The organism is Pedobacter sp. MR2016-24, assembly GCF_026239655.1.
Lineage (GTDB): Bacteria > Bacteroidota > Bacteroidia > Sphingobacteriales > Sphingobacteriaceae > Pedobacter.
Genome location: NZ_JAPIVO010000002.1, coordinates 576,714 through 634,384, shown reverse-complemented (window position 1 = coordinate 634,384; position 57,671 = coordinate 576,714). Strand labels below are relative to the sequence as shown.

Genomic DNA, 57,671 nt, shown 5'->3' with positions numbered 1-57,671 from the left:
CGCATTTCTTTGAGCATGGCTTCCTGATTCTGGTATTTACGATCCTGCGCTAAAAGATTGTTCAGCTCCTGGTTTGCTGTAAGCTCCCGTTGAATAAGCAGCTCAGATAAACTTGGCGTAGCTGAAGATTCCCAAAAACCAAGGCGCTGCATTTCTTCAAGGATATAACTGTCTTTGGATGTAGCCCGAATACGATCATAGATTTGTTGCCTGCTCAGTTTTTCTGCCATATGGACCTTTTTTAAGATTAAAAAGCCCTGTCTTTTTTTATAAGACAGGGCCTGAATTTAAATCCTTCGTATTTTCATAGGACTATATCAATCAACTCCAGAGAACACGTACCATACGTACGGTTAAACTCGCGGAGTATGGAACCGAAACCGTACGTATGGTACGTGTTCTCCCCATAAAGATTGCAGGTAGTGCCGAGTGTCAAATAATAGTTCAGCGGTGACGAAACATCACCATTTTCTTATTCAGAAAAAGCAAGGTATTTTTTAAATCCATTTGCAATATAGAAATAAATATTTCCAACATACAAGTAGTTATACAGATAAATCGATATAATTTTTCATATGTATCTAAAATGATAGAAAACCACTTGATGATGATACACAGCTCCGCTCAACTATTCATTGCTTTCATCTAGGACAACAGCGATAAACTGGTGGAACCAGGTTTCTTAAATCACCGCATGTTAAAAGCCTGTATACTCACCGCGGCGACGGTATTTTTAATGAATTTCTAGATACAATCAGGAAGTATGTTTTAATGCTTTTATATTTTAATCGTATTTTAACAGCTTATTTTAAATCGGACAATCTACATCATGACTGGAAATGCAATATGTGAACATTGTGAAAGCAGCAATACCACCTCACTAAGAATGTCCTTCTTTATAAAGGAAATAATTGTACTCTCAATCATCATGATCATCTCATTAACTTGTTGTATCAACAGGTTCTCAACAGTCTGGGTTTTCTTTACCTTTTGGCCATTCTTTTTGATAATTTTTAGACTTTTTAAAATTTATAGTAAAAAACCTAACCGTGGATTTTGTCGTGATTGTAAAAAGAAATGGGAATACTAACTTTATATATAAAAATCTATATTTCATAATAAAATAGCAATGCCTACAATAGAAATAGCTTCAATTAATTCCACAGGACTTGGATTGAACCAAACTAACTTTGAGATTACAATAATTGAAGAAAGTACGCTTGAAAGTCATAGGGAACTTTTTTACGAATTGCTTCGACAACAAAATGGAACTATAGTTCATGTTGGTAACCCTGACTTTAAAAATCAAAAAGATAGCGGATTTTATGCCGGCGAGATAATCGATTGGACTGTTGAACCAAATATAGAAATTACAATACCAATCAACAATGTAGATAGCCCAATTTATGATAACGGAGGAGCAAATCAACAGTTCAGATTTAGGTTCTTAGATCAATATAAAATTGACATCGATAAACTTTTAAAAACAGCGCTTGAAAAATCGCCTATTAAAAAAATCTGCATTCTCACTGACTATCAATTTGGACCTGAAAAAGAAAGCATCGAAACTATATGTACCATAGAAGACTTTTGGCAAAAACATGATAATGATGGATTGATCTTTAATACATTGTATGAAATGTATGGATGATAAAAATGCAAATATATCACCTGCAGTTGCGATGAAGTAATATGATTCGAAAGAAAAAATGATATGACGCAACTGGATTAAAATAGTCCTAAGCCAATCTTCTTTTCCCCCCTTACCAGACTGACTATGTGCAGGAATACTTTGAACAATGCCTACGTTGCAAAAAAACAATGATCTTTCATAAAAAAACCGGACTTTGAAGAGTTCAAAGTCCGGCTGTACCGATCAGCAGGAATACTTTGAACATTTAAATCGCTTTTTATTGCTTATAGAGCCTGTAATAGAGGATTTGGAGAGAAAAGGATTCATATAAAAAGTGCGTAAAAATTATTAAGATTTTCATGAAGCAGACCTTGAGAAGATTATATTAGGACAAAAAAGTTGGCAAATATCAGAAATTATCTATTGCTAAACTTACAGTAGATAAAATGAAAATTTGAACTATTTTATCGGTGATTTTAGGCATTTGATTATTCACGAAGCACCACTTGAACGAAAGCAAGCCAAATCCGCGAGTTTAACAACTTTTTAACGTTTTCTCACGCTTAATTTCATCAATCAACATAAATAGTATGTTTAATAATTGCAATACACTCAAAAAATATTACTTTAGCTAATGATCAAATATCTTTAAAGAAATGTATGCTGATCCCGTCACGGGAGGCATTCAACATAAAGGATATGCGAGCCGAATTTACGCCCCAACCAACGAATTTTGGACATATCGACTGAATTATCACTACAACGGGAATCTTTCTTAGAGCTGTATAGTATTGGAACAGTTATAGAAACCCAGATCACTAACATCATCACACCTTCACAGATTGTCACCAGTTTTGACGAAACTTTCAGCGGTCGGCTGTCTGTACTGGATATTTCATGGTGCCTCCCGGAAGGAGAAGCAATATTCGAGCAGTGCGCAATCGGGCAGAAAATACAGACCGTCATTATTGATGTCGATATCCAGACCAGGCAAATCAAATTAAGCCAAAAGCATTTAACGCCTCATCAGTCAGATAGTACTACCTGGTCGAGAATCTTCAGGGGAGATGAATTTACAGTCAGGCCTATTGCTCAGCTCAATGCGTCAGTCTTGGTTAAAACCCAGGATGGATTATATGGACTGCTAACTGGTACACCAGAACAGGACGATCAACAGATGATCAGGGTTCGCGTCAACTCCAAACTGGACCACGCCAATTTGCTGTCTTTCATAGGCACCAATTCAACAGAGCTTATCGTCGACCTACCTGTCGAATACAAATCGGATTTTAACTTTATTGAAGATGATCTGCTCTCTTATCATTCTTTCAACAGATCCGTTCTGGGAAGCAACGGGTCCAATGCTGATCACGACTTGATAAAACGGGGATTTGATCTTGATCCCAAGATCTTCTCTAAAGAGATTTTTACCGAGGATCCTCTTTACATTCAATTTGAACTTAACAGCCCAGCCTACGAAAATGTGTTCAAGCAACAGGCCATACCGCACTTTTTCCCGGAAGAGACATTCAACGCCGATAGTGAGAAGAAAGTGCTTGACATGCTTTCCGCTTTGCACTACTGGTTCAAGTTAAACCAATTTAAAAAGGATCAGACCAAGCCAGATCTATCGTATGATTTTTCCCTTTACAATGAGCAAATCAACTTCCATGGGAATATTCTGATTTCAAAGGATGCCTCCGAGGTGCGATTTGTCATACGAAACTTTAGTATTGGACAACATTTCGCTGGAACCGCTGAAAAAAAGAAGTCGGTTTCCAAATCTGGCTCCTTCCTTTACGCATCGGCAGTAGTTGTATTTGGGCCATTCAGCAACTTACCTCTGGAAACTTCCCAGAAGAAAATCTTTAATTACTTGGCCTTGAAAAGCGAGTGTTTTTTCACGATAAACAGACTAAAGAAAGATTCTGGAGAAATATTACGTCAAGAGGGACGAACTTTAGGGATCATTGACAAGTTCCTGGAATACCAAATCAGGATGCTGGATGACCAAAAGGAAGTCAACGTTTTTGTAGATAGTTACACTCAGGTACCGAGTGCATCTGGTGGTATTGCTATACGGATCTCCGGTAATATTGGAGACGCGCTTGAATTCGACGGTGACACCGTGGTTACCATAAAAATGAAACAGCCATCTTTAAAAAGGGGCACTGAGGAGGAACTGGTGAAACTGAGTGACGGAAACCTCGTGGCCGATACAGATGGTTATCGTATCACATTTTTTAAAGACATTTTGGTAAATGTACTCAAAAACGGTTTCTACATCGAAAAAAGGATATCGAAAAAACAGCTGACTCTGCAGAGGGAAATTATTCAGGACTTCCTGGAAAAGAAAATCAAAATCGACCATATCGAGTCCCTGCTTGTTAGGCCCGAAAAAGTTCGAACCCCTCAAATAGCAAAGATCCAATTCAATAACCAGGATTTGGTCAGAACGGAGAAAGAACAACCGGACAACAATCAGGTCAAGGCTGTGATAAAAGCAGTGGGCAATGAAAATATCTTCTTGGTTCAGGGTCCTCCCGGTACTGGAAAGACTACAGTCATTGCGGAAATTATCGAGCAGCTGACCCAAAAAAACGAAAAAATTCTGGTTGCTGGGCAAAACCATGTCGCAGTAGACAATGTGCTGGAAAAAATATCCAAGGTACCCAATCTTACACTCCTGCGTGTTGGAAATCCGGAAAGGATCGATAAAGATCTGATTAAATACAATATTGACCACTTGGTCGAAGAATATAAATCCGACTTCAAAATGTTTCTTGACAATCAAGTCGTATTAGCCGAGCTAATGCTGGAAGCAAAATTAAAGGGCAATGCAGCAGAGAGCCTATTGAATGATTTCAGTCAAAAGGTCAAGGAGTTATCGGGCGATTACGGGAAACTCAAGGACATTTACAGCCAGAAACATTTTGTGCTGCGCGACGGAATCAAAGATCTGGCTCCGGTAGATATAAAACTGTCCATTACGATAATGCGCGATTGGATTGATTCTATTGAAAATGAATATGAGGTATTACTCAAGCCAATGTTGTACAATTCCGTAGATGTGGTTTTTGCAACCTGCATCGGCATCAAGACAGACCGCGTTTTCAAAGATTCCGCTTTCAAGTTCGACACAGTGATCATTGATGAAGCCGGCAAGGCTAACATAGCGGAAAGCCTGGTTGCCATGGAGCTTGGGAAAAAGGTCATTTTGGTCGGAGACCAAATGCAACTCCCACCCTATATGGACAGCACTCTAATTGATGAGACCGATCCGGAGAGCTTTCCAAAATCCCCGTACGGCCAGGAGTATACACAAGAGGAAATCTTGCATGCATTGAAAACTTCCTTTTTTGAATTCATCATCAATCGCATCCATAGCGATTCGTTTCCCAAAGAGAATCTGGAACTCTTAAATTACCAACATAGGATGCATCCCAATATTGGCAGGTTTATCTCTGAATCCTTCTATGAGGGAAAGGTCAATATGGGAAGTCGCACCCACCTTAACCGATTGGATCTTCCCTCTCCATTTGATAAAGAAATTGTATTTTTTGATACGTCCAATTCGAAGGATCCCTATGAGCAAAAAGACGGAAGCTCAATCAAAAATAAAATCGAAGCTGAGACAATTTCTGAATATATATTGCCAGCATTGTTCAACCATAATGTTGCCCAGAGTGAAATCGCGATTATAGCTCCCTATAAATCGCAGGTAGCAACTATTATCAGCCATATCAACAACTCAACTAATTGCAAGCTAAAAAACATAGATGTTTCTACCTTGGATTCCTTTCAGGGAAAAGAGTATGACATCATCATTTTTAGCTTTACAAGAGCTGCGAACCATGCCGCTGCACCAACTGTCAAAGGGCAAAAAAAGTTCACAAAAGTTGGCTTTTTGGATGATGCGCGAAGACTCAATGTAGCTTTCAGCAGAGCTAAGAAAAAGTTAATACTGATTGGCAATGCTGTATCTCTTGCGGACCGAAAATCACATTACGATGGACTTTTCAACTATACACAGTTATTTACAAATCTGATTAAACTCAGTAAGCAGAAAGATATTGGAAATTTCTACAGTGTAGCTGATTTTATCGGCAAAAGCTCATTCACGAATTTCACGAGTTCGATTTTTATAGGCAAAAAAATGCGAGGTACGGTAGGAAAATTGGCCGTTAGCAAGGATAAGAAAGAATATGGCAGGTTTATAGTTGTCGATGAATTCTTCTGCCTTGCACCATATAGCCATCAACAAAAATTATTAAATCCCCACTACAAAAACTTGAATGCAGGTCAGCAAATAAATATCAGCATTGTTGAAATCGATGAGAAGTTTAAAAAGGTTACAGTAAAAGTAGAGCCGGAAACCTGGCGTGAAAAGGTTGCAGCATATAAGATTGGAGATCAAATGGAAGCCAAAATTCAGTCAGTTACACCCCATGGATTCATTCTGCGTACGAATGCAGGACTATCCGGTTCCATCAATCAAAAACAATTCAGCGGCCACGCGCGTCCTGTAGTTGGCGATCATATCCAGGTGAAGCTTGCTACTATAGATTATGAAAAAAGACAATTGGGATTTAAAATATAGCAATGGGTTTATTTAGTTTAGATTTCGAGCGTCTATATCAGCACTTCCAGGCACAAGGTGGCCAACTGAAAGGCATTTTTTGCATACAGTATCCAATTTATTGTATCCATGCAAACATTAGTGACGTCACTCCTGATGCACTAGAAAACGTCGACCGTGTGATTTGCGATTTTTACAAGAAAAATCATTCATTTACCCCCTTCCAAATAGGAAGCCTAATCGGAACTTCGAAAACGTTTGTTGAAATTAGAATTCAGGTCTTGTTAAGGGACGGTCTCATCAAAAAAATCGAGGATGGATATCAGCTCACCGATGCTGGAAGGGCGGTATTTGACGACAAGATCAGACAACGCCAGTATTCCAGAACATTTGATTTTTATCTTGACGGAGTTTCGCTGGCACCATTACCGAAGGTCTTTTATACCTTCTATCGGTCCAAGCTGATCAGTGAAAACGATGTACGCTATTTTACCGGATCCGACGGGGAAACAAGAACAAGTCGGCCATTCGGACCTGATATTGTCCACACACCACCCGACAAAGATTTAATTACTGAAAAGATTTTTGGTATTCCATTGGATGAGCGTGATGAATATAATATACCAACGGGACTGGTTTCCATTGAAGATTCTTCATTTACCAAACAAACTTTCCAGGTGCTGGTGGCAGTCAGTTTCATTAATGGGGAGTTAACAAAAGAGATTATTGACGGTTTTGCCTATTTTTCTCTTGCTGAAGGGCTTACCTACTACGAGACCATCAAAAAGAACATCAGGATTTTTGAAAATGGCCTGAACGACAAGATCCAAAATCTGGAATTTAAAATAACCATTCCCGCAATGCGGGAAGATACCGACAAACAGCCAAAGCCTATCATCACATCCAACTGGGGAGAGATTGACCGATATAAAAATTCAAAAAATAAGTGCTTTTCTTTTAGTAGTGAGGATTTAATGCGGGTCATTACCGATATTTTTAAAATTAAGGATGTATCACCAGAGAGCGTGGTCAATGAAGAGAGCAACATTGAAATCAGCCTGACCAAAGAAATGCTGATGAGTTCTTCAGATAGAGGCCGTCTAATTGAAAACCTAATCAGACAAAGAGATTACTACATCGGAAATATCGACCGGAACGTATTTTTAGTATATCTCTATTTTAAAACGACAGATGATTTTGTGCAACAGGTTCTTAAATTCAAAAAGCTGATCAAGGAAAACAAAAAATCATTGTTGACCCATACATGGTTTACGGAGACCTATCCAGCGTATAAGGACAATTTCAGGGAAATGCTCACTGCGGTCGGGGAAATTGACCTTCTCGAAAAAATAGATATTGAATGTTTTATGGCAAAGACGACATAATGGACAAAATCATAAACGAACATGATACCTTCATCGGCGGATCCTTCATCACCAATGAAAATCAAATGGCCTTCGCCCCATTTAAAGAAAGCTCTGAGCTGTTTCTAACCCAGGTAAACAATGAAGGTATCAAAAGACAAATATTGAAATTAATAGATCAGAGCAAGTACGTACTTAAAATCTGCAGTTTCATCATTACGGATAAAGATATCTTCAATGCGTTGATGGAGAAGGCCAAATCGCATAAAGTTGCCATATTCATACTGACTCAGCTAGATGACAGCAAACTACAAAATACTTCCGACCTGTCCAGCTTTATCACTGAAGAAGAGCTGAAAGAAAATCCGGCATCTACTCACATGTATTTTATTAAAACGCTTTATGATAACGGCGTCCATGTTAGAGCAGCAACAACTGCACATGCTAAATTTATCATAGCGGATCGGAACAACGCTTTTATCACCAGTGCAAACCTGACCACACCTTCAATGGTCCAAAACACAGAAAGTGGGGTTTACCTTGCCAGGCCTTATGCCGAAAATTTAGATTTACTTTTTGATGTAATTTTCCAGCACGGTACCAAATACATCCGCTTTACATCCGCTGGAAAAAGAAAAAACTTTGTCGGACAGGCCAACATCAGCATTTTGCCAGAGCAACTTCCGAAAACAGAAAAATGCCTGTTAAGGTTTACCTATGAACAGCTTACGCACAATCTCTATAGGGAAATCTTAGATATAATTGACTCGGCGGAAAAATACATCTACCTGTCGACATATAGTATTGTGGGACTCGAAAAGATTCCCGAATTTAGATCTGCCATCGTTAGAGCGATTGATCGGCAGGTGGAAATCTATGTATTTTGCCGTGGTATGAATTATCGGACAGATCATCTGGAAGGAACAGAAGTGTTGAGGAGCGCCGGCTGCAAGATTTACGCGGACATCTTCAATCATTCCAAAGGGATTATTAACGAAAAAACCGGAATGATCTTTACTGCAAATATCGATGGCAACCACGGACTGATAAACGGTTTTGAGGTTGGATGCTTACTATCAGATAAACAACGAGCGACATTTTTGGAATTTAACAAATACCTGATGGAAATATCCGATTACGTTTATTTGCCCACTCCAACACGCAGGATGCTGTTTGATACATTTAGTCGTTATGAAAAAAAGAAAGAGATTATGCCACCTAAATTTCCCGAACAGCTCAGCATAAGCATTGCTCCGGGGCTTTCGATAAAAGGTTCGGCACTAGCCGATTCGCCCATACTCTATGGCCACCATAAAGACCATAAGTTTTTGATTATAGGCAATAAGTTATTCAAATGCCATTACGATCAGGGGCACTTTCATCTATTGGGCAAAGAAAAAATGAGGTACGATATTGAAAAATATATATTGAAATATGTTAACCTTAAAATTCAACAAAACTAATGAACCAAACGATCCCCTATCTAAACGAATGGCTTGAATTATCTCGATCAGGCAGGTTTGACAAAGCTCAGGAAATCTACTTTGAAAAGCTTTTCGCCTCGGTTATAGATGTTTTTAAAGCTTCAAATGAACATTTACTCTCAAAAGGAGGAGTATTGTTTTCAATTCTGGGGTATTCGCCCGAGCCTATTATATTGACAGCTAAGACTGTCGAGCCGGATGCTCACATCATTTTTACCACCAATAAAAAAAACGAAGGTGCCGACTATCTCGAAAAATATCTAGGTTCAGACTACGAGACCGTCTATCTCCAAGAAGATAATTTTGACCAAATTTATAAAGCGCTTAAGGAACAATTGATATTGAACCCTACATCTCAGATTGTACTGGATATTACTGGGGGCAAAAAGTCTATGGTTGCATCAGCAGCGATCTTTGGGAAGGATTATGGATGCAAAATACTGTATGTAGATTTTAAGGAGTATATAAAAGATCTTCGCAAACCGTTACCAGGTTCAGAAATATTAAATATTGTCTACGACCCGTTCAAAAACCAGCCAGAGCTCTTTCAAAAATGAAATACCAAATTACGCTAGTCGGGGGTCAATTGCTCCCTATTTTTCTCGGATTTAAAGAATTTAATCCGGACAAGGTACATTACATCGTATCCAAGGATTCAAAAAAAGGGTTACAGCACCTGATGTCAGTTATTAAAGGGATTCCTACAGTTGAACACCATTGCGATGCCTATGACTTTGATTCGGTAAAGACAACCTGTGAAAAAATATTAGATAAGATTGATGATCAGGATGAGGTTTCGATCAACTTCACTGGAGGGACTAAGATAATGGTACTGGCAATCCATTCGGTACTTTTGGAACGCGGATTAACTGGCTTTTACATCAACCAGGACAACACGCTTCTTTCTCTGCCAAGCTATTCGAAGAGACCGATCGAGTGCAGAATTACGACTGACGAATTCCTGAGAATCAGTGGACATCAACAGTATACTACAAAGACGCTAAATGATTTTGTTGAACAGGATTTTAAAACCGCCAAAGAAATAGAGACATTTGCAAATTCAGGTAATAGGTACACAACAATAGCTAACTTCTTTAGGAAAAAGTATAGTTCAGACAATATACCCTTCAGCGGTGAGGAACAAATTCCCAATGATGTGATTTGCAAATGGGATCACTCGAAACTTGAAATTTTTGTTAAAGGAAAACTGATACAAACCTTCAGATCATCTAAAATTCATGATTTATTTTTCAACGCAGGTTGGTGGGAGCTGATTATTGCACAAGCAATTTCTAAATGGGACAAATTAGGTGAAATGCTGCTAAAATTCGAATTGAAGGCAACATCAGACCGGGTCTCTGCAAAAAATGAAATTGATATCTTGATTAATTCCAACAATAAATTAATTTTTGTCGAATGTAAATCGGGAACAATCAAACAGGAAGACATCAATAAAATGAAGATTATAAAACAAAGTTATGGAGGTCTAGTTTCGAAATCAATACTGGTCAGTCGTTTTATGCCCACCCCGATCATTGTTGAAAAGTGCAAAGAGCTTGACATTGAGATCTTCTTCATGTTCACCTTCAAAGGGCAGCAAGGGAATTCTTTTCAAAAACTGGTTGCAAAATTGAACGAGCTCGACAAAAAGAACTCGCTCAACTAAACTTTCACTGAAATACACATTTTATCATAAGTTATACTTCAGCAAAATAAACCATATCATCTAAACATGATATCCCCTCACTTTCAAGAGTAGAAAATGAGATTATTGGCATATTGAATTTAGCATCGAATTGATCTGAGTTTAAAAGATGAGATATAATTATAGATTGGGATGTTATAAAAAAGGGTATAATATCATATCCCTCCAGTTTCATATTTACTCTAACTTCGAGGACTGAAATATCTTTACTCAGGGACTGAAACCGAAGCACATGTTTTTCCATCCAGGCTTTCTCTTTTTCATTTCCAACTAAAAAGCGATCTCTTTCCTCTGCCATCTCTTTTGCAGATTTAGATGCTGATGTATTTTTGGCCTCAATTAAATACAGTCTCATTCTTGCCTGGTCGAGTGCCAATACGTCTATATCACCTAAAGTACCTGGAAGTGAAACTTCAGGGAAAACCAGAAATGTAGAATTTTTCCTAAACCACTCTGCGACGAAGCTATTGTACCAAGCTCCTTTCTGATCTAACAAAGTCGCATTTAAAGACCTGAGTTTAGGATCCTTCAATCTGCCTTCCATCACTAGCCTCTCCATATTTTCTGCAACCTCCATTAGATGCCTGCTGCCAAAATAAATAAATGTTTCATCTAAAGGACTGGCGGTTTTGATAACTATAAGAGGTCTGCTTAGATAAGAAAGCATCCGATTATAACGCCAAGGTGATGCCTCATAATTATCCATTCCTTTAGGTACCTTCAGTGCATTTCCCCTATCTACCGAACTAAGTAAATCTATGATGGAATTAGCCTGAACTTGGCTAAGACCTTCCTGATGCCTCATCGATAAGTCAATTAGTTCGTTTCTTGAAATACGGCCAATTGGAGCCTTTAGTTCTATGCCTGTCTTAGAAAGATCGACCAGAAAATAGATGATCTGCTCGAAACTAAATCCATACGCCTGTTCGAAGCCTTTATTGATCATGGCTATTCTGTTAATGCCATCTGTACTTTGCTCAACGTTTACCAGACTAAAAAAATCGTCGAAGTCTTCATGGAACTGCTCGACTTGTCGGTCCAGATATTCGTTCCTGTATGGTTGAACAATTGTATCGCGAAATTGGTGTTGAAACCCAATCCTACCTGAAGAAAGCACCGCCAGGTTATCCCTAGACAGATCAAAATAAAGCTCGTCGCTGACAATACCAAGTCCTATGATAGTGTTCATGATCGCTAGCAGTTCATCAACCAATGATTCAGATATCAATTGCTGTCCGTTCTGCTGTTCAGCACTAATGAACTCTATCAGGCAACGATAGGCTAGTGAAGACTCTTCGATTTCCATGTTCCGATCCCGAACTTTTTCGATGAAAGTCTCATAGTGTTCTGGATAACAATATTTAACTGTTGGCACTCGCATTTCCTGGACTTTTTTACGGTTCACAATCGCTTCATATCTACCCATTAATTTGTAAAGCAACACCTCGCTATCGATTCCCGATAAGCATGCGCGGAGCTTGGGAATTAGCGTTTTGAACACAAGACTCGATAAAAATTTGACTTTCTCCTCTTTGTCTGTCAATTGGGGAAGCGCTGCCAAAAAACCGGGTTCCAGACTATCGGTGAGCCTATCAAGTATTAGATTACTCTGACATGAACTTAGGTATTTTGCCTTTCCTAAAAAGTTCCCCAACAAACGGACATCGGTCACTGCATTGAGAATGGTAAGCTTTTTCTTCCTGCCCAACGGGGCTACACGATCAACCACTTGCTCGGCATCCAGCTCTATCTTTGAATTGCACTGACGGGCGATGAGGTTAAAAACCGCTAAGAGTTCATTCACAAAATATCTCTCACCGCGGTTATCCGAAAAGTCTAAAAGCTCAGCGAAAGCACTACTAAAGCTCATTGACAAGCCTGTATCGTTTAACGTGATAAGTACCGGCTGGTGGTTTTCGCCAAAATCGAAAGCTTCGGTAATAGGATTAAAAAACCTTTCAGGATCACTGATGCTGACCTGTACATCTATAACCTCTGTTGTCAGTCCCTGGAGAATAGGCTCCAAATCTGATTTGACCTGATTAAACCAGTAAGCTATCATTTTCATCAGTTCCTGAAAAAATACCTTGTCGCTATCACCATAAGCATGATAAGTTTTTTCATTACTAGGCTTGAACCAAATCGTCTGGAGAAACTCTCTAATGGCCAAATGATGGGACACGCCAGTTGCAGGATCTCCGACATATACCTTATCGTAATCATCAAGTAACATCACTGGTAGAAAATTCGTTCCCGAATATGATTGATCTCGATAAGGGAGTACAGTAGAAGCCATCTTTCGCTCTGCCCTTTTCAAAAAGCTATCGTTAAGGACAGGGTCGATCACGTAATGTTCAACCCCCTCATTGGATAGATAAAACGATTCTTGATGCTCCAGATACAGAACAAAAAGTTCAAGCACGGATACACCCTCCATATTGTACCGCAAAAGAAACTTATCCCTGGCCTGGTAAAAATACCACAAAGTCAACTCGTGGTAATCCTCCCCTCCATGGCAAAGACCCATCCAGTCATTAAGACTGAACATTAAGAAGGGCTGTTCAGGCACATCAACCACAGCTTTTCCCTCTCTACCTGAGTTGCCTATAACGGCTATAAACATTCGCGTGTGAAGGGCAAGTGGAGAAGAATCAAGCAAGCCGTTCACCCTTTCCATTCGTTCCTTGACCTGTGCTCCGATACCCAAATCCCCAAGTCTTTCCATCGGATTATCTTTAGAAAAATTTTGGGCGGTTATCTCATCGGGAAAATATAGCACGACAGCAAGTTTATCGCTATCCATAGAAAAGAGTAGTACATGCTCCATTTGAAAATCGATAATAGACTGGTCTGCTCTTTTCCAACCCAAGTGAAAAATACCCCGCTTAACCATCAAAAGGCATTCCCGTTGATAAAGTTGGTTCAACTGATCCGCACAGCCTTGTTCTACCGCAAGCTTCCACAGATAATAATAGAGTGCGCTGACCAGATTTACCGGAGAGTGCACCAGCAAAGCTCCACCTAGATCTAACAATGGTCGATAAAGCATCAAATCCTGGTCGCAAACCCCTCCGCTCACATTGTCTGGTGAAATAAGGAATTCATCGATCACTTTTGCTGGAACTCCCCTGGAGCTGAGTGAAGATTCGATAGCCTCTCGATTTAAAAAGCAGCTTTCAGCACCCAGATTGAGCTTTGTTTCTTCAGGAACAAATACTACATCCAGCTCGACAAAGGTCGGATCAAAGGGTATAATGTGGTTTTCCTTGGCTAGATGACCTGCTATTTTTAGCACCATAAATGTTGCTGCATAAGCCATTTTATGAAAACCCTCCACAAATTGGTTACGCTGGTCCAGAAACAATATATTGATCATTGCCTGTAACAGTAGCCCACCCCCCTTGAATATCCCGGGTAATGCCGTAACGTTGCCGATCATGCCAGTGATGTTGGTAGAATGGATATCCGGTCGATTTAGTTTTCTGCCATATTCATACCTGTCCCAGAACAAATAGGTCAAAAAACGGCCATAACTTTGCTCGTTGCTGCTATTCCTATCCTTCAAGAGTTTGAAAGCCATTTCCTGAAGACACACCAGATGCACACCATTCTCGGGAAACAATTGCAAAGCTGCTAACCTGCTCAGCGTTTGTATTTGTCCAAGATTGTAGAACGGCCTATCTACCTTCTTCTTAGGCTGTGATGGATGACGTTTATCTACCAATGAGCAACAGCGCTTGTATTTCTTACCACTTCCACATGGACATAAACTATTTCTGGATATATTCATTCCTTTGGTATTAATCATCATCCTGTGCAGCTCGCTTAGCCTCATAGGCATCCCAAGACGCCTTGGAATCGGCAAGTTCATTAACCACTTTTGCGGTTAATGGAAAATCTAGGCATATGCGCTCAGCAGTCTGTCGTAGATATGAGATTTTCTTTGCCGCCAATTCCCTATTGTAACCTCCGCTGGTCACTTTAATGCCTCCTCGATTGGAATACCCGAAATAAAAACCTCTGGATAATTCCTCATTATCATAAGAATCGATGATCTCACAAACTTGGGGATGTGGCCATTCTAAGCTCGCAAACTTTCCCCTGCCCAACCGTTCTCCAAGTTCATACATCCCTCGCTTGCGTCTATTCTTTTCCTCACAGCAAATTAATGCCCGTGTAAAGTAATTCTTTAGGACTTCAAAGTCACAACTTCCATCCTCTTCCATACCTGGAAGTCTTTGCCACTTCTCAAGGACCTCATTGGCATTTTGTCCTATGCCCATAACACTGTCACTTCCCGCCTTACCAAAATCCTCCTCAAAATCACCCTCGTCAGGTTTCCACTTAAAATAGACCAGTTGGGCAAATTGGCCAGGGCTGTTGTTGAGTTCTTCATAGAGCACTGCTATCAGTTTGGGATTGTTTTCCTGAACCAGTGCCTGAAAATATTGCCATTGCAATCCGGCAAGCACCTGTCTATCAGTTTCGCTTTCGATCAGCCTTTCCATGATCTTACCAAAAATGTAGGAACCAGAATGAATCTTTACCCCGTCATCGGTGTTCCTCTTGGACATATAACCCTGCATAACCTCGGTCAGCAGTGGAGGACTTACCCTGCCCACATCATGGATACTGTTGATCGCGGTTGCGAACCGGCCATATTTAGACAAATAAGCCACGAAAGATTCGTGATGATCTTTATGGAACCATGGATGGTACTTTCGATTGACCTTCGTCCAATACAGGTCTTTCATTTGCTTAGTACCTTGATCCAAATGCGACCAGAGTTCGACACTGGCTTCTATCGAAAGATAAAAATGTACCAATAGTTCAGCCGGATAAAACCGTTGATACTTTGCGATCCGGTCGGTCACCCAAGCAAGCCCGAAGTGTTGGTGAGATTCCATAACATAACCTTTGAACACACTTTCCAAGTTTGCACCCTCTTTCAGATTGGCAAAGACCAGATTTTCATCTAATCCCTCTATTCCCGCGAGGGCGATCCCTACATAATAAGGGTACTTCGCACCTCTGGCCATTTTCAGTATTTCATCGAGACCGGCAGAGGCCAACATCAGTTTGATTGCTTCTTTTCGCTTTTTGCGAGAAAGTTCAGCAATCTTATCGTAGCTCATTTTAGTAGTCCGCCTGCTTTCCAGCGCTTCTACATCAAAATACCATCCATACCGCTCCACATCATTGATGATCAGCCCTTCATAGATGAGCGTTAATTTTTGAAGATCAGATTTGTTCAGGTTCCATGCGGTTCTTCCTGTAGATTTGGAGTGCATACCAATCATTTCCTTGAGTGATCTACGCAATTCCTCCTTACCTTCAGCATCAAAGTCTACCAAAAGCCCCGCATCCAATATCCTGGTGCGCATACCCCCGGTGTAGTCATCAGCCAGTTTCAGCACTGTCTTCCAACGTATGGGATCTGTGCCCGCAAGTTCAATCAAAGCAATACAGGTAAAATCGAGGCCTTCTAAGTAAGCAGCATTTTTTACCCGCTGTTCGAACTCATCCCGCAGCCTCCAGATCGGTTTGCGGCTAAAATGTCCGATATTGCTGACATGGGGGCTCAAATGCTTCAATAAACGCATAGCAAGTTCAGGCTTCTTGGCCATCAGCGTCTTAAGCACCTGTTTGCGCTGTTCAATGCTCGCATAGGTCTGGGGCATCCACCATAAAAATACCGCTTTTAAGCTGGCAAATGCCCGATTAGAAGTTGCCTTCCCCTTGTCCAACCTACACAGGTCCGCTATTAACAAACTCACCCTGCCCAAGAAACGCGGATCCCAGGCAATGGACTCCAGAGCATATAAAATATGGGTAAAATAGATCGGGGAGAAAAAGTCAAAATCACTGTCGTTAAAGAGTTCGGTGACCCGCTCTGGGTGATTTTTGACCATAGCTTCCACCGCCTTCAAAAAGGCAGTCGGCGAAGCCTCTGCCAGCAGATCAATCCTGCTTTCTATGGTCTGCCAGTATTCAAGCTCAGGACTTTCCAACAGCTCACCTACCACCCGATCGGCCCAGCCAGCAAGCTCAAAGGAAGTGTGTATGCCCGCTTCTTTGCCATTGACGGCAATCAGCGCAAGGGTTTCCATCATCCCTTTTTGAAGCCGAGAAGAATATCTGCTTTTCTTATCATATAAAGCCGCAGCGAAACGCTGTTTACGTTCCAGTTCCAGCGCCGGATTGATTTCCTGGGTAACTTCCTTTACAACCGAAGCAAAAAGTTCAAGGTCCTCCTCGGTAATATATTTGCCCAGTACAAAAAGCAAATCGTAGGCGGAGACAATCTGCCAATGGTTCATTGTCTGTGAAACCGGCCTATCTTCCAGCAGACTCCATCGCTTCATTACTACTTTATACTGCTCATACCCCCCAAGAAACAGCTTTCCGATAACCTCTCTATCCCCGGTAAATTCATCATCAAGTCGCTGCACAAAAAACAAGGGCAAAAGCTCGACAACTGAATTAGCCAGTGACCAGCTCGTCCGACCAGCTCTATCCGTTAGCATGCGACGGAGTACGGTAATGCTCCTTCCGCACTTTGCGGCAAGCACATAAGTTTCCTGGTGGGAATATCCGAGCTTTTCAATTCCTTGTGAAAAAGCACTCAATCTTGGAACCGGAAGCGAAATACCCGAATTGCCCAAACGGAACATGAAATTAACGATCGAGAGCACATGATTACCGTTTATGGATCCCGAAAAGTCCACTTCTGACTCAGCATCCAAAAAAATAATGTAAAGCCCCTTGTGCAAGGATAGTACCTGTTTCAGCGACCGTTTATCCTCCACGATCACTGCTTTTGATAGAAAGGACTCTTCTTCAGGCGTTTTAGCTTTTAGCATGCTGGCAATCGTAAAAATAGCGCCTTCTGCCTTTGAAGAAGCCTGTAGCTCAATATAATCGGGTTGCCCATCAAAAAATGCCTTCACCTGAACCTGTTGCTGATCGCGCCCTGATAAGACCAGTTCTTTATCAAAAACATGATCTCTTAACCTGACAAAGTCTTTCCAGTATGCATGGACACTAATCACCTCGGCGGTAAACAGTTCCAATTCGCGAGCAAGCCAGATGGCCACGGCAGGACACCGCTCCAGCCAAAGTTCAATACTGTCTGCATCATAGATAAGCACATCCTTCCACACAGATTTATTTTTAACTTCCGCTAGAAAGTCTTCCTTGTCTGGCCGGCTCCACTTCCATGGAGTTACAAAAACAAAGGTAGAACGCCTTTTTACCTCCGATTTGGTCGTGTTGTCCCGCTTATCAAAATCTTCCTGAAATTTCTTAGCATAATTTTTATTCCTTCCCATTTCCCAAAGGGACTTCCCTTTCGGAACCATTGGGCCTGCTTTGGAAACCATACAGGCTCCATCCCAACCCGGCTTGGAAACACTGTCTCCTACTGGTAGATCCAATTTGGGGAAATCTTCGCAGGAAGATACAATCAGCTTTCTGATAATTTCCGGCAGAAGCTCCTCGCAACGCCTTTGCGCAGCAAGTTGAGTAAGGTGTAAAGCGGTAATCCAGCGCATGATTCAGTCTAAAAGATTTATACACCTGAATCAAAATCTAACGTTTCAGGTATTTTTGGTTAAATCCAAACTTAGTCATTTCGAAAAAAATAAATCTAAAATGATTTCCACATTGAATCACAACATTAGGATTTTTTTTAAGAAAGAATTTGAAGTGCACAAGCTATATTTGAAATTCATGGCAAATGTCTAATATACAACAAATTGAGATAATCAACTTTCAATCTTATTCTTGTTACGGCAAAATCGGATATTTAAAAAAATATTTTGAGTAACCACTTTTAGAATAACCCCATACTGCATAAGCCCCCCGTGAAGATTATCGAAAAGATTTTTTTTCATGCTAAGCATATTCAGAAAGAAAATTCAATTTGGTAATGAAAATAGGAAAAATTTTACTTTGCAAAAAAAATCACATGAGTCCAATGAATACCAAGCCCAAAATGCACGAAGACGACCATTTTTTTTTGAGAAATTATGCGGAACTAAAACTTGATTACCTGAAAAACGTTGCTCATCACGCTAATCTTGACGACGTCAAAAATGGCTTAGTCAATCTAGCGGATGCAGACTGTATAACTAATTATTCAGGAAACATGAGCAGGGTTGTTCACCCCAATCTCAAAAATAAAACTATTGACCAGACCGTATTAGTTAAAGACTTTGAGCAGCGCCTACATCTCGCCCTTCAGCGCCTTCCCAGCTTTGGTCAGCGAACGGTTTACCGTATGGAAACCCACCACCCAGTTATCGGCGATTACCAAACTTATTTTAACGGAAAATTCGGTCAGGTGATGAGTATATCTTTTAATTTATCTACTTCAAAAGATGATTGGGAAGACGAAAAGGTAATTTATGTTATAAACACCTTGCCTGAAAATAGTAAGGCAAAAGACATTTCACGGATTACCAACTTTGCAAAAGAGCGAGAGGTGCTGTTTTTAAAAGATACTCATTTTCAAATCAATAGGCAAGAAGAAAAAAATGGCAAATTGTATATCTATATGCAAGAAACCCTATCTCCAGCGACTTTTGCATACAACTATGTGGAGATCAGCTATGATTGCAATGCCCCTTGTTCCGACGAGGAGCCTGGGATGTTCGACTGATAAAATTTCACACTAATGGTCATACTTATCTAGTGAGGAGTTTAAATTTTTTATATAATCCACCCTCCACAAAATATAAATTCCCCCTTGCCCTGGAACAGGCTACATATAACTTATTTTTGTTCTGAGGAGATAGCGATTTCAAATCCGATTTCTTAAAGTTCTTCCAGGTTTTATCATTGATCACTACACAGACATCTTGGTAACGGTCTTCACCTTTCCATTCTACCCAATTTCTGGAAAAACAATCGTATTTCCACTGTTCCTGAAAAAGCAATTTCACGACCTTAGGATTAGCAAAAGCTCATCCACTTTCCCTGGATCATCTATCACCCCCAACAAAAAAAGACTGGTCTCCATGGGATTCGATCAAAATCCCCATCTTCTCGAAGATAAAGTTGCAAACACTAGAATTGCAGCGGTAACTTTTAACTAAAGTCGTACAATCGACTTCAAGGCCCATCTTAATAAGTTGGCCTTATACTTCTCATAATCATCATTAGAATGAAAAATGAGAGACATGCCCAAAAGCTTAAGGAACTAAACCAAATCAACGAAAAAATCTATAAGCTGGAAGAGCGCTTATTAAATGACGAAATCGAAAATTCGACTTATCAGACATGGTTCAAAAGCTACAGCATGAGAAACGTCTGATCGATGCGGTATTGACTGGAGATGAGAAACCAAGAATAAAATCTGATAAGGATATATTTGAACGTTTGTTGCCACGTCTGGAGAATCTTTTTCTATTGTATGAGAAGGGAAGCGTTACTCAGAAGCACACTTTAATTAGAGGTTTGTTCAAAGATAGTCTGGTATGGCGTCAGGGTTCATTTAGAACAAAATATTTGGACAGAAATTCCATCATACCTTACTGAAAGTCAATAAGAAAGGGTTGCTTTTTAATAAGCAACCCTTTAAAAAATTAACATGAATATGGTTAGTACCCGAGAGCAGATTCGAACTGCCACGCCGTTGCCAGCACCAGCCCCTCAAGCTGGCGCGTCTACCAATTTCGCCACCCGGGTATCTGGGTGCAAATATATATTTATTCAGTTTATAATAAAGAGATATTTTAAAATACTAGACATTAATTATCATCCCGTCATAAGCCAGCCTGATGTTTGCAGGCAGTACTGCCTCTACATCAGCATGTTTACCTAAATTATGACTGATATGGGTAAAATAAGTAGTCTCCGCGCCTATTAATTCTGCAAAAGCAATCGCTTCCTCAAGGGTAAAATGCGAAATATGCTCTTCTATCTGCAAAGCATTGATGACCAATACTTTTGTCCCCCTGATCTTATCAATCGTATGCTGAGGTACAGTTTTGGCATCAGTAATATAAGTAAAATCATTTATCCGGAAACCCAGGATAGGCAGTTTATAGTGCATAATATCCAAAGGGATAATCTCTGTCTCACCTATAAAAAAGTTCTGATCGGTAATCGTATGGATATTGATCTGGGGTATCCCAGGGTATTTCTTAGCGGCAAAGATATAAGAGAACTCCTTTTCAAGTGCTTCCTGAACCCTTACCGTGGCGTATACTTCAATATCTTTATGCTGCAGGTAATTGTATGGCCTGATGTCATCCAGCCCCGCTATATGATCCTTATGCTCGTGGGTATAGATAATCGCATCCAGATCATGAACGCGCGCACGCAGCATCTGGTACCTGAAATCCGGACCGCTATCAATAACGATCGTGCAATCCCCTGTTTCCATTAAAATTGAAGTCCTTAACCGGTTATCACGAAAATCGTCAGAATGACAGACTGCACAACCGCAGCTGATGACTGGTATTCCCTGCGAAGTCCCTGTACCCAGAAATGTTATCTTCATCGTAAATCTACTACCTCTACTCCCGGATATTTCTTAGCATCAAAAGTAAAGGTCGTTTCAGGAACTTTAACGTTCGGTACAAATGTTTTGATGGTATAGGTATACCTGTTGCCATTTTTATCAAAGATGAGCACACTGGCAATGCGTTTCGCTACTTTGTCAATACTCAGCCTGATCTTGAAAAATGATTTATTGGTATCTGTCGGAGACAGATCTATCATTTGATAGGTCTTTGCTCCTGCTTTGGTTTCGCCGGTATACAGATATTTAAAGCCTTTTTCATAAATGGTAAATATCTGGGCCGGGTTCAATGATTCACTGCTGTTGTCTACATTTGAAACCTGTACCTCTTTGTCTTTTTTCAAATAGGTCCACTGACTTTTGCCATCGCTGATCACATCCTGATCGGTCATGGTTACTTTATATTTATTTGCACTTGCTTTCACATACAAAGTTCCCTGCTGCGTTTCTTTTACTTTCGATTGTTTATTATCAAGCGTAAAGGTAAAGTCTGTTTTCACCGTGGTATAGGAACGGTATTTTTTACTGACTTCAGCTAAAATAACTTTTGCTTTCTCGTCTGTCTGCGCATATATGGTATAACTCACGCCGGTTAAAACCAGTAGTGATAATAGGATCTTCTTCATCATGTGTGTAATATTAGCTTTATTTCTTGAGGTTGTCCAAGAATTGTTCCAAAGCATAATCATCGGGCAGTAATACTTCTCTTGCCTTGCTGCCTTCGAATGGTCCTACCACCCCTGCAGCTTCCAGCTGATCGATAATTCTTCCTGCCCTGTTATATCCCAGTTTCAGCTTACGCTGGATGAGTGAGGTTGAGCCTTGCTGATGCATAACGATCAATCGTGCAGCATCTTCAAACATACTGTCCCTGTCGGACGGATCAAAATCTGCCTTGGCCGACTCTGCCGCTTCATCCAGGTATTCAGGAAGTTGATAAGCCTCCGCATACCCGCGCTGGTTACCGATAAATTCAGAAATACGGTCAACTTCCGGCGTGTCTACGAATGCACACTGTAGCCTGATCAGGTCATTACCGGTGGATAAAAGCATATCCCCGCGACCAATCAGCTGATCTGCACCGCCGCTATCGAGGATAGTTCGTGAATCAATTTTAGACAATACCCTGAAGGCTAAACGTGCCGGGAAATTGGCCTTGATTGTACCGGTAATGATGTTTACAGAAGGACGCTGCGTAGCAAGCACCAAATGTATCCCTACCGCACGAGCCAGCTGAGCTAAACGGGCAATTGGTGTTTCCACTTCCTTACCAGCTGTCATCATCAAATCGGCAAACTCATCTACTACCAGTACGATATAAGGCAGGAAACGGTGTGAGTTGTTCGGATTTAATTTACGCTTGATAAACTTCTCGTTGTATTCTTTCAGGTTCCTCACCTGTGCATCTTTCAGTAAATCATAACGCTGATCCATCTCAATACAAAGTGAGTTCAGGGTATTGATTACTTTTTTGGTATCAGTGATAATCGCATCTGCTTCTCCTGGAAGTTTGGCCAGGAAATGGCGTTCTATCTTATTGAAAAGGGTAAGCTCCACCTTTTTAGGATCGACCAGTACAAATTTAAGCTGGGAAGGATGTTTTTTATAAAGTAAGGATACCAGGATGGCATTGATACCTACAGATTTACCCTGACCAGTTGCACCGGCAACGAGTAAATGGGGCATTTTAGCTAAATCTGCTATATAGACCTCGTTGGAAATAGTTTTACCCAGGGCTATAGGCAGATCGTAGTCGGTTTTCTGGAACTTCTCGGTAGCCAGAATACTGCGCATAGAAACCATTTCCGGATGCATATTCGGCACCTCGATACCGATCGTACCTTTACCAGGCATCGGGGCTATAATACGAATACCCAATGCCGCTAAACTCAATGCAATATCATCCTCGAGGTTTTTAATCTTGGAAATCCTTACACCGGGTGCAGGGATGATTTCGTATAAGGTTACTGTGGGACCAATGGTCGCTTTGATCTTATCAATCTCTATATTATAATGGTTCAGGGTCTGAACAATCTTATTTTTATTGGCTTCTAATTCTTCTGCATTGACAGAGATTTTGTTAGAGCCGTAGTTTTCGAGTAATTCCAGGTGCGGATACTGATAGCTGGATAAATCGAGCGTAGGATCGTAATTACCGAATTGCTCTACGAGGTCTTCAGATTTCTTTTCCTCTTCTGTTTTTTCAATGACCAGCTGATGTGCAGGTGCAACAGGAGTAACATCTTCAAAAACCAGCTCAGCAATAGGTTCTACTACTGGTGAGAGAATAATCGGTGCATTCATCAGGTTCTCCACCGGAGGCCTTACTGGTATGATCTCCTCCTCTTCTTCTTTCTCTTCAAAACGGCTTGGCGTCAGCACTATGTTTTGCTCCTTTTTACGGCTCGCCAATCGGTCGTTCACCGTAAACTCCACACGCGTAGGATTTACTTCTTCCTGCTCTTCTTCCCTTTCAGGTACTACGGTTTGCGGTCTGTGTTGTACATTTCCGGAAACGGTGGCAATTTCATCTTCAAGGTCAAGCTGTACGCCGGGCGCGGGTTTACTGCGCTCGGGGAATTTGAAATCTATATTGTAGGCAATAATTAAAATCGACAAGGCTAAAAAGGTAAGCAAACCACCCACACCGGCATTACCGATCTGTGCTACGAGCAGTCTGTTGGTCCAGTAACCAATTTCTCCCTCGAGGTAATGTGGAGAATCGATAAAAAAGGAATGCATAAAGCCGAAACCTAGTGAGCCGAACAGCAGGAAAAATAAACTGTAGCCCAATGTTTTTTCCAATGCGAGGATTTTGACCTTAAACAACAGGCGGTAACCGATCACAAAGAAGACAAAAACGAATAAAAAAGACGCAACGCCAAACCATTCATAGATAAACTGATGCGACAACAAGGCTCCGAATTTACCGAGCCAGTTCTGCACAATGACAGGAATATTATGTTGCTGTAATTCTTCTACAGTTTTGAAAAGATTGCTCCAGCCCCCATTGGCATCAATTACATAACTGTAATCTTCCTGCCAGGTGAATAAATAAGAAGTGAAGGCAACAAGGAAATAGATGGCCAGCACCAGGAAAAACAAGCCTGTAATTTTAAGCACCCGCGCATCCTGAAAGTGGAATGTAGGCATCCTTTCAAATCTTTCCTTTGGCTCTTTGAATGATGCCTTTGAAGCCGGTTTCCCACCGTATTCGTTTTTGAATGAATTAGATTTAAATTGGTTTCCCCTTAACGACATTTTAATTACGCTCTTAATAAACAACAAATATAAAATATATAGTTGTATGTGTTATGTTATTCTGATTTAACAAAGGAATATATGTTAAATATCACCTTAGCACCTTACATATCCCAGATCCGCAACCTGATGCGCTTGATATAATGACGCACATCGAGTACCAGCGCAGCCATCACATAAAACACAATAGGAAAGCCTACTGCAAGAAAGGAAGAGTAAATAAAAAAAAGCCTGATCTTGGAAATCGACATATTAAACCGCTCTGCGATGTAAGTGCAAACCCCAAAACTCTGCTTTTCGAAAAAGGTTACAATACGCTGGAACATGTCTATTTATTTAAAATTTTAATTCCGATAAGACAATTTAAGCATTTTTTCTGATTACAATAGCTTTTATTTAATTGTAGTACCGCCTGCGAAAAATAAGCACTTTTTACGCTCAGACCATTCTTAACGTATTTATCTACGATAGAATTGTGCTCTGCAGGGATTTCTTTCAAAAGAATGACCGCATACTGCATCAGGTCCGGCTTTTTAAAAGTTTTGCCGTAGCTGTATAAGGATAAACAAACCGCATTAATGATCAGGTTTTCTATGGATTTCTCCCCGAATTGCACGGTGGTTTCTTTAACCTCTTTATCAAAATGATAATGGGTTTTCCAGTAAGGGTCGACCTCAACTGAACTGAAAATAGCCTTTACCTCCTTCAATGTTTTTGTTTCCAGCAGCTGGGATAAAAAATGATGTCGCCCGACCAGCAGCGCAACGAGCTGTGCCAGCCTGCGGGTAGGAAAATTCTGCGGCCGCATTCTTAAGAATTGCCATACGGATGATGACAATGGCTGTAACTCATGTTTCTTTTGCAGGAAGCGGAACTCTGCTTTTAATTGTAAAGGGTATGGGTCTGCAAAATCATTTTCGAGGAAACCGGCCTGACCGAACAATAAGGCAGCAACCTGCAATGGATTATCCCTGTACCTGATCAGCAGCGAACTGGGCAGTACATCTGCCAGTAATTCGAAAGGAACGGCATTGACTTTAAATCCAAAATTCCGCAGCAGCAGGTAATAAAAGGTTTCATTCCAGTGGTGTTTGTTAAAAGCGGTCTTTTCAGCTACGGAAAAGGCTTTTTCCTCAAGCCTTTCCATAAGCATAGGGTCGAGCATGGTTTGAATCGTATGGGGGTCGACCGCTCCGATCTGCTGCGAGCAGGGAAAAAAGTAGCCCTGCTCCTGGAACGCCTGAAAGCTGGTCAGTTTATCTTCCGGCAGCAAATCTTTCATCACCAATACAGGAATTAGCGTCCCGTCCGTCCGGTAGATCGCCATATCATCTTCATAAACGGCATGAAGGATCACCGTATCATAAGCCGGATCCAGGTGATGCTGATGCAGGAGCCAGTCGGACGACCTGAAGTGGATCTCCACATTGCCAACCCAGGTACAGTCGCCCATTCTCAACCGCGCAAAACTAAAATCCGGTCCCGCATTGGTATTGGCTTTACCCGGGTGAAGCACAAAAAGCGCCTCACCGTTTGTACAGTGAAGCGCCAGCTTGTTCAGCAGCCTGAACTGCCATATATAGTGTAAAAAATCCTCGTTAAATAGCATCGGCTAATTTAACGCGATCAAATCTCAATTCAATAAAAAGTTTAAAATGGAAATGACTAGATCAGCTCTGCTTTTTCCAGTATTTCCTGCATCTCCTGCTGTAACTTCAACGCTTCTGCTCTTGCTTGCTCGGCAAAATCTTCGCCTTTACTGGCATAAATGATTCCCCTTGCAGAATTAACCAGTAATCCGCAGGTATCATTCAATCCGAATTTACACACTTCAGCTAAACTTCCGCCCTGCGCACCAACTCCCGGTACCAGTAAAAAATGTTCAGGAGCCAGTTTCCTGATATTGGCAAACTCATCTGCCCGGGTAGCGCCTACCACGTACATCATATTTTCGCTGTTTCCCCAGGTGGAAGAAACCCGGATCACTTCTTCATATAACCTGCCGCCTTTGGTTTCCTGTAACTGAAAATCCTGGTGACCAGCATTTGAAGTGAGTGCAAGTAAAATCACCCATTTGCCCTCATGTGTTAAAAATGGACTGACCGAATCCTTTCCCATATAAGGCGCAACGGTAACGGAATCAAAGCTCATCCCGGATTGCGCTTCATTAAAAAAGGCATCGGCATACATGGCTGAGGTATTCCCGATATCTCCTCTTTTTGCATCGGCAATGGTAAATATATCTTCAGGAATGTGTTTCCATGTTTTCAGCAAACTCTCCCAGCCTTTCAATCCGCGGGATTCGTAAAATGCAGTATTGGGTTTATAGGCTACACACAGATCTGCAGTAGCATCAATCAGCTGTCTGTTAAACTCAAACACAGGATCTTCATGCGAAAGCAGGTGTTCAGGAATATTTTCCAGTACCGGATCCAGTCCCACACACAGAAATGATTTTTTTCTTTTGATCTGTTCAAATAGTTGCTTTTTATTCATTGTAGCTAAGATTGTGCGCAAATATGCCAAATTTTGCTATAATTATGAGGACTGAGTTTTGCACATTGTGCGTAATTTTTTTATTATATTTTCAAATTCCCTTGGAGATTAAATAACAAATACATACAATTGCAACATAATTCTCTAAAGTTTATCTGATCATTCCAGAAAATCTCACAAAATTTGTTCTATTTTTCTAAATTAATGATTGCATTTTTTGCTTTGATCCATTGGTAAACACTTTTTATAAAAATTCTCTACAACTACATAATGTTTAACAAAACAGAATTAAATGAAAAACTCACTGCAGAACTGCGTGAGTTAGCTAAATCTCAAGGTATCCTAAATGCTGATGATTTGCGCAAAGCAGAATTGGTAGAAGTTATTCACCAGATCAGCGAACAACAAGCTCTGTCGGAAGCTGCCCCTGCAGCTCAGGATGATGCTCCGGTAAAAGAAGCCAAACAAAGTCCGGTAAAAGTAACGAAACCAAAAGCAGCTAAAAGCAGTGCGGGCGACAAACCAAAGAGAGCGCGTATCTCTAAGGATGAAGCTGAAGCAGCGGCAAACAATACGGGCAATACTGCGCCGACCAATTTCAACAGGGCATCTCTTTTTGATGCACCAGAGCAAACAGTTCAAAATGAACAACAGCCTGACCAAGCGGAAGCTGAAGCTCCGGCAGCTGAACAGGTGAAAGAAAATGCAGCACCGGTTGCAGATAAAGCGGGTTTTGTTGCGCAACCCAATACAGGAAACGGCGAAGTCAGAAAGCCAAAACCGGTAAGGGAAGACAACAGACCAAAAAACAATAACAACAACGGAAATAATAACAACAACAATAAACAGAACGAGAACAGCTACTCCAACCTGGATTTTGACAATACCATCACCAACGAAGGTGTCCTGGAAATCATGCCCGATGGTTATGGCTTCCTGAGATCTGCTGATTATAACTACCTTTCTTCTCCGGATGATATTTACGTTTCACAGTCACAAATCAAATTATTTGGCTTAAAAACTGGTGATACGGTAAAAGGAAGTATCCGTCCGCCGAAAGAGGGCGAAAAATATTTCCCTCTGGTAAGAGTAGAAACCATCAATGGCAGATTGCCTGCTGATGTGAGAGACAGGGTGCCGTTTGATTACCTGACGCCACTTTTCCCTACAGAAAGATTAAACCTGTTTACAGAAACCAATAACTACTCTACACGGATCATCGACCTGTTTACGCCAATTGGTAAAGGACAGCGTGGTCTGATCGTTGCACAGCCTAAAACGGGTAAAACGAATTTACTGAAAGAAGTAGCTAACGCAATCGCTAAAAACCACCCTGAAGTTTACCTGATCATCTTATTGATTGATGAGCGTCCGGAAGAGGTAACAGATATGGCGAGAAGTGTACGTGCGGAAGTAATTGCATCTACATTTGATGAGCCTGCAGAACGTCACGTAAAAATCGCGAATATCGTACTGGAAAAAGCAAAACGCCTGGTAGAATGTGGTCATGATGTAGTGATTCTGTTAGACTCTATCACCCGTCTGGCACGCGCTTACAATACCACTGCTCCTGCTTCTGGTAAAATCTTATCGGGTGGTGTGGATGCAAATGCATTACATAAACCTAAACGTTTCTTCGGAGCGGCACGTAACATCGAAAAGGGTGGTTCACTGACGATCCTGGCTACGGCACTGACAGATACCGGTTCGAAAATGGACGAGGTAATCTTCGAAGAATTTAAAGGTACGGGTAACATGGAGCTGCAGTTAGACCGTAAATTGTCTAACAAACGTATCTTCCCTGCTATCGATATCACGGCATCAAGTACACGTAGAGATGACCTGTTACATGACAGAGATACTTTACAGCGTGTATGGATCTTACGTAACCACCTTGCGGATATGAATGCACAGGAGGCTATGGAGTTTGTTCAGGCACAAATAAGAAATACGAAAACAAACGAAGAGTTCTTAATTTCAATGAACAGCTAGTCTGCGATGAAAAAACACATTCCTAATGCATTAACTTGCGCCAACCTGCTTTCGGGCTGTATTGGTGTAGTTTTTGCATTTAAAGGCGACTTAAACCTTGCTGCTTATGCAGTACTGGTTTCGGGAATATTCGACTTCTTTGATGGTTTTGTCGCCCGCCTCCTGCATGTAAAATCTGATATCGGAAAGGAACTGGATTCACTGGCAGACATGGTCAGCTTTGGCTTTTTACCGGGAGCAGTGATGTATCAGCTGCTGACTGCGAGCAGTGATTTCTCATCGCCTTACATTCCCTACTTGGGATTTTTAATTACGGTATTTTCGGCACTGCGACTAGCCAAATTCAATATAGACACAAGACAAACGGAAGATTTCATCGGTTTAAATACACCGATGAATACTTTGTTTATCGTATCGCTGCCTTTTATTCAAAAGGATTATCCGGGACTGATTAACTCTTCTATGCTGCTGATCGCTGTTACAGTGATTATGAGCCTGTTGCTGGTCAGCGAAATCAGGATCTTCTCGTTAAAATTCGGGTCGCGCGACTGGGCTCAGAATAAAATTAAATTCATCTTCCTGATCGTATCAGCTTTACTGATTGCTTTCCTGAAATTTACCGCTATCCCATTTGTACTGATCTTATACATCAGTGCGTCACTCTTACACTTCCGGGGCAAAAGTTTTGAAGATTAACCGGCCGAACAGCTACAGTTTTTTTTCCAATTCTACTTTTGCCTCGTCAAGTTGTCTGTACAATACCAGCACAAAATCATTGAGCTCTTTTAATGCTGCAGGCATTGCTTCCAGATCTTTCAACTCTTTCGCATTGTTTTCGATCTGCTGCAAAAGTGCCCTTGCATCTTCCCTGCCCACATAGGAGAAGGTCGGTTTGATTTTATGTGCAAAGCCGGAAGTTTTAGCCCAGTCTTCCGCAAGAATGGCCTGTTCCAGATCAGTAACATATAAAGGGGTCTGCACCTTAAACATATCAATCATCTCAATCATAAATTCAGCACTGTCACCAGACATATCGCTCAGATAAGAAAGATCAAGCGGACTGTTATTTTTTTCTGTGTTAATCATCTCAACAAAACTAATAAAATTATAATATTTTAGATACAGTTAAATTATCGGTCAGACTGTGCAGCAATTCGCCAACGGTCTGTCCCAGCACCGGGTGAAAAACACCGGCAGCAATCTCTGCAAGTGGTTCCAGCACAAACTTCCTGTGCTGCATTTCAGGATGAGGCACCTGTAGTTTGGCTCCTTCGTCAATGATTTCATCGCCGAATAAGATCAGGTCTATATCAATTAAGCGCGCTCCCCACTTCTCGAGCCTGATTCTGCCCAGCTCCATTTCTATGGCGAGTGCCTCTTCGAGTACAGCCAGGGCAGATAACCTGGTGGATACCGCAAGTGCGACGTTCAGGAAGGAGGGCTGATCTTCTTTCCCCCAGGCAGCAGTTTCATAATTTGCAGAACGCGCCACTACGGTCCCGATCTGCTCTCCTATCTTAATTACTGCTTCGTCTATAAGGCCCCTTCTGTCCCCTAAGTTACTTCCAAGTAACAAATACACCACTTTGCTGTCCAACTGCATATAAAGCCTGATTCTTATTAATATATTTACAAATCTAAATAGTAAACATCCACATGAAAGAATTTTTCAAATATGTTTTTGCCACAGTTGTAGGAATTATCATTTCTACCGTCCTTATTGTTATCTTATTCTTCGTCATCATCGTCGCTGCCGTCTCGGCCATTGATGATGATAAAAAGGTAGATGTAGCGAGCAATACCGTCCTGTATCTCAATCTTGATCAGAGTATCAAAGAGCGTACACCGAACAAAAGGTTTGACAACCTGCCGATTATCGGTTCTGGTGGCGGTAAGAGTATCGGCTTTTACGACCTGATCCTGGCGCTGAAAAGGGCTAAAACAGACGACAATATTGATTGTATCTACCTGAATGTAAGCTCTCCTGATGCAGGTAAGGCTACGTTAAAGGAAATCAGGGATGCACTGATTGACTTCAAAAAGAGTAGAAAGAAAATACTTGCCTATAGCGAGGTGTATACGCAGGAAGCGTATTATCTGGCTTCAGTAGCGGATAAAGTTTACCTGAACCCGCAGGGTGCGCTGGAATTTAAGGGCTTCAGTTCTCAGCTGACCTTCTTTAAGGGTGCGATGGAGAAAATTGGTGTGGAAGCACAGATCATCAGGGTAGGTAATTATAAAAGTGCAGTAGAGCCTTTTATCAATGAGAAAATGAGCGATTATAACCGCCAGCAGGTAACTGCTTATGTGGGTGGTTTATATAATACTTTCCTGGAAGGTATTGCGGATTCCAGAAAAATATCAAAAGATAGTTTATTCATGTTTGCGAATGAATACAAAATTCAGTCGCCGCAGGACGCAGTAACGCATAAAATGGTAGATGGTCTGAAGTATAAGGATGAAGTGCTGGATGAATTGAAAAAATGGAGCGGAAAGGGTAAAAAAGAAAACCTGACTACGGTAACGATTAATGAATATGCAGCAAACCAGGAACCGGAAAATAGCGACAGCAAAAACAGAATCGCGGTGATCTTTGCTAACGGAGATATTACCGGCGGCGAAGGTACGGATGAATCGATAGGTTCTGAGCGTATTTCAAGGGCGATCAGAAAAGCGAGAATGGATGATAAGGTGAAAGCGATTGTACTGCGCGTAAATTCTGGTGGTGGCAGTGCACTGGCATCTGATGTGATCTGGAGAGAAATTGTACTGAGCAGAAAGGTAAAACCGGTGATTGCTTCTTTTGGTGATGTTGCGGCTTCGGGCGGATATTATATTGGTTGTGCGGCCGACTCTATTTTTGTGCAGCCGAATACGATCACGGGTTCAATTGGTGTTTTTGGGATTATTCCTAATTTTCAGAATTTGCTGACCAATAAACTGGGACTGACTTTCGATGGCGTAAAAACAGGCCAGTATGCGGATATCATGAGCGTCAATCGTCCGCTGACTGCGGGTGAAAGATTAATTATCCAGACGGATGTGAATCATGTGTATGACAGCTTTATTACCCGCGTGGCTGATGGCCGTAAGAAATCTAAGGCTTATATTGATTCCATTGGCGGCGGACATGTGTGGATCGGTACTGATGCGGTTAAAATAGGCCTGGCAGACAGGATCGGCAGCTTCAACGATGCAATTGTTGCAGCGGGCAAAAAGGCTAAGTTATCAGATTATAAGCTGGTTGAATATCCGCAGAAAATAGATCCGATCAAATCCCTGCTGGAAGACGCTACGGATAACGTAAGGGTATATTATGCAAAGAAAGAATTTGGTGAAAACTTCCTGCTGTATCAGCAAATGAAAAAAGCAATTACAAATGCCGGTATACAGGCACGTATGCCATTTGAGATTAAGACACAATAATTATCAAGGAATAGAGCAATGGTCGTCGACTATTGCTCTACTCTTTTCCAGCCCGGATGCAAATCAAGATAGGCCGCATTTACGGGTTTTCCTTTTGGATGAACGGTAATCATCGTGCATTTGCCATCCTGTATATCAAAGGCTATTCCGCCTTCAAGATCATCAAATACCTGCAGTTTACTGTTATTTTTCAGGTTCACATAGGTGGCCGATTCTTTTAAAGCAGGATATGCAGCTTTAACTTTAGCCAGGCTCATTCCTGTCGCAATTTTTCCTGCGGTAAAATAAGTATCAGAAGCCACCGAGACCTGCTTCACGGCTTTCACCACCATCGTACTGTCCCGGTAATGCGAATAAATCGTCATGGAACTTTTGATCCACACCCCTACCGCACTACCCATGGCCGCATCACCATCATCAGGAGTACCCAGCAAATCAAAAACCTCTTTCATGTCCTGTCCCAAAGAAATCTTGCCAATTCTCTTTCCGGGAACAATCAAAGCATATTCTTCCTGCTCAGCCAGTTCATCGGCCCGCATGGTGGTATCTTCCAGCGGATCTGCCGCAGTGGAATCCTTAACCGGTTCTGTTTGCGTGTTTACACTGTCTTTATGAGCACTTTTCTCTGTGGATGAGTTACATGCCGTAGCTAATCCGAGTAGCATCGCCCCTGCATAATTGAGTATCTTCATACCCGCATATCGAAAAAACTATGCCAGAATACATATATAGGGAATAACCCATCTTTTTATTTATTTTTGCCCTCAATGGAAAACAAGACCATAGCCCGTAGCCTGCGCCTCCTTTCTCAGTTGATGGAACTGCATAAGGAGAATCCTTTTAAAATTAAATCTGTAGCCAATGCAGCTTTTAAGGTGGATAAACTTCCCTATGCCATTTATACGAAAACCTTTGAAGAGATTGAGAAAATTGAGGGATTAGGCAAGAGCATGTCGGCCAAAGTATGGGAACTCCTGCAAACGGGATCCATGGCAGATTTAGAAAATATACTTGCGGAAACGCCTGAAGGCATTGTAGAAATGCTGGGCATCAAAGGTATAGGTCCAAAGAAAATAGTAGTGATCTGGAAGGATCTCGGCATAGAGCATATCGGAGAACTGTATTACGCCTGTAATGAAAACCGCCTGATAGAAGCAAAAGGATTCGGACTGAAAACGCAGGAGGAAATTAAAAAGGTAATTGAGTTTAAGATGGCTGCGCAAGGGAAATTCCTGTATTCGCAGTCGGAATTGCTGGCAAATACTTTATCCGCAGAATTACTGTTATGGTTAAGCAATATCGATCCTGCAGCGCAGTTAACAGTGGCGGGTGATTACCGTCGTTATTGTGAAATCATTGAACAGCTGGATTTTGTGGCGGGTGTGAATGACATGGCTATTGTAACCCAACAAATGGCTACTTTCACTGCGCTTCAATTTGAACAGAAAGACGAAAACCTGTTTATTGCACAGAGTCCTTTTGGCCTTAAAATACAATTACACCTGTATCCGGCAGTAGATTTTTACCTGAACCTGTTTAAATTAACGGGTAACACTGTCCATGTGGAAGAGGTCCTGAAACTTGCGGGTGAGGGTCCTTTTGCGGATGAACAATCGATCTATCAGCAGGCCGGACTGACTTATATCGAACCGGAACTGAGAGAAGGACTGAATGAAATTGAACTCAGCAAAACGAATACGTTACCGAAACTGATTACTTACCAGGACCTGAAAGGAAGTCTGCATAACCACTCTACCTGGAGCGACGGGGTACATACGCTGGAGCAGATGGCGCTATACTGTAAAGACGAGCTGCAACTGGAATACCTGGGCATGTGCGATCACTCCAAATCTGCCTTTTATGCCAACGGACTAAATGAACAGCGGATTTATGCGCAGCACCAGGAAATAGATGCCCTGAATATAAAACTGGCACCATTCAAAATATTTAAAGGCATTGAAAGTGATATCCTTAATGACGGATCGCTGGATTATAGTGATGAGATCCTGAAAACCTTCGATTTTGTAGTCGCCTCTGTACACAGCAATTTGAGAATGGACGAGGAAAAAGCGACGGCCAGGTTAATCAAAGCCATTGAAAATCCTTATACCACCATTCTTGGTCACCCGACAGGTCGCCTCCTGCTCAGCAGAAAAGGCTATCCTATTGATTACGCCAAAGTGATTGATGCCTGTGCGGCAAATCAGGTAGTGATAGAGATCAATGCCAATCCGCTTCGTCTGGATCTGGACTGGAGATGGCACCGCTACGCACTCGAAAAGGGCGTACTCTTAGCCGTTAATCCGGATGCACACCGCATGGAAGGTTTCAGAGATATGCATTATGGCGTTTATATAGGAAGAAAAGGCGGTCTTGAAACAAAACAATGCCTGAATGCATTTACACTATCAGAGATCAGCACTTATTTCAACTCAGTTAAACCTCAGGGATAGTATTGTAATACCTATATTTGAAAATTAATACGTCAGCATGCTTGCACAGAAATTACACGATGCACATTATACCCACTCCCGACCGAATATACTGGTTATAGGTGATTTGATGCTGGACCATTATATATTTGGCAGCGCTACCCGCCTTTCGCCGGAAGCACCTGTGCCTATAGTAAATGTTAAAAAAGAAAATAAGATTATCGGTGGTGCTGCCAATGTAGCCAGTAACCTGATTGATCTGGGGGCAAAGGTTTCCCTGGCAGGAATTACCGGAAATGATAGTTTTGGGGAAGAAATCAAAGCTATCCTGGCCACCAAGAATATTGATACAGAGCTGATCCTGAAAGATGATTCGCGCACTACTACAGTTAAAACGCGGGTGATTGCTGGCAACCACCAGATTGTAAGGATAGATCAGGAAGATACACATGACATTGCTGCGGAACTGGAAAATGTATTTTTCGACTCCCTGCAAAACTGCATCGCCTCGAGCGATATCGTGATCCTTTCGGATTACAATAAAGGACTGCTGACCCCGGGCCTTTCCCTGAGAATTATCGACAGCTGCAATGCGCTGGGCAAAAGGGTAATTGTGGATCCTAAAGGACTGGACTATAGCAAATACAAAGGCGCATTTATCATCAAGCCTAACCGTAAGGAACTGGCCGAGGCTGCAAAAACGGAAAAAATACATAGTCAGGATGAACTGGAGAAAGCCGCATCGGTAATTTTCAATTTTACGGGCACGGACTACCTGATTGTCACGCTTTCTGAAGGTGGTATCGCTATCATTACGCCCGACAGCTGCAGGATACTTCCTGTAGTGGCCACGGAAGTATATGATGTGACCGGTGCAGGTGATACCGTGATTGCTACCTTATCTTACTGTATCGCTTCAGGTTTTACCATAGAGGAAGCCTGTACGATTGCGAATTATGCCGCTTCCATAGTGATCAAACATATTGGAAGCGCAACTACTACTATTGAAGAAATTATATCCGCGCTAAAAAATTAACACCTATGGTTTCAGAAGAACTTAACCACCATAAACAAGTAATGGAAAGGGTGATCAACTCCCTTATCCCTGATATTGAAAGCGGCTGTAAACTGGTTACAGATATCATCACCGCTGGTGGAAAAATCCTGCTGGCGGGTAACGGCGGCAGTGCGGCAGATGCACAGCATATTGCAGCAGAACTGACAGGAAGATATGTGAAAGACCGTAAAGCACTGCCTGCAATTGCATTAACGGTAGATACATCGGCCATGACCGCAATCAGCAATGATTATGGTTTTGAGCGCGTTTTTGCGCGGCAGCTGGCTGCTTTTGCTGGTCCGGGCGATTTATTCATTGCGATTTCAACGAGCGGTAACAGTCCGAATATTGTTCAGGCTTTACATACGGCGAGAGAACTGGGTTGCAAAACCCTGGGGCTCTCGGGCAGAGATGGAGGGGAAATGAATCACTTGTGCGACCTGAATATTATTATCCCTGATGAAACTACCGCAAGAATCCAGGAAATGCATATTTTAATTGGCCATATGTTCTGTAAGGCCGTAGATCTTCTATTTTAAGCATTCGATATGAACAGCAAACACGCATTAAGTCAGAAAATAGTCTCCCGCGAAGAATTAAAACCTTTAGTAAACCACTGGAAAGGAACGGGCAAAAAAATCGTTTTTACCAATGGTTGTTTTGACCTGCTGCATGCAGGGCATGTCGCCTACCTCACCGAAGCCGCAAGTCTGGGTGACGTGCTGATCCTGGGATTGAACAGCGATGATTCAGTGCAGCGACTAAAAGGGCCTGAGCGACCAGTCAATGATGAAATCACACGTTCTGCCCTGCTGGGTGCCATGTATTTCATTGATGCAGTGGTTTTATTCAATGAGGATACCCCTCTGGAACTGATCAAAACTATCTTGCCAGACGTGCTGGTAAAGGGCGGTGATTATACCACTGACAGCATTGTGGGTGCGAAAGAGACGATCGCCAATGGCGGTAAAGTAGAAGTGCTCAGCTTCCTGCCGGGTTATTCTTCTACTGCGATTATTGAGAAAATAAAAAAGTCCTGAACAGGAACGTAAACCTACCGCGCAATTGAAAAGCCCTAAAAAAATATTAGTCATTCGCTTCAGTTCTATGGGTGATATCATTTACACCACCCCTATTGTGCGCTGTCTGAAATTGCAAATACCTGATTGCGAAGTACATTTCCTGACCAAAGACCAGTTCAAATATATCTATCAGCAGAATCCATATCTGACCAAACTCCATTTGCTAAAGCCCAAACTGGCAGATACAATCAGAGATATCAAAGCAGAGCAATTCGATCTGATTATTGACCTGCACAATAACCTCCGTACGTCGATCATTAAAATAGCCACGCAGATCCCTTCTTCTACCTATAAAAAAGACAGGTTAAAAAAATGGCTTGGTCTGAAGCTGAAATGGTCGTCCTTATTTTCCAAAGACCACCTGGTAGACCGTTACCTGGAAACCGTTAAGTTTCTGGGCATTAAAAACGATAACAGGCCCATAGACTATTATGTGGCCAAAGAATACACACTGGAGACCTTTCTCCCGCCCAGCCATAGCGGAAAATATATTGCTTTTGTGATCGGTGCCACCCACTTCACCAAACGCATGCCCAATGAAAAGATCATTGAGATCTGTAAGGGCATTAATTTACCCATCGTCCTCTTAGGCGGGAATGATGTAAAAGCTAACGCAGAAGAGATTAAACAGGCTGTTGGTGCCAATGTATATTCTACCTGCGGAGAAACAAATCTGGATCAGTCTGTTTTTATCGTATCAAAGGCCTGTAAAGTGATCGGTTTTGATACCGGCTTAACACATATCGCGGAAGCTTTCAATATGCCCATAGCCTCTGTCTGGGGTGGTACTACACCAGATCTGCTGGGTGTGTTTCCTTATAAAGTCAAAGATTCGCTCGTAGTGGGGATAGAGCTACCCTGCAGGCCCTGCTCCAAATTCGGATTGGAAAAATGTCCGCTGGGACATTTTAAGTGCATGAAAAACATTCCTGATGAAGTAATTGTTAATTTCTCGAACACCTAAAAATAATATGATGACGAAGAGAATTATACTGGTGAGGCATGGTAAGTCTGACTGGGCAGATAGTGGCATGACAGATTTTGACCGCCCGTTAAACCATCGGGGTCATAAATGTGCTGTTGAGATGGCAGAAAGGATCAGTCGTAAACAACTGATTCCGCAGTTGATTGTGAGTAGTCCGGCCAAAAGAGCCTTCACCACTGCACAACACTTTTCGGAGGTCTGGAAGATGTCCGCTGCTGAAATTCAGCAGGAACCGTCAATTTATGAAGCCAATGTTACGGCCTTACTGCATGTCCTGAATGGTCTGGACAACAGCTATTCCAACATTGCGCTCTTTGGTCATAATCCAGGATTGACTGATTTTGCCAATTACCTTGCTGATGCGAATATCTACAATATGCCAACAGCAGGAATTGTGATTATAGATTTCCCCTTTGATGACTGGTCCATGATCAGTGAACATACAGGAACGCTGTTTTTATTTGATTTTCCCAAGAAACCTGAGTTATCCTAGAAATGCAGGTGTTTAACCGTTAATCCATTATTGATCAGCTGTTTTAACGAAGCAATTCCAATTTTTAAATGTGTATCAACGTAATTGGTCGTTACACTGCTATCGCTTTCTGCCGTTTTTACCCCTTCAGGAATCATCGGCTGATCTGAAACCAGTAATAAGGCACCGGTAGGAATCTTATTCGCAAAACCTGTAGTAAATATTGTAGCAGTTTCCATATCAACAGCCATTGCTCTCAAAGTTTTCAGGTATTTCTTAAACTCCTTGTCGTGCTCCCAAACCCTGCGGTTAGTCGTATAACAGGTTCCTGTCCAATAATCCCTTGAGTGATCGCGGATCGTGGTAGAAATCGCTTTCTGTAAGGCAAATGATGGCAAAGCCGGGACTTCAGCAGGCATATAATCCGTTGAGGTTCCTTCTCCCCTTATGGCCGCAATTGGCAGAATCAGATCACCCAGTTGGTTTTTCTTTTTTAAGCCACCACATTTTCCCAGGAACAATACCGCTTTCGGCATAATTGCAGTCAGCAGGTCCATCATGGTCGCCGCCATAGGGCTTCCCATTCCGAAGTTAATGATCGTGATCCCGTTTGCGGTTACACTCTGCATCGGTTTATCCAGTCCCATGATCGGTGCATTATCGTTCCATTCAGAAAACATCTGTACATACCTGCTGAAATTGGTTAGCAGAATATACTGTCCGAAATCTTCTAAAGGCCTTCCGGTGTATCTCGGCAACCAGTTTTTAACGATTTCGCTTTTACTCTTCAAACCAGATTTAACCGGGCTTTCCACCTCTTTGATTTTTTTAGCCTTTGCTACGATCTCTTCATCTTTTTTTACTTCTTTTTCTTCATTCATATGTATTCAATTTATTGTTTATTCAGATTATTACCCCTGCTCAATTGATTTTGTAAAATAACAAGATAAAAAAAAATCCCCGTTAACAACGGGGATTCAATTCTTAAGCAGCTTTTAACTTTTTAAAGTCGGCCTTTTCAAATTTCTCTACCGCATAATCGAGCGAGATCACCAGTTCCTTTATATTCGGGTCGGACGGTATATCAAACATGGCATCCAGCATAATCGCTTCACAAATGGATCTTAATCCCCTTGCACCAAGTTTGTATTCCATTGCCTTATCCACAATAAAGTCCAGCACATCATCTTCGAAAACCAGTTTCACCCCTTCGAATTCAAACAACTTCACATACTGACGGAACAGTGAGTTCTTAGGCTCCGTTAATATATTACGCAATGCTTGTTTATCCAGCGGGTTAAGGTGTGTTAAAACTGGCACACGACCAATCAGCTCAGGAATCAGTCCGAAAGACTTCAAATCCTGTGGAGTGATATACTTATATAAGTTGTCCAGGTCAAGTTCCGTATCGTCTTTTTTCACTTTATAACCTACAGCCTGCGTACGCAACCTGTTTGCAATTTTACGCTCAATACCGTCGAACGCACCACCGCAAATAAAGAGGATGTTGTTCGTATTTACCGGAATCATTTTCTGATCAGGGTGCTTACGGCCGCCCTGAGGGGGAACGTTCACTACAGTACCTTCCAGGATCTTCAGCAATGCCTGCTGTACACCCTCTCCCGATACATCCCTGGTAATAGATGGGTTGTCACTTTTACGTGCTACCTTATCTACTTCATCAATATAGACAATTCCACGTTCCGCAGAAGCCACATCATAATCCGCCGCCTGCAGCAAACGTGTCAGGATACTCTCTACATCTTCCCCAACATATCCTGCTTCTGTTAATACAGTTGCATCACAGATACAGAACGGTACATGCAGTATTTTAGCGATGGTTTTTGCCAGTAAAGTTTTACCCGTACCCGTTTCGCCAACCAGCATGATGTTGGATTTTTCAATCTCTACCTCATCACCTTTATCTACCTTTTGTCCTAACCTTTTATAATGGTTATATACCGCAACAGAAAGTACCTTTTTAGCATCATCCTGACCAATTACGTACTGGTCAATATGCGCTTTGATCTCCATTGGCTTTAACAGCGTTACCGAAGGATCCAGTCCTTTCGACTGCTTATTGCCAAATTCCTGAAGCACCAGCTGATGGGCCTGCGTCACACATTTATCGCAAATGTATGCATCAAGTCCCTCAATAAGCATTAATGTATCCTGCTTACTAGAGCCGCAAAAAGAGCAACGGGAATCTTTTGTTTGTTTAGCCATTATCTATTTTTTATCCTTGTTCGTATTCGAACCTAAAACTTCGTCAATCATTCCAAAGCTTTTCGCTTCGTCAGCTTTCATCCAGTAATCACGGTCTGAAGCTTTTTCTACCCATTCGTAAGATTGTCCTGAATGTGCTGAAATGATATCATATAATTCTTTTTTCAATTTAAGCATTTCTCTCAGATTGATCTCCATATCTGAAGCCACACCCTGTGAACCACCAGAAGGCTGGTGAATCATCACACGTGAATGTGGTAATGCCGCACGTTTACCAGCAGCACCTGCAACCAGTAAAACTGCACCCATTGATGCTGCCATACCTGTACAGATCGTAGCTACATCAGGAGTAATATACTGCATCGTATCATAAATACCTAATCCTGCGTATACAGAACCACCCGGTGAGTTAATATAAATTTGTATATCTCTATTGTTATCAGTCGATTGCAGGAACAGTAACTGTGCCTGGATAATATTTGCATTGCCATCATGGATTGCATCACCTAAAAAGATAATCCTGTCCATCATCAGGCGGGAAAAAACATCCATCTGAGCAACATTCAACTGGCGCTCTTCAATGATGTAAGGAGTCATGCTTTTTGGATTGTTATTCGTTTGTCCAATAAAGCGATCAACGTTTAAACCGTTAATACGGTGGTGTTTAACTGCGTATTTTCTAAATTCTTCTTTATCTATATTCATGAGTACTAGTTTTTGTTGTTTTTATATTACCGTATGACCAAATTAATGATACTATTTGGTTTTTTATTTTAAAATTGTAAAATTTAAATTACCCTGATATAAATAAGGCGGCCTGTTTAAAGCCGCCTTATCAAATATTTAAAGAAATTTACGCTGCTGCTTAAAACAGCTTAGGTCATTTCTATAAACTTATTGTAAGCTATATCTTTTTGGTCTAAAGTTGCAACCGACTGAATATATTCAAACACTTTGAGTGCTTTCACCTCTTCAAAAATGCGGTTTCCATTATCTTTCTCTTTTAAGAAAGTAGTGGTGTATTCCGCCAGCTGATCTTCTGGCATCGGTGCCGGGCTGTACATTCTGAACTGCGCATCCAAACGTTGTTTAGCAGTTTCAAATACATCCTGGTACTTAATCTCAATGCTGTTGTCTTTAATGATTTTGTTCTCAATTAAAGTCCATTTCAGGTTTTTAGCGAAATCATCATAACCTTCCGCCAGTTCGGCATCAGTTAATTTTTCATTCGTTGTTTTTAACCATTTACGTAAAAACTCATCCGGTAATTCTATGTTTACACCTTCTAATAACTGTGTGTACATATCGTTCTGCAGTTTGCGATCCGCATCCTGTTTGAACATACCCTCAATCTCTTCCGTAATCTTAGCAGTGAAACCAGCTTCATCAGTAATTACACCTTCACCAAATATTTTATCAAAGAACTCCTGGTTCAAATCAGCTTCCTCTAAACGGTTTACATTTTTCACCGTTACCCGGAATTTAGATTGTAAATCCTTAGCCTCTTCTTCAGCGATGTTTAACAACTTAGCGATCACCACTTCATTGTTTTCAAACGTTTTCTGTAAGTCTAATTCCAATACATCATCCTTTTTAACTCCTGTTAAAGATTTCAATATCGCTTTATCTTTAACCAGGTCTAAACGGATAGAACCAGTATTGGTAATGCCACCTTCAAAAACTGAACCATCAGGAGAAAGTTGTGCTAATTCGGCATAAAGTACATCGTCATCTGCCGAAACTTCAGGGTTTGTCATTTTGCCATAGCTGCGACGGATGTTTTTGATACGTGAAGCCAGCGTTTCCTCGTCAGCTTTTACATTATATTGTGTAAACTTATCTTTAGCAGTTACATTGAAATCAATCGCCGGAGCTAATCCCAATTGATAGTCAAACTCAAATTCGTCAGTACCATCCCATTTAAATTCCTTTGCATCGTTCAGCATGGGTAGCGGCTGACCAAGAATTTCAATTTTATTGTCTGCCAGGTATTTTGTTAATGATTCACTCAGCAAATTATTCACTTCTTCCACTAAAATGCTTCTGCCATACATCTTTTTGATGTGTGCAGCCGGTACCATTCCCTTACGGAAGCCTGGAAGCGTAGATTTTTTAGCTTGTTCTTTTATGGTTTTATCGACCTTTTCAGTATAATCTTCAGGCGAAATTTTAATTTTTACAACCGCGTTTAAGTCGTCAATCTTTTCCTGTGTAATATTCATTTTTCTGAATCAATGTTTTAAAATGTCTTTGTAAAAAACCCTCCTGATATTGTCAGCGGATCTTAAGCGCAAATAAAAGGAACATCCCTTTCACGTTGCCCTCCTCAATAGAGGTGCCAAAAGTATTATTTTTTCTTGAAATAGATAGCCTTCAGCACTAAAATGTATCCCTAAGATGAAGATCATGTCAGGTAAAAACTAAAATTGATCCGTATAACGCCCTCCATCGCCACCAAAGTATAAGACGGTTAACACAGGCTTAATACCAGCTTTAAACGATGTTAATCGCAATTTAATAGGTTTGGAACTGATATAAACCCAATCATATGAAATTACAATTACTCGCTTTTATCCTGTTGCTGAGCTTAGCTGCCTGCAAAAAGAACACGACGGAAGAAATTACTGCACCGGAACCTGAATTTTTTGTTAATGAAGACCCTGCCACTTTTGCAGTAATAGGCTCGCTGAATATCGGAGGGGAAGGCGCTGCTGAAATTACGGCTTTCGACCCTGCTACAAACCGTTTATTTGTAGTGAACAACTCCACCGTTAATAAAATTGATGTGATCGATTTTAAAGACCCGGCAAATATGAAATACATTACTTCGATCAGTATGGCACCCTACGGCGGCGCAGTAAACAGTCTCGCTGTCTCTGACGGAAAACTTGCTGCTGCGATCGAATCATTAGATAAACAGGCAAACGGTAAAGTAGCCGTTTTCAAAACGAGCGATTACACTGAAATAAAAGTCATCACAGTTGGCGCCCTGCCAGATATGATTACTTTCTCTCCTGATGGAAAATTTATCCTGACGGCCAATGAAGGAGAGCCCAATGCGGCTTATACCAATGATCCGGAAGGAACGGTTTCGATCATCTCGGTGGCAGATAACTATGCAGTCAACACCATCGGGTTTGCCGCCTTTGCTGGTCAGCAGGCCGCTTTGGAAGCTAAAGGTTTCAGGATCTTTGGCCCCGGTAAAAACTTCGTCAAAGATATCGAGCCGGAATATATCACTGTATCGGGCGATTCAAAAACTGCCTGGGTTACTTTACAGGAAAACAATGCCATTGCAAAAATTGATCTGACGTCAAAAACCATCACGAACATTTTCCCGCTGGGCTTTAAAGACTATAATGCAGACGGCAGTGAAATTAATGTGAGTGATGAAGACAAAAAAACTGACCTGGCCAAATGGAATGTGAAAGGTATTTATATGCCAGATGCGATTGCCCTACTGGAATCAGCAGGCACACCTTTTCTGTTTACGGCCAACGAAGGTGATTCCAGAGAGTACACCGGATTTTCAGAAATCAAGCGGGTAAAAGCCATTCAGCTTGATCCTACCGCTTTCCCTACGGCCAGCCTTTTACAGCAGGCAACTCAGTTAGGCAACTTGCAAATCACCACTACATTAGGGGATCCAAACGGAGACGGATTATTTACTGAACTCTATTCATATGGTGCCCGCTCGTTCAGCGTTTGGAACGGAAATGACGGGATACAGGTATATGACAGCAAAAATGAGCTTGATGTAAAAGCAATTGCGGCGAATATGTACGATGATAAACGAAGTGACGATAAAAGCGTGGAACCTGAAGGTATCACTATAGGAAAAATCGGCAACAAAAACGTTGCTTTTGTAGGATTGGAAAGAGCAGATGCAGTAGCTGTATATGACGTGACTAATCCAGCCAAACCGCTTTTTCTTAAAATGCTGGCCACTGGTGATGCTCCTGAAGGTGTATTGATCATTCCGGCTAAAAACAGTCCTACTAAAAAGAGTTTACTCGTGGTGAGCAGTGAAGGCGATGGCATGATTAAAGTCTACACGCCGGATACCATCAAATAGTAGCGTATAAAGACCATTTGCAGTAAATGGCCCATTGCTGCTGATGATATCAGTTGTTTTATTCAGAAAAGGAAAATGAAGGTCTGATCAATGCCCGGCCTTTGAAATCCGGGGGAGGCAAACTCGCCTCCCCTTTTGTTTTTAAAAGCATTACAGACTTGATTTTAGCCTTGCCATTGATGGCAAAACCAAATTTCCCTTTGGGCTTAGCGATACCCATCGTATCTTTCAAACTGATAATCTCTTCATCATTCATCCAGATAAAGATCTGATTACCCGTTTTTTGCACCTTCCAGTCGATCCACACCGCCCCGGCAGCTTTTGTTACTTTGGGTAATCTACCGATGTGTCCTTTGGTATGGATATGGCTTCCCATCTGGTCACCTTTCGGAAAAAAAGCACGGTCTTCAATCGCTACCCTGTTCTCCAGCTGGTTCAATAAAATCCCTAAGAAATGGTTGTCATTTAAGTTGGTCATCAATTCAAACAGGTAGGCTTTTGGGTCTGCCAGCATAGAAAAAGACAGGATATAGTTTTCTGGTAAAGACTTTTTAGCGATTAATACAGCCCATTCCCTGTTGCTTTCCCCGTAAAGGGTATCATTTTTAATCGTCCAGTTGCCATTGACCTGCTCCCAGTTTTTAGACAGGCTTTTTTCAGTAAATTTTTCCTGATAAACCACTTTTGTCTGGGCCTGAACGTTCTGCAGGAAATAGCTCTGCAGAAAAATAAGCGCTAAAGTATATTGGATAATGTGTTTTAAAGATTGCATTGATTGAAGTGCTGTTGATGTGGTCAAAGGTACATAATCGGCCCTTATATGCATTTTTAACCGGAATCCGTCGGCTTTTAAAATAGCCATTTAACATTTAACCCGCAGACGGTCAGCCTAAACACCCGCCAGTTTCGGCTACAATTCTACCTGATTTGGTCACATTTTGCACCTGTTTTATAAAGAGATTTGCCTGAATAAAATCAATTTATCATGAAAAATATATTAGTCATTGGCGCAACCGGATTTGTAGGCGGTTATTTAACACGGCAGTTAGTAGCAGAAGATTATGCGGTACGATGCCTTGTACGGAACCCGGATAAAGTAAAAGATTTAGCAGCGTACAACTGCGAGATGGTTAAAGGTGACCTTTCAGATCCTTCCGCTGTGCAGCATGCACTGGAAGCTATAGATGCGGTTTACGTTTCCATTCACACGCTGGCCCCGCAGCACAAAAATACGGCGGAGCTCGACTTTATGGATATTGAGATGCAGGCAATGCAAAATATTGTAGCAGGCTGCAGGATGCACCATGTTCGCCGACTGATCTATGTAACCTCTTTAGGGATTTCTGCCGATACGAAGGATGCCTGGACCAGCGGACGCTGGAAAACGCAGCAATATCTGTTCAACTCCGGCCTGGATATAACTGTCATCCAGCCAGGTATGATCGTAGGCATTGGCGGGCAGGGATTTAACATGGTATTGGCCAATGCCCGGAAGAGCATCGCCTTCGTGGTAGGTAATGGTCGCAATAAGTTTCGGTGCATCGCGATTGACGATCTGGTCTACCATCTCATTGGGGTGATGAATGAACCCAAAGCTTACGGACAGTCTTTTGAAGTAGGAAGTGACGATGTATTAACCGGAGATCAATTGATCGATGTGGCGGCCGGGGTAATTGGTCACCCTCTGCCGAAAAAAATCCATATTTCATTAGCCGTGTTACGATTTGTCGCGCCCCTGCTTGAAGTCATCGCTAAATCTCCCAAAGGAGCTATTAAAGGAGCACTGGACGGATTGGGAGCAGATATGATAGGTGATCCCTCGGCCATCAGGAAACTGCTGCCACGACAGCCACTCTCTTATCAGCAGGCAGTAGCAGCAGCTTTAAAGGATTATCAAAAAAAATAGTCAATTTGCATCATGGAAAAAAGCCAGCCATACCAGATTAAAACAATCAGTGATTTTCACAAATTATTAGGTGCCCCCGCTCCTGAGCACCCGCTGATCAGTATAGTTAAAATTGAGCCCTTCGAACATATTCCCGAAGGCATACCCGGGAGTGTAATCAGTGGTTTTTATAACATTTCCCTTAAAAAAGGCTTTAAGTCGCCCGTAAAATTCAAATATGGTCAGCAGGTTTATGACTTTGACGAGGGGGTACTCAGTTTTATGTCGCCCGGCCAGATCAGCGGCTTCAATCCGCAAAAGTACGCCACCCCCGAGCAGTCAGGCTGGCTGCTCCTGTTTCACCCTGACCTGTTGTGGAATACCCCGCTCGCAAAAAAAATCAAGCAATACGCTTTTTTTGACTATGCCGTCAACGAAGCACTGTTCCTTTCCGATAAAGAAGAAATTATTTTAAAGCAAATCATTGGCAACATCAGTCAGGAATATCACAATAACATGGATAAGTTCAGCCATGACATTATCATCACCCAACTGGAATCGCTATTGAGCTATGCGGAGCGCTTTTATCAGCGCCAGTTTATGACGCGAAGAAAAACCAATCATGAGATACTGGACCGGCTCAATGAAAAGCTGGTGAGCTATTTTGACAAGGTGAATGCGATGCACGATGGATTGCCCACAGTAAGTTATCTCGCAGAACAACTTCAGGTATCGCCAGATTATTTGAGCGGCCTGCTTAAAACAGTAACTGGTCTGACCACGCAGCAGCATATACATGAAAAGCTCATTGAAAAAGCCAAACAGCAGTTATCTGCCACTACTTTATCTGTAAGTGAGATTGCTTACCAGCTAGGCTTTGAACATTCCCAATCCTTCAGCAAGTTATTCAAAGCAAAAACCAGCCTTTCCCCTCTGGCATTCAGGGCTTCATTTCAAGATCAATGATGTTATTCTTTTTGATTACAGAACCGGTTATGCGAGTCCCAATCCCCTGCGCATAAAGTTCAGCAAAGGCAAAACTGCCCTGAAACTCGCAGTGATATCCTTCAGTAATTCTTGCTGTTCTTTCAGCAGATCTACAGGACACCTGATTTCATAGCGCTGCAGTTTAATGAATTGTTCAGCAGGCACTCCTGGTTGATATCCTTTAGGTAAGGCACTTAAAACAGACGACTCATTTAACTCAAAGCCATCTGAAAAGGTATCTTCCAGGAGTTTACGGAATTGATCGGCATTTTTTGTGATGAAGTTTCTCATCACCTGGATACCAAAAATATCGGGATCATATTTAATACTGATGTAACTCTGCTCCGGATCAATGTGGATATCATAAAGGGGTTCGTTTCCATCATTGGCAAGGGGACTGATGGATATAGAAAAATGAGTGTGATAGGGCCCGGATTTTTTAGGCTTGATGATGACCAGATTGGAGATAAACCTGCTCACGTCGACCTCATCATTTAATAGCGGATCGAAAAGAGCTAATTGCTCCAAAACCAAAAATGCCAGATCATTGAGCTCAGTTCTAACCTCTTCGTATTCTTTCATATGGTCAAGAAACCAATCTTTACTATTGTTTATTTTAAGCTCCCTCAGGTAGTCAAGCGTTTTTTGCATGGTTTCAATTCAATTGTGATCAACTTATAGTCAACGAACCAAATATATAGCTAAATGTTTGGGAAACGGGTTAACATGTATAACCACAAAGGGTGTAAACAGAGAATGCCGGCAAAAAAGCCGGCATTCTCTGTCTACACATTGATATTTTTGTTTCTTATCGTCGCTACTATTTGGCTCCGGCTAATTTTCCAGGTGAGCTGAATGCTACACCTTCAGTACCTGGAGTGACCGACTCAGTTTTTACTGCTGCGAATTTATCAGTATCCATAGTTGCAATACCGGCTATCTTAGAGATATGATGAGCGGAAGTACCCATCAGTTCCAGCTTTGCATGTCCGTCGATTACAGTATATAAACTTGCTGTAGTTGCTTTAACACGAGCTTTAGCCTCATCTTTCAGCATGATCTGAAGGTTTGTTAAGTTAAAATTTCCTGATGTTTTAACGCTGGCTTTATCAGCAGCATCGATGCGGTACAGGTCTTTCACATAAACAGTCACGGTTACCGGATTACTTTCTGAAGAGTTGATCGTTAAAGTATTACCCACTTGTTTCAGGGATACTTTTTCCAGATCAACTGCATCCACCGTTACATATTCTTTTGTGTTTTGTACCAGCAGCACTTTAGTATTACCGGTCACGATTACTTTTTTGATATCGGGTTGAACAGGACCTCTTTCTGCTGTAACTGTGGCGGCTGATGCAGTGAGGCTAAATACTGAAGCTAATAAAACGATAGCCATTGAACTTGATTTTAATACGGTGTCGAATAAAGTTTTCATATCTTTTGAGTTTAGGTTTTTTAAAATTCTATTTCTTAATTGTTTGTATATAAGACGTCAACACCCCACAAACGTTTCAGCAGCATTCCCCGTATTATACCACAGCGCTGTAACTCCCGACCAACTCCTGTAATTTTTCGACCAACGCTACAATTATTTTTTTGATCCGCAGCATATCCTGAAACTAAAGTTCTTATTAATTGTAATATGGGAAACCAGATATCTTATGGAAACGCACAACTTAGAAAGATTTATAGCAGCCCAGAAAGCTGTATACCAGACAGCCCTGCAGGAATTGAAGGAAGGCATGAAAAAAAGCCATTGGATGTGGTACATTTTTCCGCAAATCCAGGGTCTTGGTTTCACCGAAACATCCCGGTTTTATGCGATAAAAGACCTGAAGGAAGCCAGCGCATACCTGTCACACCGGGTTTTAGGTCCGAGACTGATACTGGCAGCAAATACCCTGCTTAGCCTGGAAGGTAAAAGTGTACATCAGATTTTCGGGAGTCCGGATGACCTGAAACTGCATTCCTCCATGACACTCTTTTCGCTGGTTCCGGGGGCAGATCCTGTCTTTGAAGCAGTTTTGCAGAAATATTTTGAAGGAAGAAAAGATAACAAAACGTTAAAGGTACTTGCTTTGCTGGCCTAAAAACAGGTGCCGAAGGCGTAGCGTATTGAGTTAAACCTCCCTTAACCTAAAACCAACTCCGCGAATACTCTCAATACGAATACCCGGATCGTCTGATAAATATTTACGCAGCCTGCTGATGAACACATCCAGGCTACGTCCATTAAAAAAATCAGGTTCTCCCCATAGTTCATGAAGTACCTCCGCTCTGTTAAGCAAGTGGTTCTTACGCAAGCAAAGCATTTTGAGCAGCTTGCCTTCTTTTTCAGTCAGCACTTTTTCACCTGATGTTCCGATGAGCATAAGGTCATTAAACCTGAACTGATAGGTACCCAGGTCGTACCGCTCCATTTCAGCGATTACCCCTATGCTTCTCCGCAAAATATTATGTATGCGTAAAACCAGTTCTTCTGCGTCGAATGGCTTGATCATATAGTCATCAGCACCCAGTCCCAAACCTTTAAGGATGTCTTCCTTCTGGTTTCTGGCAGATAAAAACAGGAACGGCAGCTGAGGATAGCTTTTTTTAAGATGGGCAGCCAAGCTAAAACCATCTTCTCCAGGCATCATGATATCTACGAGCACCAGATCATAGGGGCCTTCAGCCAGGCACTGCCTGGCCCGCTGGCCGTCGCCGGCTAAACCTGTAAAAAAGCCCCTGATCTGGAGGTATTTTGACAAGTGAACAGCCAGGTCTTCATCATCTTCAACGAGTAATAATTTATATTGCATTTTTACGAATAGTTAACTGAAAACAGTTGCCGCCATCAGCAGATTCCATATACCTCAGCTGTCCGCCCAGTGCTATAGCATTTCTCTGACTCAGGTACAAACCCAAGCCCAGGCCCTTTACTGAATGAAGATATTCCTGTTCCGGAATCCTGTAAAACTTATCAAACAAATGCTCCCGGAACTTTATTGGAATGGCTGTTCCCCCATCCTCTACCTCGAATACATTTACCTGTTTATCGACATAAAATCTGGCAATAATTTTCGTGCCCGCACTACTGTACTTCACCGCATTGTCCAATAAGTTGCCTAAGATACTCGTCAGCAAGGTCTGGTTACTGTTGATCCGATCATCAGGATTACATTCTACGCTTAACTGATGTCCTGCGTCCGGCCGACTACCAATAAGCTCATTCAACCATTCGCTTACATGAATTTCTTCGGCTAAAAAAGGGGCCGGAATAGTCATGGCACTCTCCAATACCCAGTCGACGGTTCTGGTGATTTTGTAGTGTTGCTTTTCCAGAGCTGACAATTGCTCTTTAAACAATACTTTGTCTTTTACCGGATCAATAATCGACAGCGTTTTAAGAATGATCCCTGCTGTACTTATGGGCGTTTTTAGTTCATGAGTGATGTTATTCGAAAAATCAGTTTTTATATCTGCAATTTTCTTTTGTCGGAGCAATGCGGCTAAAATACTAAACAGCACCAGCACTATTAAAATAACCAGAAATGCTGCTGACAGAAATGATACCAACATTCGTCCTGACACTTGTGACTGCCATGCTGCGCTATCGGTATATTGTGCTATACTGATTTCAAGCGTATACTTGGTGGCCTGACCATCTGCAGCTATTTTATCAAAAGAGGTAATCTGAGTACCATCACTAATTAATAATCTACTTTTTTCCGGAATATGCATGCCGGCGATTTCCAGTAAAGCTTGTTTTTTTGATGAAACAATTGTATCTACTTTGTTATGATGACGAAGTACAATATAAGGATAGCTGAGCAGGTAATTTACCTGACTAAGCTCCGGTACTTTCCTGATCGTTTTGGAAAATTCAGAACGCAGTTTCAGTTGGTCATGGTAGAGTTGTGCACGAATAACTTCTCCAATATCGTGTTGTTCTTTTTGATCACTTTTGACAACCTTAATCACCGCATCAACAGCGCTACTATGCAGGGTTTCCACCGGAACCCGAAGATGATCAACTATAGCATGCCGTAATTCAGCAATATAGCTCGCTTTTTCCAGCTTGTAGGTCTTCATGATCAACAGCAACTGAAGGATGCCGAAAGTGACAACGATCAGTACGCAACCCATAATAAGCAATAGCATGTTGTTTTTAAACATCTGCGCAATATAAACAGATTATTGTTGGCGTAATGTAAGGCATCAGCACATTAACCTTTCATTAACCTAAAGTCCGGCTCCATACTCACATCTTTGCAGCACATCAATAATTTAACATACCATGATTTTTTTAAAATCTGCTTTGGCAACCTTCTTTATATGCATTCTGTTTACCTCCATATCCATTGGTGAACCCATAAAAAACAAAATTGATTACAGCGCTGACAGCACATTACAGCAACAGCTGGATGAATATTTGTCGACCCTTACTCAGCTCAAAAAGTTCAATGGCGCTGTATATTTTAATGCTAATGGCAAGGATATATTAAAAAAAGCCTACAATTTATCGGCAGATCCCAATAATAGCCTCCACGTAAGCAATGATAGCCAGTTCGACATTCATTCTGTGAGTAAACTAATGGCCTACTCCATTTTAGTTCAACTACAGGAAGCACATCAGCTGAAAATTTCAGATACGATCTGCAGGTACCTCCCTCACTTCCCTAATAGTCATTTGATTACGATCGACCAATTGATTCACCACAGGTCCGGACTACCGCGTGAATTGACAAATAAATCAGAAAAAGTGCTGGCTTTAACCCCAGATGAAATACTTGCAGCGGCAGCGAAAGAAAAATTGGAATTCACCCCTGGCAGCGATACCAGGTATTCTAACATTGGTTACGAGGTGATCTATTACCTGATCCAAAAGATAACAGGCAAGCCCTTCGCACAATGTGTGAAAGAATTTATATTTATCCCTCTACATATGAATGCTTCAGGCGCTCACTTTTACACCAGCCACGATAACCTGAAAAATCTTGCCCTGAACCACCAGATGAGAGATGGTGTGATCAGACAGATCCCAAATCTTACACAGGACGAATTTCCTACTGCCAGAATTTATTCTACCACCGGAGATCTCTTACTGTATTTACAATCATTGCATAAGGAACCTTTTCTGTCTGCCATGCGTAACGCGCAGGGTGTAATAGAAAAAAATGGCGGATCAGATGGCATCAGGACACAGATATATACCAACACACGACAAAATTATAGCTTTGTACTGCTATCGAACTATGATGAAATACCTTTTCAGCAAACCGTTACTGACCTGGTGAAAATTATGGAAAGAAAACCTTTTAAACTTCCGGCTGCGATCAACCATAAAGCAATAACTATACCCGCAGCTATCCTTAGCAGATATATTGGTCAATATGAATTTGCTGAAGCGAACCATGCACGGCTGGAATTCCGTTTACAAGATAGACAGTTAAAGCTTTACCGGGAAAATAAAATGCAGGCAAGTCTTCAGGCAGAAAGTAAAACGGTTTTTTTTGAAAAGCCGGAAACATCAACGACCTTCGAATTCATTCCAGATGGTGATAGTTGGGTTATGGTATGGACCTACCAGGGAATTGCGTTCAAAGGCACGAAAGTAAAACAATAAATACCCAAGCCTGCCTCAGCTTAGGTATTTCTTATTTAATTGTCGATCTCTTTCAGACTATTCATTTTCTTGTAGGCCAGGAAACCCTTAATATCTTCAAAATGTTCACGAACGCGTTTATTGCCAAACTCAAATACTTTGTGTGCCAGTCCGTCCAGGAAATCCCGGTCGTGAGACACTAAAATCAGCGTACCATCAAAGTCCTGCAGGGCTTCTTTGATGATGTCTTTGGTCTTCATGTCCAAATGGTTGGTCGGCTCATCCAGGATCAATACATTTACGGGTTCCAGCAAAAGTTTAATCATTGCCAAACGGGTTTTTTCACCCCCGGACAGGACCTTAACCTTTTTAGTGGTATCATCACCGCTAAACATAAAGGCACCTAAAAGGTCTTTGATTTTTACGCTTCCATCGCTCAACTGAATCTGATCGATGGTTTCAAAGACCGTTAAATTCTCATCCAGTAATGAAGCCTGATTCTGAGCAAAATAGCCAATCTTCGCATTGTGGCCAACTTTTAAAGTTCCTTCATAATCGATCTCGTTCATGAAGGCTTTGATCATGGTTGATTTACCCTCACCATTTCTACCTACAAAAGCTACCTTTTCTCCCCGCTCAATGACCAGTGAGGCCTTTTCGAATACCACATGATCCCCATAAGCTTTGGTTAGCTCTTCTACAATTACAGGGTATTGACCCGAGCGCGGTGAAGGTGGAAATTTCAGGCGTAATGCCGAGGTATCTACCTCATCTATTTCGATGACTTCAAGTTTTTCGAGCATTTTTACCCGCGACTGTACCTGCAGCGTTTTCGAGTAAGTACCTCTGAAACGGTCTATAAACTCCTGGTTATCCGCAATAAAACGTTGTTGTTCTTCGTAAGCTTTCAATTGGTGTACGCGACGGTCGGCACGCAACTGCAGGTAATGACTGTATTTCGCTTTGTAATCGTATATCCGGCCCATGGTGACCTCAATTGTACGATTGGTGATGTTATCTACAAAGGTACGGTCGTGCGAAATCACCATCACTGCCTTGGCTGAGTTCATCAGAAAATCTTCCAGCCACTGGATGCTTTCAATATCCATATGGTTGGTTGGCTCATCCAGTAAAATCAGATCCGGTTTCTTTAATAAAATCTTGGCCAGTTCAATCCGCATGCGCCATCCGCCTGAAAATTCAGAAGTCTGACGGTTAAAGTCCTCGCGTTCAAAACCCAGACCTTTTAATACTTTTTCTACTTCAGCATCATAATTGACCTCTTCTACTGAATAAAACTGCTCACTCAACTCCGATACGCGCTCAATTACCTTCATGTAATCGTCGCTGTCATAATCCGTCCTGATGTTGAGTTGCTCGTTCAGCTCATCCAGTTCCTTTTGCATCTGATGCATCTCCTGGAATGCTTTTGAGGTTTCTTCAAAAACGGTAACATTATCTTCCGTTAGCAAATGCTGCGGTAAATAAGCAATTACTGCTTCTTTTGGACCAGTTACGCTACCAGACGTCGGTTTTGTTGCGCCAGCAATTATTTTTAAGATCGTAGACTTACCAGCACCATTTTTACCCATCAGGGCTATTTTATCATTTTCGTTGATTGAAAACGTTACGTCACTAAATAAGGTTGTTCCACCAAAAGAAACGGAGATATTATTTACATTAAACACGAGATGGGATATTAAATTAAGCGGCAAAGATAGTGGAATTTGATAAAAAAAAACAATGCCGGCAGGAGCCAGCATTGTCTGTTTTACTATTTATACTAATTTCGATATTGTTTTTTAACCGCCTCAACTTTTCTATGTGCATTGAAGGCTACAGCCTCAGTTGCAGAAGTGATGAATTCAGTTTTTGCTGCTGCAAACTTATTATCAATTGTGGCGATACCCGCCATTTTAGAGATGTGATGAGCTGAAGTTCCGATCAGGCCTAATTTTGCCTGTCCGTCAATTACAGTATATAAACTTGCTGTAGTGGCTTTAATACGTGCCTTACCAACTCCTGTAATTTTTCGACCAAACCTATTGAGCGCCGTCCTGACCAAAGTTAATTCCCATAATTGATCATTACTCAGCAGACCAGGATACTAAATTATTCACATTTTTTGGCCTTTTTCTTTTTCCCCATTTGCGATTATACCAGATGATGAAACCTGTAACAGGTAAGCTTGCACCAATTATACACGCGAAAAAAGCAATTATCTTAGTTGGCAACCCTAAAATCTGGCCGGTATGTATATCGAAATTCATCCTAAATACTTTTTCGCCGGTCGACAGATGTGCATAGGGTTTCAGCCTTTCTTTATTCGTCTTTATTTGCTGCAGTGAATACTGATCATAGTAAGCTAGTACTTTATTATAAATAATTGTTCCATCGCCAAACAGTACAATCACTTGATAAGGATCTTCTGCTTTAGCTGGAAAATCTATAACCAGTCTGCCTATTTTCCCATTATACGTGGAGTTCATTCTTTTCCATAAGATATCTTCAGGATGAAATCGATTGGCCGATTTCAACAATGTAGTATCAGAGAGTGGCTGTGTGATTTCAGCTGCTGCCGGATTTTTCCAGGTCAGTATTTTGTAGATACCATTTTCAAACCATTTGAATGTAAATATGATCCCGGTAACTGTGAGTACGAGGACAAAAATTACGGCATAAAATCCCAGGACGTTATGTAAATCTATGTTTACTCTTTTCCAGTTTGCTTTCCATTTAATACCGAAACTTTTCTTTCTGGTTTTACTATTCCATTTTACAGGTAACCACCAGATTACCCCGGTGATCAGCGTAATCACGAAAATCAAACATGAGGCACCTACCAACGGACTGCCAATCTCTTTTGGCAACCACAAAAAACGGTGCCCTGCCCTTACAAAAATAAAAAACTTCTCTGCTGCAGATTCTCCCCGCTTATCCATGATTACATTCCCCAGATACGGGTTCAAGTAAATTGTACCATATCCTGATGCCTTCAAATTATAATCTACAGCTACAGCTTTAGTCGGCAACCCATAAGTGATACTGGTAATTTCAACCCTTTGTTTTTCCTTGATAGCAAGATATTCTTTTGCATTAGCGATCAGATGAGAAGGTAGCATCATAGCTTGACGCCGCGGTTCCACTTGCTGATATCTTTCAGTAAAATACCAGACCTCATGCCGGAATACCCAAAGCGCACCAGTAAGACATATAACGAATACGATAATTCCCGAAAAAAGTCCCAACCACAAGTGCAACCATTCTGACACTCTTCTGAAAGCCGATTTACGCTTTCTACTTTTATTGTGATTTTTTATGATAGACATATTTATAAACAAAAGATCGTCCCTGAATTATAAAGGACGATCTGATTCAATTCTTAAAATTTAAAACTAATGTTGGCGAGGTACTGTTTTGTCATTTCAGCAATACCATAATTCGTCCAGTACTTCTGATTAGTCATATTATTTACCTTCAGACCAAGTCGCCATTTTGGCTGATCAAAAAATACCGACGCATTCAATACAGTGTAAGCTGGGATTACAATCGTATTAGCTGCATCAAAAAAGCAGTCGGATACATAATTGCCTCCAAATCCTGCACCTAAGTTTTTCAATGCCCCTTTGAATTTATAACTTGCCCAAAAGTTGACATATTCTGTTGGCGTCTGAGCCTGATATTTACCAATTACGCCTGGAGCTGCATTAATAATTCTGTAACTGCTTTTTGCATAACCCGTCACAATATTTAAGCCTTCGACAGGATTTGCGATTAATTCTGCTTCAAAACCCTTACTTTTTGATGTAGCATCCTGCACGGATACATTATCAGCATTCAAACGCGTATCATTACTGATTTTGATATCATAGTAACTAAAAGTTGCATTCAGTTTATGATTCAAAATCTCAAACTTTACACCACCTTCCCATTGATTTGCCTGGCGTGGTTTAAAAATATCTACTACCCCTGTAATTTGCGTTACTGGTGCTACATTCTGGAATCCATTCATATAATTTCCAAATACGGATACCTGATCTTTAACCAATTGATAAACCAAACCTAGTTTAGGAGAAAATGCAGTCTGATTGAAAGCGCCGGTAGGTGCCTTTATACCGTCAGCAACTGCAGCTGCATTTTCAAAACGATCCACCCTTAAGCTTAACATCGCCATTAATGCATCAGTCAGATTAATCACATCCGAAGCATATGCACTATAAGAGCCTTGTTTATTCTGCGTGTTGGTTTGCGTTTTTGTGGCAATAATGGCATCTACTTTCTCCCTGTTTATACCCGGAATTACTGGTGACGCCGTTAAATCAATTGCGTCATAAATACCTACGTTGGTAAATCTCAAGAAACTTTTAAACGTATAAAAATTAACACCAATAACTATTCTGTTACGTATCCCAGCC

General features: G+C 41.4%; 48 protein-coding genes and 1 tRNA gene (2 of these 49 cut by a window edge). 22 read left to right on the top strand and 27 right to left on the bottom strand.

Annotation, left to right across the window (positions count from 1 at the left end):
• A protein-coding gene (locus tag OQX62_RS06895; RefSeq protein ID WP_265830699.1) for a reverse transcriptase family protein crosses the window boundary here: on the bottom strand, positions 1-230 show its 5' end (the start). It extends 1,300 nt beyond the left edge of the window; 230 of the gene's 1,530 nt are visible here — the first part of the coding sequence; its start codon is at positions 228-230; the stop codon falls past the left edge of the window.
• An 899-nt stretch (positions 231-1,129) separates the two neighbouring features.
• Here OQX62_RS06895 and OQX62_RS06890 point away from each other — a divergent pair.
• From OQX62_RS06890 to OQX62_RS06865, 6 genes are all read left to right on the top strand, one after another.
• Positions 1,130-1,651 (top strand): hypothetical protein, encoded by a 522-nt coding sequence (locus tag OQX62_RS06890; RefSeq protein WP_265830698.1) that lies wholly within the window; start codon positions 1,130-1,132, stop codon positions 1,649-1,651.
• A gap of 715 nt (positions 1,652-2,366) precedes the next feature.
• Entirely contained in the window at positions 2,367-6,233 is a 3,867-nt protein-coding gene (locus tag OQX62_RS06885) for an AAA domain-containing protein (protein WP_265830696.1), read from the top strand.
• Between the two features lie 2 nt (positions 6,234-6,235).
• Positions 6,236-7,597, top strand: a complete 1,362-nt coding sequence (locus tag OQX62_RS06880) for a hypothetical protein (RefSeq protein WP_265830695.1) — start codon at positions 6,236-6,238, stop codon at positions 7,595-7,597.
• Positions 7,597-9,039 (top strand): phospholipase D-like domain-containing protein, encoded by a 1,443-nt coding sequence (locus OQX62_RS06875; RefSeq protein ID WP_265830694.1) that lies wholly within the window; start codon positions 7,597-7,599, stop codon positions 9,037-9,039. Before OQX62_RS06880 ends, OQX62_RS06875 begins: the two co-directional genes overlap by 1 nt.
• A complete protein-coding gene (locus tag OQX62_RS06870) occupies positions 9,039-9,617 on the top strand; it encodes a hypothetical protein (protein WP_265830693.1) in 579 nt (192 codons plus the stop codon). The genes OQX62_RS06875 and OQX62_RS06870 overlap by 1 nt, the downstream gene beginning before the upstream one ends.
• On the top strand, positions 9,614-10,726 hold the full coding sequence (locus tag OQX62_RS06865; protein ID WP_265830692.1) for a Card1-like endonuclease domain-containing protein: 1,113 nt from the start codon (positions 9,614-9,616) through the stop codon (positions 10,724-10,726). The genes OQX62_RS06870 and OQX62_RS06865 overlap by 4 nt, the downstream gene beginning before the upstream one ends.
• A gap of 31 nt (positions 10,727-10,757) precedes the next feature.
• Here the strand turns inward: OQX62_RS06865 and OQX62_RS06860 are convergent, their stop codons facing one another.
• Together OQX62_RS06860 and OQX62_RS06855 are read right to left on the bottom strand one after the other, a co-directional pair.
• Positions 10,758-14,555 carry an SEC-C domain-containing protein gene (locus tag OQX62_RS06860; RefSeq protein WP_265830691.1) on the bottom strand — a complete coding sequence of 1,266 codons (3,798 nt, stop codon included), beginning with the start codon at positions 14,553-14,555 and terminating at the stop codon, positions 10,758-10,760.
• A 10-nt stretch (positions 14,556-14,565) separates the two neighbouring features.
• A complete protein-coding gene (locus OQX62_RS06855; protein ID WP_265830690.1) occupies positions 14,566-18,318 on the bottom strand; it encodes a hypothetical protein in 3,753 nt (1,250 codons plus the stop codon).
• Between the two features lie 377 nt (positions 18,319-18,695).
• On the opposite strand from OQX62_RS06855, the gene OQX62_RS06850 reads away from it, so the two are divergent.
• Positions 18,696-19,427, top strand: a complete 732-nt coding sequence (locus OQX62_RS06850) for an ADP-ribosyltransferase (protein ID WP_265830689.1) — start codon at positions 18,696-18,698, stop codon at positions 19,425-19,427.
• 25 nt (positions 19,428-19,452) lie between these two features.
• Here OQX62_RS06850 and OQX62_RS06845 read toward each other — a convergent pair whose 3' ends face one another.
• Complete coding sequence (locus OQX62_RS06845) at positions 19,453-19,710, bottom strand: hypothetical protein (RefSeq protein ID WP_265830688.1); 258 nt, start codon at positions 19,708-19,710, stop codon at positions 19,453-19,455.
• A gap of 337 nt (positions 19,711-20,047) precedes the next feature.
• On the opposite strand from OQX62_RS06845, the gene OQX62_RS06840 reads away from it, so the two are divergent.
• On the top strand, positions 20,048-20,305 hold the full coding sequence (locus tag OQX62_RS06840) for a hypothetical protein (RefSeq protein ID WP_265830687.1): 258 nt from the start codon (positions 20,048-20,050) through the stop codon (positions 20,303-20,305).
• Between the two features lie 66 nt (positions 20,306-20,371).
• On the opposite strand, the gene OQX62_RS06835 is transcribed toward OQX62_RS06840, so the two are convergent.
• The 7 genes from OQX62_RS06835 to pyrF form a co-directional block, all read right to left on the bottom strand.
• A tRNA-Leu gene (locus OQX62_RS06835) sits at positions 20,372-20,455 on the bottom strand.
• Between the two features lie 55 nt (positions 20,456-20,510).
• The gene (locus OQX62_RS06830) at positions 20,511-21,272 is read right to left on the bottom strand and encodes an MBL fold metallo-hydrolase (RefSeq protein ID WP_265830686.1); all 762 of its coding nucleotides are present in this window, start codon (positions 21,270-21,272) and stop codon (positions 20,511-20,513) included.
• Positions 21,269-21,922, bottom strand: a complete 654-nt coding sequence (locus OQX62_RS06825; RefSeq protein ID WP_322973700.1) for an outer membrane lipoprotein carrier protein LolA — start codon at positions 21,920-21,922, stop codon at positions 21,269-21,271. The genes OQX62_RS06830 and OQX62_RS06825 overlap by 4 nt, the downstream gene beginning before the upstream one ends.
• A 16-nt stretch (positions 21,923-21,938) precedes the next feature.
• Positions 21,939-24,554, bottom strand: coding sequence for an FtsK/SpoIIIE family DNA translocase (locus OQX62_RS06820; RefSeq protein ID WP_265830684.1), 2,616 nt, complete (start codon positions 24,552-24,554; stop codon positions 21,939-21,941).
• 104 nt (positions 24,555-24,658) lie between these two features.
• Positions 24,659-24,880 (bottom strand): PspC domain-containing protein, encoded by a 222-nt coding sequence (locus OQX62_RS06815; RefSeq protein WP_265830683.1) that lies wholly within the window; start codon positions 24,878-24,880, stop codon positions 24,659-24,661.
• A gap of 2 nt (positions 24,881-24,882) precedes the next feature.
• On the bottom strand, positions 24,883-26,163 hold the full coding sequence (locus OQX62_RS06810) for a DUF2851 family protein (RefSeq protein ID WP_265830682.1): 1,281 nt from the start codon (positions 26,161-26,163) through the stop codon (positions 24,883-24,885).
• Positions 26,164-26,219: 56 nt separating this feature from the next.
• Positions 26,220-27,050 (bottom strand): orotidine-5'-phosphate decarboxylase, encoded by an 831-nt coding sequence (gene pyrF, locus OQX62_RS06805; RefSeq protein ID WP_265830681.1) that lies wholly within the window; start codon positions 27,048-27,050, stop codon positions 26,220-26,222.
• Between the two features lie 270 nt (positions 27,051-27,320).
• Between pyrF and rho the strand changes: the two genes are divergently transcribed.
• Complete coding sequence (rho, locus tag OQX62_RS06800; protein WP_265830680.1) at positions 27,321-29,042, top strand: transcription termination factor Rho; 1,722 nt, start codon at positions 27,321-27,323, stop codon at positions 29,040-29,042.
• A 6-nt stretch (positions 29,043-29,048) separates the two neighbouring features.
• Positions 29,049-29,738, top strand: coding sequence for a CDP-diacylglycerol--serine O-phosphatidyltransferase (pssA, locus tag OQX62_RS06795; protein ID WP_265830679.1), 690 nt, complete (start codon positions 29,049-29,051; stop codon positions 29,736-29,738).
• 12 nt (positions 29,739-29,750) lie between these two features.
• Here pssA and OQX62_RS06790 read toward each other — a convergent pair whose 3' ends face one another.
• Both OQX62_RS06790 and folK read right to left on the bottom strand, forming a co-directional pair.
• Entirely contained in the window at positions 29,751-30,128 is a 378-nt protein-coding gene (locus OQX62_RS06790) for an Hpt domain-containing protein (protein WP_265830678.1), read from the bottom strand.
• A 19-nt stretch (positions 30,129-30,147) separates the two neighbouring features.
• Entirely contained in the window at positions 30,148-30,645 is a 498-nt protein-coding gene (folK, locus tag OQX62_RS06785) for a 2-amino-4-hydroxy-6-hydroxymethyldihydropteridine diphosphokinase (RefSeq protein WP_265830677.1), read from the bottom strand.
• Between the two features lie 53 nt (positions 30,646-30,698).
• On the opposite strand from folK, the gene sppA reads away from it, so the two are divergent.
• A complete protein-coding gene (gene sppA / locus OQX62_RS06780; RefSeq protein ID WP_265830676.1) occupies positions 30,699-32,468 on the top strand; it encodes a signal peptide peptidase SppA in 1,770 nt (589 codons plus the stop codon).
• Between the two features lie 29 nt (positions 32,469-32,497).
• Here the strand turns inward: sppA and OQX62_RS06775 are convergent, their stop codons facing one another.
• Positions 32,498-33,160, bottom strand: coding sequence for a hypothetical protein (locus OQX62_RS06775; RefSeq protein ID WP_265830675.1), 663 nt, complete (start codon positions 33,158-33,160; stop codon positions 32,498-32,500).
• A 75-nt stretch (positions 33,161-33,235) separates the two neighbouring features.
• On the opposite strand from OQX62_RS06775, the gene OQX62_RS06770 reads away from it, so the two are divergent.
• The 6 genes from OQX62_RS06770 to OQX62_RS06745 are packed head-to-tail and all read left to right on the top strand — an operon-like array spanning position 33,236 to position 38,517.
• Positions 33,236-34,921: a DNA polymerase/3'-5' exonuclease PolX gene (locus OQX62_RS06770; protein WP_265830674.1), complete on the top strand. Its 1,686-nt coding sequence runs from the start codon at positions 33,236-33,238 to the stop codon at positions 34,919-34,921.
• Between the two features lie 37 nt (positions 34,922-34,958).
• The gene (rfaE1, locus tag OQX62_RS06765; RefSeq protein ID WP_265830673.1) at positions 34,959-35,936 is read left to right on the top strand and encodes a D-glycero-beta-D-manno-heptose-7-phosphate kinase; all 978 of its coding nucleotides are present in this window, start codon (positions 34,959-34,961) and stop codon (positions 35,934-35,936) included.
• Positions 35,937-35,941: 5 nt separating this feature from the next.
• On the top strand, positions 35,942-36,496 hold the full coding sequence (locus OQX62_RS06760; protein WP_265830672.1) for a D-sedoheptulose 7-phosphate isomerase: 555 nt from the start codon (positions 35,942-35,944) through the stop codon (positions 36,494-36,496).
• A gap of 9 nt (positions 36,497-36,505) precedes the next feature.
• On the top strand, positions 36,506-36,997 hold the full coding sequence (gene rfaE2, locus OQX62_RS06755; RefSeq protein WP_265830671.1) for a D-glycero-beta-D-manno-heptose 1-phosphate adenylyltransferase: 492 nt from the start codon (positions 36,506-36,508) through the stop codon (positions 36,995-36,997).
• 25 nt (positions 36,998-37,022) lie between these two features.
• Positions 37,023-38,003 (top strand): glycosyltransferase family 9 protein, encoded by a 981-nt coding sequence (locus OQX62_RS06750; protein WP_265830670.1) that lies wholly within the window; start codon positions 37,023-37,025, stop codon positions 38,001-38,003.
• A gap of 7 nt (positions 38,004-38,010) precedes the next feature.
• Positions 38,011-38,517: a SixA phosphatase family protein gene (locus OQX62_RS06745; RefSeq protein ID WP_265830669.1), complete on the top strand. Its 507-nt coding sequence runs from the start codon at positions 38,011-38,013 to the stop codon at positions 38,515-38,517.
• On the opposite strand, the gene OQX62_RS06740 is transcribed toward OQX62_RS06745, so the two are convergent.
• The 4 genes from OQX62_RS06740 to tig all read right to left on the bottom strand — a co-directional run bounded on the left by OQX62_RS06740 (position 38,514) and on the right by tig (position 42,944).
• Entirely contained in the window at positions 38,514-39,377 is an 864-nt protein-coding gene (locus OQX62_RS06740; protein WP_265830668.1) for an AMP nucleosidase, read from the bottom strand. The genes OQX62_RS06745 and OQX62_RS06740 overlap by 4 nt on opposite strands.
• Positions 39,378-39,480: 103 nt before the next feature.
• Positions 39,481-40,722: an ATP-dependent Clp protease ATP-binding subunit ClpX gene (clpX, locus tag OQX62_RS06735; RefSeq protein ID WP_265830667.1), complete on the bottom strand. Its 1,242-nt coding sequence runs from the start codon at positions 40,720-40,722 to the stop codon at positions 39,481-39,483.
• A 3-nt stretch (positions 40,723-40,725) separates the two neighbouring features.
• On the bottom strand, positions 40,726-41,427 hold the full coding sequence (gene clpP, locus OQX62_RS06730; protein ID WP_265830666.1) for an ATP-dependent Clp endopeptidase proteolytic subunit ClpP: 702 nt from the start codon (positions 41,425-41,427) through the stop codon (positions 40,726-40,728).
• Between the two features lie 170 nt (positions 41,428-41,597).
• Positions 41,598-42,944: a trigger factor gene (gene tig, locus OQX62_RS06725; RefSeq protein ID WP_265830664.1), complete on the bottom strand. Its 1,347-nt coding sequence runs from the start codon at positions 42,942-42,944 to the stop codon at positions 41,598-41,600.
• 326 nt (positions 42,945-43,270) lie between these two features.
• Between tig and OQX62_RS06720 the strand changes: the two genes are divergently transcribed.
• The gene (locus OQX62_RS06720) at positions 43,271-44,797 is read left to right on the top strand and encodes a choice-of-anchor I family protein (RefSeq protein WP_265830663.1); all 1,527 of its coding nucleotides are present in this window, start codon (positions 43,271-43,273) and stop codon (positions 44,795-44,797) included.
• A 58-nt stretch (positions 44,798-44,855) separates the two neighbouring features.
• Here OQX62_RS06720 and OQX62_RS06715 read toward each other — a convergent pair whose 3' ends face one another.
• Positions 44,856-45,659 (bottom strand): hypothetical protein, encoded by an 804-nt coding sequence (locus OQX62_RS06715; RefSeq protein WP_265830661.1) that lies wholly within the window; start codon positions 45,657-45,659, stop codon positions 44,856-44,858.
• 123 nt (positions 45,660-45,782) lie between these two features.
• Between OQX62_RS06715 and OQX62_RS06710 the strand changes: the two genes are divergently transcribed.
• The gene (locus tag OQX62_RS06710) at positions 45,783-46,703 is read left to right on the top strand and encodes an SDR family oxidoreductase (protein WP_265830660.1); all 921 of its coding nucleotides are present in this window, start codon (positions 45,783-45,785) and stop codon (positions 46,701-46,703) included.
• Positions 46,704-46,715: 12 nt separating this feature from the next.
• Entirely contained in the window at positions 46,716-47,648 is a 933-nt protein-coding gene (locus OQX62_RS06705; protein ID WP_265830659.1) for a helix-turn-helix domain-containing protein, read from the top strand.
• A 27-nt stretch (positions 47,649-47,675) separates the two neighbouring features.
• Here the strand turns inward: OQX62_RS06705 and OQX62_RS06700 are convergent, their stop codons facing one another.
• Positions 47,676-48,320 (bottom strand): DUF2461 family protein, encoded by a 645-nt coding sequence (locus OQX62_RS06700; protein ID WP_265830658.1) that lies wholly within the window; start codon positions 48,318-48,320, stop codon positions 47,676-47,678.
• Positions 48,321-48,489: 169 nt separating this feature from the next.
• On the bottom strand, positions 48,490-49,104 hold the full coding sequence (locus tag OQX62_RS06695) for a GIN domain-containing protein (protein WP_265830657.1): 615 nt from the start codon (positions 49,102-49,104) through the stop codon (positions 48,490-48,492).
• Between the two features lie 226 nt (positions 49,105-49,330).
• Here OQX62_RS06695 and OQX62_RS06690 point away from each other — a divergent pair, with 226 nt between their 5' ends.
• Positions 49,331-49,759, top strand: a complete 429-nt coding sequence (locus tag OQX62_RS06690; protein ID WP_265830656.1) for a DUF1810 domain-containing protein — start codon at positions 49,331-49,333, stop codon at positions 49,757-49,759.
• Positions 49,760-49,789: 30 nt separating this feature from the next.
• Here OQX62_RS06690 and OQX62_RS06685 read toward each other — a convergent pair whose 3' ends face one another.
• Both OQX62_RS06685 and OQX62_RS06680 read right to left on the bottom strand, forming a co-directional pair.
• Complete coding sequence (locus OQX62_RS06685) at positions 49,790-50,470, bottom strand: response regulator transcription factor (RefSeq protein ID WP_265830655.1); 681 nt, start codon at positions 50,468-50,470, stop codon at positions 49,790-49,792.
• Complete coding sequence (locus OQX62_RS06680; RefSeq protein WP_265830654.1) at positions 50,460-51,812, bottom strand: sensor histidine kinase; 1,353 nt, start codon at positions 51,810-51,812, stop codon at positions 50,460-50,462. Before OQX62_RS06680 ends, OQX62_RS06685 begins: the two co-directional genes overlap by 11 nt.
• Before the next feature lie 136 nt (positions 51,813-51,948).
• Here OQX62_RS06680 and OQX62_RS06675 point away from each other — a divergent pair, with 136 nt between their 5' ends.
• The gene (locus OQX62_RS06675) at positions 51,949-53,277 is read left to right on the top strand and encodes a serine hydrolase domain-containing protein (RefSeq protein ID WP_265830653.1); all 1,329 of its coding nucleotides are present in this window, start codon (positions 51,949-51,951) and stop codon (positions 53,275-53,277) included.
• A 35-nt stretch (positions 53,278-53,312) separates the two neighbouring features.
• Here the strand turns inward: OQX62_RS06675 and OQX62_RS06670 are convergent, their stop codons facing one another.
• From OQX62_RS06670 to OQX62_RS06655, 4 genes are all read right to left on the bottom strand, one after another.
• A complete protein-coding gene (locus OQX62_RS06670) occupies positions 53,313-54,944 on the bottom strand; it encodes an ABC-F family ATP-binding cassette domain-containing protein (RefSeq protein ID WP_265830652.1) in 1,632 nt (543 codons plus the stop codon).
• A 95-nt stretch (positions 54,945-55,039) separates the two neighbouring features.
• A complete protein-coding gene (locus OQX62_RS06665) occupies positions 55,040-55,321 on the bottom strand; it encodes a hypothetical protein (protein ID WP_265830651.1) in 282 nt (93 codons plus the stop codon).
• Positions 55,322-55,343: 22 nt separating this feature from the next.
• Positions 55,344-56,585 (bottom strand): PepSY-associated TM helix domain-containing protein, encoded by a 1,242-nt coding sequence (locus OQX62_RS06660; RefSeq protein WP_265830650.1) that lies wholly within the window; start codon positions 56,583-56,585, stop codon positions 55,344-55,346.
• Between the two features lie 53 nt (positions 56,586-56,638).
• Positions 56,639-57,671 carry the 3' portion of a TonB-dependent siderophore receptor gene (locus OQX62_RS06655; RefSeq protein ID WP_265830884.1) on the bottom strand. 71 nt of this gene lie beyond the right edge of the window, so 1,033 of the gene's 1,104 nt are visible here — the last part of the coding sequence; its start codon lies off the right edge, out of view; its stop codon occupies positions 56,639-56,641.

Excerpts from the sequence above, each read along its gene's own strand:
- rfaE2 (WP_265830671.1), top strand. The coding sequence starts at position 36,506 with ATGAACAGCAAACACGCATTAAGTCAGAAAATAGTCTCCCGCGAAGAA.
- pyrF (WP_265830681.1), bottom strand. The coding sequence starts at position 27,050 with ATGAATAAAAAGCAACTATTTGAACAGATCAAAAGAAAAAAATCATTT.
- OQX62_RS06825 (WP_322973700.1), bottom strand. The coding sequence starts at position 21,922 with ATGATGAAGAAGATCCTATTATCACTACTGGTTTTAACCGGCGTGAGT.
- OQX62_RS06710 (WP_265830660.1), top strand. The coding sequence starts at position 45,783 with ATGAAAAATATATTAGTCATTGGCGCAACCGGATTTGTAGGCGGTTAT.
- rho (WP_265830680.1), top strand. The coding sequence starts at position 27,321 with ATGTTTAACAAAACAGAATTAAATGAAAAACTCACTGCAGAACTGCGT.
- clpP (WP_265830666.1), bottom strand. The coding sequence starts at position 41,427 with ATGAATATAGATAAAGAAGAATTTAGAAAATACGCAGTTAAACACCAC.
- OQX62_RS06660 (WP_265830650.1), bottom strand. The coding sequence starts at position 56,585 with ATGTCTATCATAAAAAATCACAATAAAAGTAGAAAGCGTAAATCGGCT.
- OQX62_RS06740 (WP_265830668.1), bottom strand. The coding sequence starts at position 39,377 with ATGAATGAAGAAAAAGAAGTAAAAAAAGATGAAGAGATCGTAGCAAAG.
- OQX62_RS06700 (WP_265830658.1), bottom strand. The coding sequence starts at position 48,320 with ATGCAAAAAACGCTTGACTACCTGAGGGAGCTTAAAATAAACAATAGT.
- OQX62_RS06715 (WP_265830661.1), bottom strand. The coding sequence starts at position 45,659 with ATGGCTATTTTAAAAGCCGACGGATTCCGGTTAAAAATGCATATAAGG.
- OQX62_RS06875 (WP_265830694.1), top strand. The coding sequence starts at position 7,597 with ATGGACAAAATCATAAACGAACATGATACCTTCATCGGCGGATCCTTC.
- OQX62_RS06865 (WP_265830692.1), top strand. The coding sequence starts at position 9,614 with ATGAAATACCAAATTACGCTAGTCGGGGGTCAATTGCTCCCTATTTTT.
- OQX62_RS06820 (WP_265830684.1), bottom strand. The coding sequence starts at position 24,554 with ATGTCGTTAAGGGGAAACCAATTTAAATCTAATTCATTCAAAAACGAA.
- rfaE1 (WP_265830673.1), top strand. The coding sequence starts at position 34,959 with ATGCTTGCACAGAAATTACACGATGCACATTATACCCACTCCCGACCG.
- OQX62_RS06695 (WP_265830657.1), bottom strand. The coding sequence starts at position 49,104 with ATGAAAACTTTATTCGACACCGTATTAAAATCAAGTTCAATGGCTATC.
- tig (WP_265830664.1), bottom strand. The coding sequence starts at position 42,944 with ATGAATATTACACAGGAAAAGATTGACGACTTAAACGCGGTTGTAAAA.
- OQX62_RS06675 (WP_265830653.1), top strand. The coding sequence starts at position 51,949 with ATGATTTTTTTAAAATCTGCTTTGGCAACCTTCTTTATATGCATTCTG.
- OQX62_RS06855 (WP_265830690.1), bottom strand. The coding sequence starts at position 18,318 with ATGCGCTGGATTACCGCTTTACACCTTACTCAACTTGCTGCGCAAAGG.
- OQX62_RS06880 (WP_265830695.1), top strand. The coding sequence starts at position 6,236 with ATGGGTTTATTTAGTTTAGATTTCGAGCGTCTATATCAGCACTTCCAG.
- OQX62_RS06685 (WP_265830655.1), bottom strand. The coding sequence starts at position 50,470 with ATGCAATATAAATTATTACTCGTTGAAGATGATGAAGACCTGGCTGTT.
- pssA (WP_265830679.1), top strand. The coding sequence starts at position 29,049 with ATGAAAAAACACATTCCTAATGCATTAACTTGCGCCAACCTGCTTTCG.
- OQX62_RS06790 (WP_265830678.1), bottom strand. The coding sequence starts at position 30,128 with ATGATTAACACAGAAAAAAATAACAGTCCGCTTGATCTTTCTTATCTG.
- OQX62_RS06870 (WP_265830693.1), top strand. The coding sequence starts at position 9,039 with ATGAACCAAACGATCCCCTATCTAAACGAATGGCTTGAATTATCTCGA.
- OQX62_RS06860 (WP_265830691.1), bottom strand. The coding sequence starts at position 14,555 with ATGAATATATCCAGAAATAGTTTATGTCCATGTGGAAGTGGTAAGAAA.
- OQX62_RS06890 (WP_265830698.1), top strand. The coding sequence starts at position 1,130 with ATGCCTACAATAGAAATAGCTTCAATTAATTCCACAGGACTTGGATTG.
- OQX62_RS06815 (WP_265830683.1), bottom strand. The coding sequence starts at position 24,880 with ATGTTCCAGCGTATTGTAACCTTTTTCGAAAAGCAGAGTTTTGGGGTT.
- OQX62_RS06680 (WP_265830654.1), bottom strand. The coding sequence starts at position 51,812 with ATGCTATTGCTTATTATGGGTTGCGTACTGATCGTTGTCACTTTCGGC.
- OQX62_RS06745 (WP_265830669.1), top strand. The coding sequence starts at position 38,011 with ATGATGACGAAGAGAATTATACTGGTGAGGCATGGTAAGTCTGACTGG.
- OQX62_RS06705 (WP_265830659.1), top strand. The coding sequence starts at position 46,716 with ATGGAAAAAAGCCAGCCATACCAGATTAAAACAATCAGTGATTTTCAC.
- OQX62_RS06830 (WP_265830686.1), bottom strand. The coding sequence starts at position 21,272 with ATGAAGATAACATTTCTGGGTACAGGGACTTCGCAGGGAATACCAGTC.
- OQX62_RS06850 (WP_265830689.1), top strand. The coding sequence starts at position 18,696 with ATGAAAATAGGAAAAATTTTACTTTGCAAAAAAAATCACATGAGTCCA.
- sppA (WP_265830676.1), top strand. The coding sequence starts at position 30,699 with ATGAAAGAATTTTTCAAATATGTTTTTGCCACAGTTGTAGGAATTATC.
- clpX (WP_265830667.1), bottom strand. The coding sequence starts at position 40,722 with ATGGCTAAACAAACAAAAGATTCCCGTTGCTCTTTTTGCGGCTCTAGT.
- OQX62_RS06760 (WP_265830672.1), top strand. The coding sequence starts at position 35,942 with ATGGTTTCAGAAGAACTTAACCACCATAAACAAGTAATGGAAAGGGTG.
- OQX62_RS06775 (WP_265830675.1), bottom strand. The coding sequence starts at position 33,160 with ATGAAGATACTCAATTATGCAGGGGCGATGCTACTCGGATTAGCTACG.
- folK (WP_265830677.1), bottom strand. The coding sequence starts at position 30,645 with ATGCAGTTGGACAGCAAAGTGGTGTATTTGTTACTTGGAAGTAACTTA.
- OQX62_RS06810 (WP_265830682.1), bottom strand. The coding sequence starts at position 26,163 with ATGCTATTTAACGAGGATTTTTTACACTATATATGGCAGTTCAGGCTG.
- OQX62_RS06720 (WP_265830663.1), top strand. The coding sequence starts at position 43,271 with ATGAAATTACAATTACTCGCTTTTATCCTGTTGCTGAGCTTAGCTGCC.
- OQX62_RS06770 (WP_265830674.1), top strand. The coding sequence starts at position 33,236 with ATGGAAAACAAGACCATAGCCCGTAGCCTGCGCCTCCTTTCTCAGTTG.
- OQX62_RS06840 (WP_265830687.1), top strand. The coding sequence starts at position 20,048 with ATGGTTCAAAAGCTACAGCATGAGAAACGTCTGATCGATGCGGTATTG.
- OQX62_RS06690 (WP_265830656.1), top strand. The coding sequence starts at position 49,331 with ATGGAAACGCACAACTTAGAAAGATTTATAGCAGCCCAGAAAGCTGTA.